Origin of the sequence: Streptomyces flaveus (assembly GCF_014647675.1) — a bacterium.
GTDB lineage: Bacteria > Actinomycetota > Actinomycetes > Streptomycetales > Streptomycetaceae > Streptomyces > Streptomyces flaveus.
This window is the reverse complement of the sequence record NZ_BMPQ01000001.1, coordinates 234,005-290,181: the sequence shown is the minus strand read 5'-3', so window position 1 is coordinate 290,181 and position 56,177 is coordinate 234,005. Positions and strand designations below refer to the sequence as shown.

The 56,177-nt window shown below is 69.1% G+C and carries 51 protein-coding genes and 2 tRNA genes (2 of these 53 running past the window's edge); 28 read left to right on the top strand and 25 right to left on the bottom strand.

The window, feature by feature from the left end:
* Together malQ and IEZ21_RS01310 are read left to right on the top strand one after the other, a co-directional pair.
* Positions 1-749, top strand: the 3' portion of a protein-coding gene (gene malQ / locus IEZ21_RS01315; RefSeq protein ID WP_189320033.1) for a 4-alpha-glucanotransferase. It extends 1,387 nt beyond the left edge of the window; the window shows 749 of its 2,136 coding nt (coding positions 1,388-2,136); the start codon falls outside the window, past its left edge; it ends in the stop codon at positions 747-749.
* Between the two features lie 215 nt (positions 750-964).
* The gene (locus tag IEZ21_RS01310; RefSeq protein WP_033327992.1) at positions 965-1,261 is read left to right on the top strand and encodes a hypothetical protein; all 297 of its coding nucleotides are present in this window, start codon (positions 965-967) and stop codon (positions 1,259-1,261) included.
* A 19-nt stretch (positions 1,262-1,280) separates the two neighbouring features.
* Here IEZ21_RS01310 and IEZ21_RS01305 read toward each other — a convergent pair whose 3' ends face one another.
* Positions 1,281-1,799, bottom strand: a complete 519-nt coding sequence (locus IEZ21_RS01305) for a MarR family winged helix-turn-helix transcriptional regulator (RefSeq protein WP_189320032.1) — start codon at positions 1,797-1,799, stop codon at positions 1,281-1,283.
* Positions 1,800-1,939: 140 nt separating this feature from the next.
* Between IEZ21_RS01305 and IEZ21_RS01300 the strand changes: the two genes are divergently transcribed.
* Both IEZ21_RS01300 and IEZ21_RS01295 read left to right on the top strand, forming a co-directional pair.
* The gene (locus tag IEZ21_RS01300; protein ID WP_189320031.1) at positions 1,940-2,917 is read left to right on the top strand and encodes an EamA family transporter; all 978 of its coding nucleotides are present in this window, start codon (positions 1,940-1,942) and stop codon (positions 2,915-2,917) included.
* A 138-nt stretch (positions 2,918-3,055) separates the two neighbouring features.
* Positions 3,056-4,321: a M14 family zinc carboxypeptidase gene (locus IEZ21_RS01295; RefSeq protein ID WP_246567190.1), complete on the top strand. Its 1,266-nt coding sequence runs from the start codon at positions 3,056-3,058 to the stop codon at positions 4,319-4,321.
* A 54-nt stretch (positions 4,322-4,375) separates the two neighbouring features.
* Here IEZ21_RS01295 and pepN (IEZ21_RS01290) read toward each other — a convergent pair whose 3' ends face one another.
* Complete coding sequence (gene pepN / locus IEZ21_RS01290) at positions 4,376-6,955, bottom strand: aminopeptidase N (RefSeq protein WP_189320030.1); 2,580 nt, start codon at positions 6,953-6,955, stop codon at positions 4,376-4,378.
* Positions 6,956-7,079: 124 nt separating this feature from the next.
* Here pepN (IEZ21_RS01290) and IEZ21_RS01285 point away from each other — a divergent pair, with 124 nt between their 5' ends.
* The 3 genes from IEZ21_RS01285 to IEZ21_RS01275 are packed head-to-tail and all read left to right on the top strand — an operon-like array spanning position 7,080 to position 8,176.
* Positions 7,080-7,568, top strand: coding sequence for a DUF1203 domain-containing protein (locus IEZ21_RS01285; protein WP_189320029.1), 489 nt, complete (start codon positions 7,080-7,082; stop codon positions 7,566-7,568).
* A 43-nt stretch (positions 7,569-7,611) separates the two neighbouring features.
* On the top strand, positions 7,612-7,842 hold the full coding sequence (locus tag IEZ21_RS01280; RefSeq protein ID WP_189320028.1) for a ribbon-helix-helix domain-containing protein: 231 nt from the start codon (positions 7,612-7,614) through the stop codon (positions 7,840-7,842).
* The gene (locus IEZ21_RS01275) at positions 7,829-8,176 is read left to right on the top strand and encodes a type II toxin-antitoxin system PemK/MazF family toxin (RefSeq protein ID WP_189320027.1); all 348 of its coding nucleotides are present in this window, start codon (positions 7,829-7,831) and stop codon (positions 8,174-8,176) included. Before IEZ21_RS01280 ends, IEZ21_RS01275 begins: the two co-directional genes overlap by 14 nt.
* A 224-nt stretch (positions 8,177-8,400) precedes the next feature.
* Here the strand turns inward: IEZ21_RS01275 and IEZ21_RS01270 are convergent, their stop codons facing one another.
* Complete coding sequence (locus IEZ21_RS01270) at positions 8,401-9,417, bottom strand: aspartate-semialdehyde dehydrogenase (RefSeq protein WP_189320026.1); 1,017 nt, start codon at positions 9,415-9,417, stop codon at positions 8,401-8,403.
* A 200-nt stretch (positions 9,418-9,617) separates the two neighbouring features.
* Between IEZ21_RS01270 and IEZ21_RS01265 the strand changes: the two genes are divergently transcribed.
* Together IEZ21_RS01265 and IEZ21_RS01260 are read left to right on the top strand one after the other, a co-directional pair.
* Positions 9,618-10,178 (top strand): sigma-70 family RNA polymerase sigma factor, encoded by a 561-nt coding sequence (locus tag IEZ21_RS01265; protein ID WP_373302164.1) that lies wholly within the window; start codon positions 9,618-9,620, stop codon positions 10,176-10,178.
* A gap of 1 nt (position 10,179) precedes the next feature.
* Positions 10,180-10,983: a hypothetical protein gene (locus IEZ21_RS01260; RefSeq protein ID WP_189320025.1), complete on the top strand. Its 804-nt coding sequence runs from the start codon at positions 10,180-10,182 to the stop codon at positions 10,981-10,983.
* A gap of 82 nt (positions 10,984-11,065) precedes the next feature.
* Here the strand turns inward: IEZ21_RS01260 and IEZ21_RS01255 are convergent, their stop codons facing one another.
* Together IEZ21_RS01255 and IEZ21_RS01250 are read right to left on the bottom strand one after the other, a co-directional pair.
* Positions 11,066-14,392: a S8 family serine peptidase gene (locus IEZ21_RS01255; protein WP_373302146.1), complete on the bottom strand. Its 3,327-nt coding sequence runs from the start codon at positions 14,390-14,392 to the stop codon at positions 11,066-11,068.
* Between the two features lie 301 nt (positions 14,393-14,693).
* Complete coding sequence (locus IEZ21_RS01250; RefSeq protein ID WP_189320023.1) at positions 14,694-15,236, bottom strand: CGNR zinc finger domain-containing protein; 543 nt, start codon at positions 15,234-15,236, stop codon at positions 14,694-14,696.
* Positions 15,237-15,365: 129 nt separating this feature from the next.
* Here IEZ21_RS01250 and IEZ21_RS01245 point away from each other — a divergent pair, with 129 nt between their 5' ends.
* Both IEZ21_RS01245 and IEZ21_RS01240 read left to right on the top strand, forming a co-directional pair.
* A complete protein-coding gene (locus tag IEZ21_RS01245; RefSeq protein WP_033328001.1) occupies positions 15,366-15,821 on the top strand; it encodes a VOC family protein in 456 nt (151 codons plus the stop codon).
* A 14-nt stretch (positions 15,822-15,835) separates the two neighbouring features.
* A complete protein-coding gene (locus IEZ21_RS01240) occupies positions 15,836-16,753 on the top strand; it encodes a pyridoxamine 5'-phosphate oxidase family protein (protein ID WP_246567189.1) in 918 nt (305 codons plus the stop codon).
* A 79-nt stretch (positions 16,754-16,832) separates the two neighbouring features.
* Here the strand turns inward: IEZ21_RS01240 and IEZ21_RS01235 are convergent, their stop codons facing one another.
* The 3 genes from IEZ21_RS01235 to IEZ21_RS47280 form a co-directional block, all read right to left on the bottom strand.
* Positions 16,833-18,002, bottom strand: a complete 1,170-nt coding sequence (locus IEZ21_RS01235) for a serine hydrolase domain-containing protein (protein WP_189320022.1) — start codon at positions 18,000-18,002, stop codon at positions 16,833-16,835.
* Positions 18,003-18,127: 125 nt separating this feature from the next.
* Complete coding sequence (locus tag IEZ21_RS01230) at positions 18,128-19,888, bottom strand: TIGR03767 family metallophosphoesterase (RefSeq protein WP_189320021.1); 1,761 nt, start codon at positions 19,886-19,888, stop codon at positions 18,128-18,130.
* Positions 19,889-20,169: 281 nt separating this feature from the next.
* Positions 20,170-20,694, bottom strand: a complete 525-nt coding sequence (locus IEZ21_RS47280) for a hypothetical protein (protein ID WP_246567188.1) — start codon at positions 20,692-20,694, stop codon at positions 20,170-20,172.
* Positions 20,695-20,846: 152 nt separating this feature from the next.
* Here IEZ21_RS47280 and IEZ21_RS01220 point away from each other — a divergent pair, with 152 nt between their 5' ends.
* Both IEZ21_RS01220 and IEZ21_RS01215 read left to right on the top strand, forming a co-directional pair.
* A complete protein-coding gene (locus tag IEZ21_RS01220; RefSeq protein ID WP_189320020.1) occupies positions 20,847-21,221 on the top strand; it encodes a type II toxin-antitoxin system RelE/ParE family toxin in 375 nt (124 codons plus the stop codon).
* Positions 21,218-21,586 carry a helix-turn-helix domain-containing protein gene (locus IEZ21_RS01215; RefSeq protein ID WP_189320019.1) on the top strand — a complete coding sequence of 123 codons (369 nt, stop codon included), beginning with the start codon at positions 21,218-21,220 and terminating at the stop codon, positions 21,584-21,586. Before IEZ21_RS01220 ends, IEZ21_RS01215 begins: the two co-directional genes overlap by 4 nt.
* On the opposite strand, the gene IEZ21_RS01210 is transcribed toward IEZ21_RS01215, so the two are convergent.
* Positions 21,575-21,802: a DUF397 domain-containing protein gene (locus IEZ21_RS01210; RefSeq protein WP_189320018.1), complete on the bottom strand. Its 228-nt coding sequence runs from the start codon at positions 21,800-21,802 to the stop codon at positions 21,575-21,577. The two genes, IEZ21_RS01215 and IEZ21_RS01210, sit on opposite strands and share 12 nt — an antisense overlap.
* Before the next feature lie 4 nt (positions 21,803-21,806).
* A complete protein-coding gene (locus IEZ21_RS01205; protein ID WP_189320017.1) occupies positions 21,807-22,688 on the bottom strand; it encodes a helix-turn-helix domain-containing protein in 882 nt (293 codons plus the stop codon).
* Between the two features lie 200 nt (positions 22,689-22,888).
* Between IEZ21_RS01205 and IEZ21_RS01200 the strand changes: the two genes are divergently transcribed.
* Complete coding sequence (locus IEZ21_RS01200) at positions 22,889-23,323, top strand: ATP-binding protein (protein WP_246567187.1); 435 nt, start codon at positions 22,889-22,891, stop codon at positions 23,321-23,323.
* Between the two features lie 455 nt (positions 23,324-23,778).
* Here the strand turns inward: IEZ21_RS01200 and IEZ21_RS01195 are convergent, their stop codons facing one another.
* The 4 genes from IEZ21_RS01195 to IEZ21_RS01180 all read right to left on the bottom strand — a co-directional run bounded on the left by IEZ21_RS01195 (position 23,779) and on the right by IEZ21_RS01180 (position 26,914).
* On the bottom strand, positions 23,779-24,510 hold the full coding sequence (locus IEZ21_RS01195; protein ID WP_189320016.1) for an ATP-binding cassette domain-containing protein: 732 nt from the start codon (positions 24,508-24,510) through the stop codon (positions 23,779-23,781).
* Entirely contained in the window at positions 24,507-25,103 is a 597-nt protein-coding gene (locus tag IEZ21_RS01190) for a hypothetical protein (protein WP_189320015.1), read from the bottom strand. Before IEZ21_RS01190 ends, IEZ21_RS01195 begins: the two co-directional genes overlap by 4 nt.
* Positions 25,103-26,386 carry a hypothetical protein gene (locus IEZ21_RS01185; protein ID WP_246567186.1) on the bottom strand — a complete coding sequence of 428 codons (1,284 nt, stop codon included), beginning with the start codon at positions 26,384-26,386 and terminating at the stop codon, positions 25,103-25,105. The genes IEZ21_RS01190 and IEZ21_RS01185 overlap by 1 nt, the downstream gene beginning before the upstream one ends.
* A gap of 78 nt (positions 26,387-26,464) precedes the next feature.
* Positions 26,465-26,914 carry a hypothetical protein gene (locus IEZ21_RS01180; RefSeq protein WP_246567184.1) on the bottom strand — a complete coding sequence of 150 codons (450 nt, stop codon included), beginning with the start codon at positions 26,912-26,914 and terminating at the stop codon, positions 26,465-26,467.
* A 240-nt stretch (positions 26,915-27,154) separates the two neighbouring features.
* Between IEZ21_RS01180 and IEZ21_RS01175 the strand changes: the two genes are divergently transcribed.
* Positions 27,155-27,556, top strand: a complete 402-nt coding sequence (locus IEZ21_RS01175; protein WP_189320014.1) for a pyridoxamine 5'-phosphate oxidase family protein — start codon at positions 27,155-27,157, stop codon at positions 27,554-27,556.
* Positions 27,557-27,633: 77 nt separating this feature from the next.
* Positions 27,634-28,176, top strand: coding sequence for an MOSC domain-containing protein (locus tag IEZ21_RS01170; RefSeq protein ID WP_189320013.1), 543 nt, complete (start codon positions 27,634-27,636; stop codon positions 28,174-28,176).
* Positions 28,177-28,370: 194 nt separating this feature from the next.
* On the opposite strand, the gene IEZ21_RS01165 is transcribed toward IEZ21_RS01170, so the two are convergent.
* From IEZ21_RS01165 to pepN (IEZ21_RS01140), 6 genes are all read right to left on the bottom strand, one after another.
* The gene (locus IEZ21_RS01165; protein WP_189320350.1) at positions 28,371-29,804 is read right to left on the bottom strand and encodes an ATP-binding protein; all 1,434 of its coding nucleotides are present in this window, start codon (positions 29,802-29,804) and stop codon (positions 28,371-28,373) included.
* 226 nt (positions 29,805-30,030) lie between these two features.
* Positions 30,031-30,681: an MOSC domain-containing protein gene (locus IEZ21_RS01160; protein WP_189320012.1), complete on the bottom strand. Its 651-nt coding sequence runs from the start codon at positions 30,679-30,681 to the stop codon at positions 30,031-30,033.
* Positions 30,682-30,924: 243 nt separating this feature from the next.
* A complete protein-coding gene (locus IEZ21_RS01155) occupies positions 30,925-31,989 on the bottom strand; it encodes a hypothetical protein (RefSeq protein ID WP_189320011.1) in 1,065 nt (354 codons plus the stop codon).
* Between the two features lie 181 nt (positions 31,990-32,170).
* Positions 32,171-35,080 carry a helix-turn-helix transcriptional regulator gene (locus tag IEZ21_RS01150; RefSeq protein WP_246567182.1) on the bottom strand — a complete coding sequence of 970 codons (2,910 nt, stop codon included), beginning with the start codon at positions 35,078-35,080 and terminating at the stop codon, positions 32,171-32,173.
* A gap of 171 nt (positions 35,081-35,251) precedes the next feature.
* Complete coding sequence (locus tag IEZ21_RS01145) at positions 35,252-36,340, bottom strand: hypothetical protein (RefSeq protein ID WP_189320010.1); 1,089 nt, start codon at positions 36,338-36,340, stop codon at positions 35,252-35,254.
* Between the two features lie 380 nt (positions 36,341-36,720).
* Positions 36,721-39,297: an aminopeptidase N gene (gene pepN, locus IEZ21_RS01140; RefSeq protein ID WP_189320009.1), complete on the bottom strand. Its 2,577-nt coding sequence runs from the start codon at positions 39,295-39,297 to the stop codon at positions 36,721-36,723.
* Positions 39,298-39,481: 184 nt separating this feature from the next.
* Here pepN (IEZ21_RS01140) and IEZ21_RS01135 point away from each other — a divergent pair, with 184 nt between their 5' ends.
* From IEZ21_RS01135 to IEZ21_RS01120, 4 genes are all read left to right on the top strand, one after another.
* Positions 39,482-40,144, top strand: coding sequence for a mycothiol-dependent nitroreductase Rv2466c family protein (locus IEZ21_RS01135; protein WP_189320008.1), 663 nt, complete (start codon positions 39,482-39,484; stop codon positions 40,142-40,144).
* A 450-nt stretch (positions 40,145-40,594) separates the two neighbouring features.
* A complete protein-coding gene (locus IEZ21_RS01130; protein ID WP_189320007.1) occupies positions 40,595-42,253 on the top strand; it encodes a glycine/sarcosine N-methyltransferase in 1,659 nt (552 codons plus the stop codon).
* Between the two features lie 352 nt (positions 42,254-42,605).
* A complete protein-coding gene (locus IEZ21_RS01125) occupies positions 42,606-43,181 on the top strand; it encodes a biotin transporter BioY (protein ID WP_189320006.1) in 576 nt (191 codons plus the stop codon).
* 119 nt (positions 43,182-43,300) lie between these two features.
* Complete coding sequence (locus IEZ21_RS01120; RefSeq protein ID WP_189320005.1) at positions 43,301-44,380, top strand: serine/threonine-protein kinase; 1,080 nt, start codon at positions 43,301-43,303, stop codon at positions 44,378-44,380.
* Between the two features lie 31 nt (positions 44,381-44,411).
* Here the strand turns inward: IEZ21_RS01120 and IEZ21_RS01115 are convergent, their stop codons facing one another.
* Entirely contained in the window at positions 44,412-45,881 is a 1,470-nt protein-coding gene (locus tag IEZ21_RS01115) for an amino acid permease (protein ID WP_189320004.1), read from the bottom strand.
* Between the two features lie 207 nt (positions 45,882-46,088).
* Between IEZ21_RS01115 and IEZ21_RS01110 the strand changes: the two genes are divergently transcribed.
* Together IEZ21_RS01110 and IEZ21_RS01105 are read left to right on the top strand one after the other, a co-directional pair.
* Positions 46,089-46,574, top strand: coding sequence for a ribose-5-phosphate isomerase (locus IEZ21_RS01110; RefSeq protein WP_033328018.1), 486 nt, complete (start codon positions 46,089-46,091; stop codon positions 46,572-46,574).
* A 370-nt stretch (positions 46,575-46,944) separates the two neighbouring features.
* Complete coding sequence (locus IEZ21_RS01105; RefSeq protein WP_189320003.1) at positions 46,945-47,754, top strand: Fpg/Nei family DNA glycosylase; 810 nt, start codon at positions 46,945-46,947, stop codon at positions 47,752-47,754.
* Positions 47,755-47,760: 6 nt separating this feature from the next.
* Here the strand turns inward: IEZ21_RS01105 and IEZ21_RS01100 are convergent, their stop codons facing one another.
* Positions 47,761-48,996, bottom strand: coding sequence for a GNAT family N-acetyltransferase (locus tag IEZ21_RS01100; protein ID WP_189320002.1), 1,236 nt, complete (start codon positions 48,994-48,996; stop codon positions 47,761-47,763).
* A 181-nt stretch (positions 48,997-49,177) separates the two neighbouring features.
* Here IEZ21_RS01100 and IEZ21_RS01095 point away from each other — a divergent pair, with 181 nt between their 5' ends.
* On the top strand, positions 49,178-50,344 hold the full coding sequence (locus IEZ21_RS01095; protein WP_189320001.1) for a PP2C family protein-serine/threonine phosphatase: 1,167 nt from the start codon (positions 49,178-49,180) through the stop codon (positions 50,342-50,344).
* A 329-nt stretch (positions 50,345-50,673) separates the two neighbouring features.
* Here the strand turns inward: IEZ21_RS01095 and IEZ21_RS01090 are convergent, their stop codons facing one another.
* Entirely contained in the window at positions 50,674-51,873 is a 1,200-nt protein-coding gene (locus tag IEZ21_RS01090; protein WP_246567181.1) for a cation:proton antiporter, read from the bottom strand.
* A 226-nt stretch (positions 51,874-52,099) separates the two neighbouring features.
* On the opposite strand from IEZ21_RS01090, the gene IEZ21_RS01085 reads away from it, so the two are divergent.
* Both IEZ21_RS01085 and IEZ21_RS01080 read left to right on the top strand, forming a co-directional pair.
* Positions 52,100-52,279 carry a hypothetical protein gene (locus IEZ21_RS01085; protein WP_189320000.1) on the top strand — a complete coding sequence of 60 codons (180 nt, stop codon included), beginning with the start codon at positions 52,100-52,102 and terminating at the stop codon, positions 52,277-52,279.
* Positions 52,276-52,731: an HD domain-containing protein gene (locus IEZ21_RS01080; RefSeq protein WP_189319999.1), complete on the top strand. Its 456-nt coding sequence runs from the start codon at positions 52,276-52,278 to the stop codon at positions 52,729-52,731. Before IEZ21_RS01085 ends, IEZ21_RS01080 begins: the two co-directional genes overlap by 4 nt.
* A gap of 15 nt (positions 52,732-52,746) precedes the next feature.
* Here the strand turns inward: IEZ21_RS01080 and IEZ21_RS01075 are convergent, their stop codons facing one another.
* The gene (locus tag IEZ21_RS01075; RefSeq protein ID WP_373302163.1) at positions 52,747-53,847 is read right to left on the bottom strand and encodes an acyltransferase family protein; all 1,101 of its coding nucleotides are present in this window, start codon (positions 53,845-53,847) and stop codon (positions 52,747-52,749) included.
* A gap of 708 nt (positions 53,848-54,555) precedes the next feature.
* Here IEZ21_RS01075 and IEZ21_RS01070 point away from each other — a divergent pair.
* Positions 54,556-54,750: a hypothetical protein gene (locus tag IEZ21_RS01070; protein ID WP_033328032.1), complete on the top strand. Its 195-nt coding sequence runs from the start codon at positions 54,556-54,558 to the stop codon at positions 54,748-54,750.
* Between the two features lie 219 nt (positions 54,751-54,969).
* Here IEZ21_RS01070 and IEZ21_RS01065 read toward each other — a convergent pair.
* Positions 54,970-55,043, bottom strand: a tRNA-Gly gene (locus IEZ21_RS01065).
* Between the two features lie 153 nt (positions 55,044-55,196).
* Between IEZ21_RS01065 and IEZ21_RS01060 the strand changes: the two genes are divergently transcribed.
* Positions 55,197-55,273: transfer RNA gene (locus IEZ21_RS01060), tRNA-Pro, on the top strand.
* A gap of 244 nt (positions 55,274-55,517) precedes the next feature.
* Positions 55,518-56,177: the 5' portion of a trigger factor gene (tig, locus tag IEZ21_RS01055; protein ID WP_189319997.1), read on the top strand. The gene runs 762 nt beyond the window's last position; only the first 660 of its 1,422 coding nucleotides appear in the window; its start codon is at positions 55,518-55,520; its stop codon lies off the right edge, out of view.

Genomic DNA, 56,177 nt, shown 5'->3' with positions numbered 1-56,177 from the left:
GCATCGACCACGTCATGGGCCTGTTCCGGCTCTGGTGGGTTCCGCAGGGCGAGGCGCCGACGGAAGGGACGTACGTCCGTTACGACGCCGAGGCCATGCTCGCGATTCTCGTACTGGAGGCCTCGCGCGCCGGAGCGCTGGTGATCGGCGAGGACCTCGGCACCGTCGAACCGGGCGTCCGCGACACGCTGCACGAGCGAGGCGTGCTCGGCACGTCCGTGCTGTGGTTCGAGCGCGACTGGGAGGGCGACGGTCTGCCCCTGCCGCCGGAACGCTGGCGTGCCGACTGCCTCGCCACCGCCACCACCCACGACCTGCCGCCCACCGCGGCCCGCCTCACCGGCGACCACGTCGAACTCCGCGACAGCCTGGGCCTGTTGACCCGCCCCTTGGAGGAGGAACGCGCCGAGGCCGCCGCGGACGCGGGGGAGTGGCTGACCCTGCTCGCCCGCCTCGGCCTCCTCGACGGCCTGGGCGGCGGAACCGCCGTCTCGGAGGAAGCCGAGATCCAGGCCGTCCACCGCTTCCTGCTCCGCACCCCGGCCCGCATGATCGGCATCTGGCTCCCGGACACGGTCGGCGACCGCCGCCCCCAGAACGTCCCCGGCACCTGGGACCAGTACCCGAACTGGCGCCTCCCGATCGCCGACGCGGAGGGCCGCCCGGTAACGCTGGAGGAACTGGCTGCTTCGCCAAGGCTGCACGCGCTGCTGGATGTGGTGCGGGGACGCGTACCGGGCGCTGCGTGAGAGCGGGGCCCGGCAAGCGCCCCGTCAGGGGCGCGGGGAACTGCGCGACCAGCCATGAAGCACCCGCAGCCGCGACACAACTGTCACCCACCACCCCCTGGCGGGGGCCCGGGGGCGCAGCTCCCCGTTTCGGGAAGGGGCGGGCTTGGGGAAAGAAACCCCCCGACGGGCACCCCGCGCAAGCGCCCACCCGAACCGTTCGTTACCGTGGCCCCGTGGACAAGAAGAACGCCCTGCGAGCCGGCGCCGTGGCAGCCGGTACGACGCTGATGATGCTGCTCATGTCGTCCCCCGCCCTCGCGCTGGCCCGCGACGACGGCGACGACCCCGGCCCGGGCCTGAGCGTCGTCGAGACGCTGGGCCTCTTTGTCGTGGCGCCGATCGCGCTCTTCGCGGTCATCGCCGGGCTGACCATGGTCCTGGACAAGTCGACGGACCGGCAGCCGAAGCCGAAGCCCGGGGGCAAGGCGCAGGGCAGGATGCAGGGCGAGGACCAGGTGCAGGCCTCCTGACCTCGGTCCTCTTCGATGGCTAAGGCCGTGGGCTGACCGTGCCCGCGAGCAACTGACGCAACAGGTCGGCCAGTTGGCCGGCCTGTTCTTCGTCGAGCGCCGACAGCGCCTCCGTCTGGAGGGCGAGCCCGGCCTCGACCGCGTCGTCGATCATCGCCAGGCCCTTGTTCGTGAGGGTGACATGGAGGGCCCGGCGGTCGTGGGGGTCGGGGGACCGGCGCAGCAGGCCGGCCCGTTCCAGCTTGTCGAGCCGCCCCGTCATGCCTCCGGTGGTCAGCATCAGCGTGTCCGAGAGCCGGCGGGGCGAGAGGGTGTACGGGGCGCCGGACCGCCGGAGCGCGGCGAGTACGTCGAACTCGCCACGCGAGATCCCGAACCGGGCGTACGCCTTGTCCATCCGGTCGCCCATCGTCCGCGAGAGCCGGTAGACGCGGCCGAACACCTCCATCGCGGCCGTGTCCAGATCGGGCCGTACGACGGCCCACTGGTCGATGATCGCGTCGACGGCGTCCCGGGGGGTCTTGGGCGTGCTGCTCATGGGGCGAGTATCCGTGCCGGGTCGGTCGCTCGCAAGAAAGTAGCTTGACGAAAAGTAGCTTAGAGCTAAGCTACTTACGGCCAAGCTGCTTCAGCCTGCCCTGCCACCCACGCTGCCCTGCCGCCCCCCTGGAGCCGGTCATGAACCGCCCCACCGCTCGCCCCGCCGTGCTCGCCGCTCCCCTCACCATCGCCCTCACCGCCCTGGCCCCCCTCTCCTGGGGCACCACCTACGCCGTCACCACGGAGTTCCTGCCGGCCGACCGCCCCCTGTTCACCGGCCTGGTGCGGGCCCTGCCCGCCGGGCTCGTGCTGCTCGCCGTCGCCCGCAAGTTGCCGAGCGGCGTGTGGTGGTGGAAGGCGGCGGCCCTGGGCGCGCTGAACATCGGCGCCTTCTTCCCGCTGCTCTTCCTCTCCGCGTACCGCCTGCCCGGCGGCCTGGCGGCGGTCGTCGGCTCCGTCGGCCCGCTGTTCGTCGCGGGCCTCGCGGCGGTCCTGCTCGGCGAGCGCCCGACCGTCCGTACGCTCCTCACCGGCATCGCGGCGGCCCTCGGCGTCAGCCTCGTCGTGCTCAAGGCGACGGGTGCGCTGGACGTCATAGGGGTCGCGGCGGCGCTCGCCGCGACCGCGTCGATGTCCGCCGGGACGGTGCTCACCAAGAGGTGGGGGCGGCCGGAGGGCGTGGGCCCGTTGGCGCTCACCGGCTGGCAGTTGACCGCGGGCGGCCTGCTGATCGCGCCGGTGGCGTTGCTCGTCGAGGGGGCGCCGCCCGCGCTCGACGGCCGGGCGATCGGCGGCTACCTCTATCTCGCGCTGGCCAACACGGCGGTGGCGTACTGGCTCTGGTTCCGCGGCATAGGCCGCCTCGCCGCCACCCAGGTCACCTTCCTCGGCCCGCTCTCACCGCTGACCGCGGCCGTCGTCGGCTGGGCCGCGCTCGGTCAGTCGCTCGGTCCCGTACAACTGGCGGGCATGGCGCTGGCGTTCGCGGCGACGGTGGCGGGTCAGCTCGGGCCGCGTACGAAGGTCCGCGAGCGAGTGGGAGTGTCCCCGAGTGGCTCGGTGCTTGCGTCGCACCAGCCCCAACGACCCCTCCGCTCCCCCGCACCGCGCCCTTGACTCCCTGACCCGGCACCTTGAGCCTTGACGAGGCGGTGGCCTCGGACCTCCCCCCACTCTCGACTTCGCTCGAGCGGGGGGACCCCCAGCGGCCGTCATGAACGCTCGACATCCGTGCGGAAGTGAGGAGTTGGGGGCGTGATCCTCACTGTCGACGAGCTGACGCGGGCGGCGCGGGCGATGGTGGTGGCCCGTCCCGGGGTGGTGCGGATGCGGAGCGTCGAGGAGTCGCGGGCCGGGCGGCCGCTCTGGGTGCTGTCCGTCGGGCGTGGCGAGCGGCAGGTGCTCACCGTGGCCGGGGCGCATGCCAATGAGCCCGTGGGCGGGATGTCCGCGCTCGCCCTTGCCGAGGAGTTCGTACGCGACCCCCGTGTCCTCGAAGAGTGGGACTGCACCTGGCACTTCCTGCTCTGCCTGGATCCGGACGGCGCCGCCCTCGCCGAGCGCCGGTTCGCCGAGCGGCCCACGCTGGAGGAGTACTACCGGGGCTTCTACCGGCCCGCCTTCGCCGGGCAGCCGGAGTTTCCGCCCGTCGAGGCCGATCCGCGTCCGGCCCTGCCGGAGTCCCGTGCGCTCACCCGGCTCCTCGACGAGCTGTGTCCCGTCGTGCAGTTCTCGCTGCACGGGGTCGAAGCAGGCGGATCGTTCCTGCAACTCACCCGTCCCGTGCCCGGCGCACCGGACGCCTTCCGTGCCGTAGTGGCGGAACTCGAAATACCCCTGGAACACCGGCCGTTCGACGGTATGGGTTGGTTCGTCGACAGCCCCGGCGTGCTCGTACGACCCGACGGCAGCCCGGCCGACGAACGCGACCCGTCCGGCTACACCTCCCGTTCCACCTGGACGTACCCGTTGCGGCACGGCACCGTGTCGGCCGTCGTCGAGGCGCCCCTGTGGAGCGTGGCGGCCGTGAGCGACCCGAGCCGCGTCGCCGACCCCGGACGGGAGATCGACCGCGCCTCGGAGCTCCTGCTCAGCCGTTCCAAGCAACTGGAGGAAGTACTCGGCCCGTTGGCCGACCGGCCGCCCCGGGACCCCGCCCGGCTGCCGTTCTACACGGCCGCCCGCGAGCTCATGGACATCAGCCCCGGCGTGGTCGACACCTGGACCACGCATGACGCCCGGGGCCTCGGCGACGCCGGACTCGCCACCACCGTCGGCAACTCCGTCTCCCTCGGCATCGCGGCCCGCATCATCCCGCTGCGCGCGGCGGCGATGATGCGGGGTGCCTTCGTCGAGGCGGCGACGGGTACGGCCGCCATCAAGGCCCTCGACTTCCTGGTGAGCGACTGGAGCCGCGAACTGGACGCCACCTTCGACGCCCGCTGGGTGCCGGTCCACCGTCAGACCGCGCTGCACACCCGCACCATGCTCCGGCTGGCAGGGCAGCTCCTGGAGACGTGAAAGGGGCGCCCGGTACGACACCGGGCGCCCCCAACCGCGTACGGACTACTGCTACTACTCCTGCGCGGAAGCCGCGTCCGCCGCCTGCGCCTTCAGCGCACGCTCCACGCCCGAGCGAGACTCCGAGACCAGCCGGCGCAGCGCCGCGTTGGGCTCGGCGGACGCGAGCCAGGCGTCCGTCTTGTCCAGGGTGTCCTGGGAGACCTGGATGGACGGGTAGAGGCCGACCGCGATCTGCTGGGCCATCTCGTGGGAGCGGGACTCCCAGACGTCCTTGACCGCCGCGAAGAACTTCTCCGTGTACGGGGCGAGCAGTTCGCGCTGGTCGGTCTGCACGAAGCCGCCGATCACCGCTTCCTGGACGGCGTTCGGCAGCTTGTCGGACTCGACGACCGAGGCCCAGGCCTCCGCCTTCGCCGCCTCGGTCGGACGGGCGGCCCGCGCGGTCGTCGCGTAGCGCTCACCGGCGTCCGTCTTGTCCCGCTCGTACTCGGCGGTGATCTCCGCCTCGTCGAACCGGCCCGTCACGGCGAGCCGCTGCACGAAGGTCCAGCGCAGCTCGGTGTCCACGGCCAGCCCCTCGACGGTCTCGCTGCCGCTGAGCAGCCCCTCCAGGAGATCCAGCTGCTCGGGCGTACGGGCCGTCGCCGCGAAGGCGCGCGCCCAGGCCAGCTGGTGGTCGCTGCCGGGCTCGGCCGCGCGCAGGTGCTCGAGCGCGGCCACGGTCCAGCGGGTCAGGCCACTCTCGCGCCAGGCCGGGTCCGCGTACAGGTCGAGGGCCAGCTTCACCTGGCGGTGCAGCGACTGCACCACGCCGATGTCGGACTCCTTGCCGATGCCGGACAGCACCAGCGAGAGGTAGTCACGGGTGGCGAGCTCCGCGTCACGCGTCATGTCCCAGGCCGAGGCCCAGCACAGGGCGCGGGGGAGGGACGCCTCGAAGTCGCCCAGGTGCTCCGTGACGAAGGCCAGCGACTGCTCGTCGAGGCGGACCTTCGCGTACGAGAGGTCGTCGTCGTTGAGCAGTACGACGGCCGGGCGGCGCTTGCCCACCAGCTGCGGAACGGCGGTCAGTTCACCGTCGACGTCCAGCTCGACACGCTCATCGCGCAGCAACTTGCCGCTGTCGTCGTCGAGGTCGTAGAAGCCGATCGCGATGCGGTGCGGGCGCAGCGTCGACTCACCCTTCGCGCCCGCGGGCAGCGCCGGCGCCTCCTGGCGGATGGCGAAGGAGGTGATGACGCCGTCCGCGTCGGTCTCGATCTCGGGACGGAGGATGTTGATACCGGCGGTCTGGAGCCACTTCTCGGACCAGTTCCCCAGGTCACGCCCGCTGGTCTCCTCCAGCGCGCCGAGAAGGTCGGACAGCCGCGTGTTCCCGTACGCGTGCGCCTTGAAGTACGCCTGCACGCCCCGGAAGAACTCGTCCATCCCGACGTACGCGACGAGCTGCTTCAGCACGCTCGCGCCCTTGGCGTACGTGATGCCGTCGAAGTTGACGAGCACGTCGTCCAGGTCGCGGATCTCGGCCATGATCGGGTGCGTGGAGGGAAGCTGGTCCTGGCGGTAAGCCCAGGTCTTCATCTGATTGGCGAAGGTGGTCCACGAGTGCGGCCACCGGCTGTCGGGGTGGTGCGCCTGGCAGGCGGCCTCGGCGTAGGTGGCGAACGACTCGTTCAGCCACAGGTCGTTCCACCACTCCATGGTCACGAGGTCGCCGAACCACATGTGCGCCAGCTCGTGCAGGATCGTCGAGGCGCGCATCTCGTACGCCGCGTCCGTCACCTTCGACCGGAAGACGTACTGGTCGCGGAGGGTGACCGCACCCGCGTTCTCCATCGCGCCCGCGTTGAACTCCGGCACGAAGAGCTGGTCGTACTTCTTGAACGGGTACGCGTAGTCGAACTTCTCCTGGAACCACTCGAAGCCCTGCCGCGTGACCTCGAAGATCGCGTCCGAGTCCAGGTACTCGGCGAGGGAGGGCCGGCAGTAGATGCCGAGCGGGACGGTCTGCCCGTCCTTCTCGTACACGCTGTGGACGCTGTGGTACGGGCCGACGATCAGCGCGGTGATGTACGAGGAGATCCTCGGCGTCGGCTCGAAGATCCAGATGTCGTACTTGGGCTCGGGCGTCGGCGAGTTGGAGATGACGGTCCAGCCGGTGGGCGCCTTCACGGTGAACTGGAAGGTGGCCTTCAGATCGGGCTGCTCGAAGGACGCGAACACGCGGCGGGCGTCCGGGACCTCGAACTGCGTGTAGAGGTAGGCCTGTTGGTCGACGGGGTCGACGAACCGGTGCAGTCCCTCACCGGTGTTGGTGTACGCGCAGTCGGCGACGACCCGCAGGATGTTGCGGCCATCGAGGATGCCCGGGAGTGCGATACGCGAGTCCTTGAAGACCTCGTCCGCATCGAGGTGGTCGCCGTTGAGGGTGATCTCGTGGACGGTCGGGGCCACCAGATCGATGAAGGACTGCGCGCCGTTCTCGACCGAGTCGAAGCGCACGGTGGTCACGGACCGGAAGGTGCCTCCCTCCTGCGCGCCGGAGAGGTCGAGATCGATCTCGTACGAGTCAACGGTGAGCAGCTTCGCCCGCTGCTGCGCCTCTTCACGGGTCAGGTTTGTGCCAGGCACGCGGTCATCTCCTCGGTGCGGTCCTCGTATGTAACGGTTCAGCCATCCTTCCACGGGAGCTGTGCGTAAGGCGATGTCCGTTTCCCGCCGGTGCCCTGGCCGGGCGGAGGTCAGCCTGGACTGCATGACCAGCTATCACGCACGTCCCATCGAACCGGCCGCCCTGAAGGAGCTGCGCGCCACGGACGACGCGGGCCGTCCGATGGCCCCCTTCGCGGACGACGAGGGCGGAGCCCCACTCCGCTGCTGCCTGCGCCGCAGCGAGCCGGGGGAACGGATCGCCCTCGTCTCGTACGCCCCGCTGCGCCGCTGGGCGGCGGAAACGGGCGCTGACCCGGGGGCGTACGACGAACAGGGTCCGGTGTTCATCCACGCGGAGGAGTGCGGGGGTCCGTCGCTGACCGGCCACCCGTTCCCGGGGGCGCATCGCACGGTCCGCCGTTACTCGGCCCAGGGGCACATCCTCGGCGGCCGTCTCGTGGAACCTCCGTTGACTTTCGACGAGGCGTTCACGGCGGCGTTCGCCGATTCGGAGGTGGTGCTGGTGCATGTCAGGGCGGTGGAGTACGGCTGCTTCCTCTATGAGGTGCGCAGATCTGACCCTGAATGGTAGTACTGATATGGCGACTCTGGTCATACCCTGCTACCCTAATGGTATGAAGATTAGTGTGAGCCTGCCGCAGGAGGACGTCGCCTTCGTCGACGAGTACGCCACCAAGAAGGCGGCAGAGTCGCGATCCGCAGTGATACACGCCGCTATTCAAGCGCTGCGCGAGTCAGCCCTTGAGGAGGAGTACCTCGCGGCTTGGGACGAGTGGTACGCGAGCGAGGACGCGGAGCTGTGGGACCGCACTGCGGGGGACGGAATCTCAGATGAATCGCGGTGACATCTACCTGGTGGACCTGGAGCCGGCCGTTGGCAGCGAGGCGAACAAGAAGCGCCCTGCGGTCCTCGTGACCAACAATGCCGCGAACCGCATGGCGGACCGAGCGGGACGCGGCGTCCTGGCGGTGGTGCCGGTGACGTCCAATGTCTCGCATGTGCGGCCGTTCCAGGTCTTTCTGCACGCGGCGGAGTGTGGCTTGAGGCTGGACTCCAAGGCTCAGTGCGAACAGATCCGTGCGCTCGATTTCTCGCGATTCGGTCACCGGATCGGTGTGGTGCCGCAGCAGGCACTCAAGGAGATCGATCGGGCCCTGCGGCAGCAACTGGCGCTCTGAAAAACGGGAGGGTCAAGTATGAAGGGGCGATCCTGGCGCGAGGTACGTGCCGAGGCGTTCGAGCGCCATCCGGAGCTGGATTCCGCCCAGGCCCGGCTTGACCGGGCCAGGATGCGGGCGGAGAGCTTGGCTCGCATTCGTGTACACGAGCTGAGTCAGCGCGAGGAATAAGGAGCGGGGCGGTCACCGTATGGTGACCGCCCCGCTCCTCGTACGTGCAGGCGTCAGCCCTTGAGTTCCGCCGCCACCAGCTCCGCGATCTGCACCGCGTTCAGCGCAGCGCCCTTGCGGAGGTTGTCGTTCGAGACGAACAGGGCGAGGCCGTTTTCCACCGTCTCGTCCGTGCGGATGCGGCCTACGAAGGACGGGTCCTGGCCGGCGGCCTGGAGGGGGGTCGGGATGTCCGACAGCGCGACACCCGGGGCGCCTGCCAGCAGCTCCGTCGCGCGCTCCACCGACAGCGGGCGCGTGAAGCGGGCGTTCACCTGGAGGGAGTGGCCGGAGAAGACCGGGACGCGGACGCAGGTGCCGGAGACCTTGAGGCCGGGGATCTCCAGGATCTTGCGGGACTCGTTGCGGAGCTTCTGCTCCTCGTCCGTCTCGTTCAGGCCGTCGTCGACGATCGAGCCCGCCAGGGGGAGGACGTTGAAGGCGATGGGGCGCTTGTAGACCTGCGGCTCGGGGAAGTCGACCGCCGAACCGTCGTGCGTCAGCTTCTCCGCGTCCGCGATCACCTTCTGGGCCTGGCCGTGCAGCTCGGCCACGCCCGCGAGGCCGGAGCCCGACACCGCCTGGTACGTCGCGACGACCAGCGCCTCGAGGCCCGCCTCCTCGTGCAGCGGCTTCAGTACCGGCATCGCGGCCATCGTCGTGCAGTTCGGGTTCGCGATGATCCCCTTGGGGCGGTTCACGATCGCGTGCGGGTTCACCTCGGACACCACCAGGGGTACGTCCGGGTCCTTGCGCCAGGCGGAGGAGTTGTCGATCACGACCGGGCCCTGCGAGGCGACCTTCTCGGCCAGCGCCCGCGAGGTCGTGCCGCCCGCCGAGAAGAGCACGATGTCCAGGCCGGAGTAGTCCGCCGTGGAAGCGTCTTCCACCGTCACACCGTCGAGTACCGACCCGGCCGAGCGGGCCGAGGCGAACAGGCGCAGCTCCGAGACCGGGAAGTCCCGCTCTACGAGGATCCTGCGCATGACCGTGCCGACCTGACCGGTGGCTCCGACGATTCCTACCTTCACGGCGACTCCCTCTGCCTGTGCATAGCTGTGCTGTGCGTCGATGGGCGGCGTTCCATCATGCGTCCCACCCCGGCCCGCCTGTCCAATCCTTTGTGCTCCTGCCCGAGGAGTGGGACGGTGTGCGCCCGCACGACGTGACGTACGTCTCGGTCGAACGTTTTGGCCCGCACCGGCGTCGTAGAGGCAGGGCGAGGGGAGGGGTGGCTGTGCTGCGCAGAAAAAGCCGCCGCGGCCAGGGGAGCGACGGCCTGGGGAGCGACGCTCCGGCGGACGATCCGCTGGACGCGGCCCAGGAACGCCGGGTGCGGGCGGTGCTCGCGCTCGGCGGCGTGCCGCAGGCGGACCTGCCGGACGGGGTGCAGCAGGTCCGCCTGCGGCTCCTGGAGCGGGCCGCGAACGGGGCTGAGGCACCGCGCGACGTGTCCGCGTGGGCGGCGGTCGTGGCGTCGAACCTGGCGATGGACTGGCACCGGGCCAGGCGCCGCCAGGAACGGATCGGGGAACGCCTCGCCGCCCTGCGGCAGTTGGACCATGTGGACGCCTCGGGCGACGACACGAAGGTGCTCTCGCTCGCCGTGGCCCAGGGCCTCGACGAGCTGCCCGACGCCCAGCGGCAGATCCTCGTCCTGCGCTTCTACGCCGATCTGCCGGTCCGCGGGATCGCCGAGGAGCTCGGCATCCCGGAGGGCACGGTCAAGAGCAGGCTGCACACGGCGGTACGCGCGCTGCGCGCCCGCCTGCACGAGGACGAGGTGGTGTGACGTGGCCGAGTACGAGGGCGAAGGCGATGCGCGAACCGACGCGCTGCTGGCCGCGATCACCGATGAACCGCTGCCCCAAGAGGCCCTGGACGACCCGGAGTTCATGGCGGAGCACCGGTCGGCGATGGCGGACGTGGCGGAGCTGCGGGAGCAGTTGCTGTTCATGGGGGAGGCGCTGGCCGCGGAGAGCGAGCGGTCCCAGGCGGATCCCGCGCCGGTCAGGACGGCGAAGCCGCCCAGACGCGCCGCGCGATCATGGCAGCCCCGGCGCTACGCCGGCCTCGCCCTGGGAGCCCTTGTGGTCGCCACGGGCACCACGCTGCTCGGCGGGCTCGTATGGCTCGGCGTCCAAAGTGGTGGCGGGGCCGACGCCGGCACCAGCTCCGCCGATTCTGGCGCCGGCCGGGCCGAAACCGGCAGCGGCGACGACACGGCCGCGGACGGCAAGGACATGTACTCACCCGAGATGCACATTGCGTGCTCGAAGGTCCTCGTCGAGGGGACCGTACAGAGCATCACACCCGCGGCCGACGGGAACGTACGCGTCGCACTGAAGGTGAAGCGCTACTACCGGCCCGAGCAGTCGGTGACGGACCACCCGACGATCACTGTCACCCTGCTCGCCAGTGCGAGGCAGGACCTGAAGGTCGGTACGTACACCCTGGTCAGGGTGCCGGTGTACCCGCAGGACCGGCAGGACTGGGAGACCGGCTGGGGTGTCGGCGACGCCCGCAAGGGCATTCTGGACGCGTTGCCCGGGGCGCAAGGGCTGAAGTGCCCGGCCCCGCAGCAGAACGGCGGGTAACGGCGACAAGCCGACGGCAACAAAAGGGGCGGGCGCCCGGTACACACCGGACGCCCGCCCACAGTCGTACAGAACCCGAGAACTACGGCGTGACCTTCTCGATCAGCACGCTGCCCGTGCCCGCGGCCGTACCGCGCGCGTTCACGAGCTGCACCTGGCCGAAGAACTCGCGGCCCTCGGGCGCCGCGGCAGCCGCGACGATCGAGCCGGAGAACGTAGCCGAGTCGCCCGTGCCGAGCGACACCTGCGTGTCGTCGGTCTCGATCGTGCCGAGCGCGGCCGAGAAGAACACGTCACGGTAGTCGTACTCCGTGGTGCCGCCCGGGACCGCGTAGCCCTGGACCTCCACGGTGTACGTACCGGCGGCGGGCTTGGCGATCGTGACCGACTCCTCCGAGTCGGCGTCGGCCGCGATGCCCACCTGGTTGCCGGCGGCGTCGAACACGTACAGGTCGAGGTCGGCGTTCGCGACCGAAGGGTTGCCGATGGTCACGTTCAGCGACTCGGCGCCCGCGGGCACCTCGACCGTGCTGGTCTGGGCGGCGCCCTCGGCGATGGTCGGCCGCTCGTTCTTGGCGGAGCCGAGCGGGCCGCCCGCGAGCTTGCCCTCGACCGGCTCCAGCGTGTTCGTCACCTTCCAGGAGGCGTCGGTCGGGGTGCCGACCTTGGCCTCGGGGATGGTCACGAGCTCCGGGTCGAAGGTCGCGCCCAGGACGGCGACGTCCAGCTTGTACGGGTTGTCGAGCAGCGGCGACGTACGACGCGACTCGACCTCGATCTCCCAGACGCCCGGCTGCGGGTCGGTGTACGAGCGCAGGTCGGGGCGGCAGGGCTTGCTGTCCGGGCTGGTGAAGTTGTTGTAGCAGTCCAGCGAGGCCGACGGGTCGAGCTGAACACCGTACGGGTGGATGGAGTGGAACCGGGTCTGGCTCTTGTCCTTCAGCCCGCTCATCCGGACCTCGAGGGTCTTGGCGCCCTCGGGGACGGTCACGAAGTACGAGTCGTTGCTGTTGCGCTGTACCGAGCCCGACGCGGAGAAGGAGTACTTCAGCGGGGTCGAGACCACGACCGTCGACATGACCTGGTGGTCGATGCCCTCGGTGCGCGGGTCGTCGACCTCGAGGATCGCGCTCTTGATGCCGGCCGAGGACGGCTTCGCGGAGACCTTCACGGTGACCGGCTTGTTCAGCGGCAGCGACACCTCGTCGGAGCTCTCGATGCGGAACGTCTTGCCGCTGTTGTTCTCCAGGTGCAGCTCGTGCCGCAGCGCGCTGTCCGGGCCGGACGTACGGGTGATCGTGATGTCGTACGTCTTCTTCTGGCCGGCCTTGAGCCCGCCCTCACGGTCGTAGAGGCCGGTGCCGAAGCCCGGGGTCTTGAGCGCCTGGTCGATGGCGGTGTCGACCGGGGCCTTGACCGTGTACTCGTGCGCCGTGGCGCCCTTCTTGATGGACTTCCACGCGTCGACGATGTTCATCCGGCCCACGCCCTCGGTGTACGCCTGGACACCGCTGATGTGGTCGGCGGTCGACGTCAGCGCGGTGCGCAGCTTCGCGGGCGTCAGGTCGATGCCCTTCTCCTTCGCGGCGGACAGGAGCAGCGCCGAGGCGCCCGTGGCCTGCGGGGAGGACATCGAGGTGCCGTTGAGCATCTGGTAGCCGGGCGGCAGCGTGTAGCCCGCTTCGGGGGCTATGACGCCGGGCAGCCAGGTCTGCGCGGTGTTGACCGAGGCGCCGGGCGCGACCAGGGTCGGCGTGAAGCCGCCGTCCTCACGCGGGCCGCGCGAGGAGAAGGGGAACATGGCGTACTTCTTCTCCACGGCCGAGCCGTAGTTGGACGCCCAGGTCTCCTTGGAGATGGCCGCACCGACCGAGATGACCTTGTCGGCGAGGCCGGGGTCGCCGATGGTGTTGGCGCCGGGGCCGGAGTTGCCCGCGGAGATCACCAGCTGAACGCCGTACTCGTCGATGAGACGCGTGTAGAGCTCGGCGCGCGCGTTGTTGCCGTCGTTCAGGGCGGGCAGGCCGCCGATCGACATGTTGACGATGTCGACGCCGCGCTTCGTCACGAGGTCGATCATGCCCTCGGTGAGCGCGACGTTGGTGCAGCCGGGTCCGAACTCGCAGGCACGGGACGAGACGAGCTTCGCACCCGGGGCGGCGCCGTTCATCTTGCCGCCGAACAGGCCCTTCGCCGCGGTGATACCGGCGACGTGCGTGCCGTGCTCGCTCGATATGAGGCCGATGTTGACGAAGTCGGCCTTCTTGCCGACCCAGTCACCGCCCAGCGGATCGGTCGGCACGTCCTTGCGGATCTCGACGACGAACGGCTGCCGCTCGGCGACGGCGGTCGACGGGTCGTCGGTGCCGAAGTAACCGATCTGGTAGCCGTCCTTGTACGGCTTCATCGCGGTGTCGTCGGTGAAGTCGTTGTTGCCGTTCACGTCGACGGTGACCGTGCCGGCCGCGTCGTACAGGACGCCCCAGGTGTCGGTCTTGTCTCCGTCGCGGTTCACGTCACCGGCGGCGTCACCGCCCGCCGTGACGGACTCCCGGAACAGGTTGATCTTGTACGAGCCCGAAGGCGCCGCCCACGTCTGGCCGTTGAAGGTGAAGGTGGGCCCGGAGACGGAGGTCGACATCAGACGCCAGCTGCCGTCGCCGTCGACGATCGGGTCGGTCGAGGTCACCCAGTCGACGATCTTCCGCTCACCAGTGGTCGTCTTCTGCAGCGCCGGGTGAGCGAGGTCCACACCGGAGTCGAGGATGCCGATGGTGATGCCGCGGCCGTCCGCCTTCGGGTTCTTCTTCACGAAGTCGACGGCGCCCGTCTCGAAGGACGGGTTGTACGGGTTCTCGGCCGGGGTGTTCTTGTCCGGGGCCGGGTAACTCTTCGCCTGGGCCTCGGCCTTGGCGCCCTTGGCCCCGTCGGCGCCCGGCGTCGGGTCCTCACGGATGATCTCGTGGCGCAGGTCGATGCCGTGCACGGAGGAGAGCTTCGCGGCGGCGTCGACGGCTGCCTCGGCCCTGGCGGTGGGCACGGTGGCGCGGACGTAGCCGAGCTTGTCGTAGGTGCGGCCCACGGAGCCGCCCTTGACCGCGTCCAGCTGGTCGGCGACCTTCTCGGTCTCACCGGGCGCGGTGGCGATCATCATCGTGACGTTCTTCGCACCGTCGGCCTGGGCCTCGGCAAGCAGGTCGGCATCGGCCGAACCGAGCTTGTCGTCGGCGGACTTGAGAGCCGGGTCGGTTGCCGCACGGGCGGCCGGGTCGTCCGCAGAGAAGGCCATGGGTATCGGCCCCGTCGCGGAGAGGGCAGCTACCAGGCCTGCGGCCACTGCAATTCTGGCCACGTGTCTCGCGCCTCTGATCGGAGCGCGCTGAGGCTCGGGAGTGGGGGTCATCAGCATCCCTGCTAGGTAAGGACGAGCGTGAGTCCGGTATGTGAACCCGGATGACCGCTCAGCTTTACGTAAGAGATGCATGTTTGGGGAGAGTCGACAGGTACGCGAGAGTAAGTTGGCGCAATCCCGCCACACGCCATGGAGTTGATAGGGCGTCATAAGCGGACGTGTCCGGGATGCGGTGAGGGGGCCCCGTCAGGGACACGGGGCTGTATCAATGTGCGGCTCCGCCGCGATGGGGGTCCCCAGGCCCTTGAGGCGCTGAGGGGCGCGACCAGCCGCAGACGACCCGCAGCCGTCGTACTGCTCAGCTCTCCTTCACCCGCGCGTAATGGCGGGACGCCTTCGCCCGGTTACCGCAAACCGCCATCGAACACCAGCGTCGCGTCCCGTTCCGCGAGGTGTCGAAGAAGTGCAGGATGCACGCCTCGTGCGCGCAGGCACGGATGCGATCGGGAGCCGTGCTCAGCAACTCCAGGTAGTCGCGCGCCGCGAGCCACGCGGGGCCCCAGGACTCGTCACCGAACTCCACACGCTCGCCCGGCCCTTCGGCGGTGAGCGTCGCCCGGATCCGGCCGTGCGAGAGGGCGGCGTCGACCGGCCCGGCGCTGTCCGCGTCCAGCGGACCGTCGACGACCGCCCGCAGGGCGTCCCGGGCCCCCAGTGCATGGCGCAGCGTCGCCTCATCGGCGGCGAAGCGGTCGAGCCCGTTCGCGGCCAGCCACACGCTCAGCCCGTCGGTGTCCACGAGCAGGTCCTGCGCGACGCCTTCGTACATCCAGCGCGTGTTGAGCAGGTCGAGGGAGAGCGGCTCACCGGTGAGCGGACGCGGATCGCGAGCGGCGGACATCTGAGGGCTCCCTTCCCTGCTAACCGGTAAAGAGTACTTGACCGGTTGCACCCTACGTGTCTAACCGTTAATGTCCATTAAGCCGGTTAGTCCGCAAGGGGCGGGCAGCCGTCGACGAAGGGGTGTGCCATGTCGGCAACCAGCACGCTGCGCACCGGCCACATAGGCCTCAATGTCACGGACCTCGACCGCTCGCTCGCCTTCTACCGGGACCTCCTCGGCTTCGGGGTACTCGCCGAGGGGAAGGAGGAGGGCCGCCGGTTCGCGTTCTTCGGCGAGGACGGCCGCCCGACGCTGACGCTGTGGGAACAGGCCGGCGACGGCTACGACGCGGGACGCGCCGGTCTCCACCACCTCGCCGTGGAGGCCGACACGGTCGAGCAGGTCCGCGAGTACGAGACGGCGCTGCGCGCACACGGCGTCGACTTCGCGTACGACGGTGTCGTCGCCCACGGCGAAGGCGCGGCCTCGGGCGGCATCTTCTTCCATGACCCGGACGGCACCCGCCTGGAGATCTACGCACCGAGCGGCGCCGAGGAGGCTCCGGCGCCTTCTGGGGCCGCTCCGACCTGCGGTTTCTTCTAAGAGGAGTGAATTCAGTGGCTGCGTACGACCAGGCCGCGTATGACCAGGCTGTGTACGACCCCTACCACTCCGGCTCACGCGCCGTGCAGGACCGTGTCGGTGTGCGCGAGTTCGCCGATCACGTCGGCCGGTCCATCGGCCAGGGCATCAGGCCGGTGGCCGCCGCCTTCCTGGAGCTCCAGCCGATGCTGGTGCTCGGCGCGGCGGACGGGGCGGGCCGCGTCTGGGCCTCGCTGCTCACCGGAGCCCCCGGGTTCGTCAGGGCCACGGGCCCCCGGCAGATCTCGGTCGAAGGCGGTCTCCACGAGAGCGACCCCCTCGCGGACGCGCTCGCGGCCGGTGCCCCGGTCGGCACCATCGCGCTCGACCCGCGCACCCGTCGCCGTATGCGCCTCAATGGACGGGCGCGCCCCACACCGCGCGGCTTCGTGGTCGAGGCCGACCAGGTGTTCTCCAACTGCCCCAAGTACCTGCAGAAGAGGGAGCGTTACGAGGAGGTGGAGCGCCCGTCCTCGGACGCCGTCCGAAGGGGTGTCCAACTCACTGACGAACAGCGGACCTTCATCGAAACAGCCGACACCTTCTTCCTCGCCACCGTTCACAGCCAAGGTGCCGACGCCAGTCATCGTGGCGGCAACCCCGGCTTCGTACGGACCGATTCGCCGTACGAGCTGAGCTGGCCGGACTACTCGGGCAACTCCATGTTCCTCACGCTCGGCAACCTCACGGCCGACCCGCGCGCCGGGCTGCTCTTCCTCGACTGGACCACCGGCACCACGCTCCAGCTCACCGGTACGGCCCGCACCGAGTTCGCCCCGGACGGGGAGCGCACGGTCCGCTTCACCGTCACCGAGGCCGTCGAGACGCCCGGAGCAAGCCCACTGCGCTGGTCGGCGCCCGAGTACTCACCGGCCAACCCACCGCCGCCGTAACGTGCCGCCCTCGATGTTGGAGATCTGCGGCCGGTCCATGCCCGCCCAGCGCGCCGGGCATGGACCGCCTGCCCGCACGCTACTTGCGGCAGAATTCCGCCTCGATCACCGCCCCGCTGTCCCCCGCCCAGTCGCCGTTGAAGTTGAACGAGAGCGAGTGGCGGCCGTCCGCCGTGGTGACGGCCTCCGAGAGAGAGCCGTGGATGCCGCCGCCGTGGCCCCAGACCGTGATCCCGCAGCTCAGCTTGCTTGCCGACAGGCCGAGGCCGTACGCGAGGTTGGGAGAACCGTCGATCTTCACCGTCTTCTTCATCTCGGCGAGTTGGGCCTTGGGGAGCAACTTGCCGCGCAGGAGGGCGGAGTAGAAGCGGTTCAGGTCGCCGGAGTCGGAGATCATGTCGCCCGAGCCGCCGGCGAGCGTGGAGTTCAGTTCCGTGACGTCGTACGTCGGGCCGGTCGCGGTCTCGGCGAGCTTGCCGTACGCCCGGCTGCTGGGCCCCGGCACCTTCGGATACGTACCGGGGACGAACGTGGCGCGCAGGCCGAGCGGTTCGACGATGCGGTCGCGGATCTCGTGCCCGTACGAGTTGCCCGTGGCGCTCTCGATGACCATCGCGGCCAGGGTGTAGTTGGTGTTCGAGTAGTTCCAGGACGTGCCGGGCGCGAAGTCCGGCTTGTGCGCCATGGCGGTCTCCACGAGCTGCCCGAGGGTCGCCGTGTCGTAACGGTGCTTGAAGAAGCCGTCCTTGAGGAAGTACTTCCGGCCGAACGCCTCGTCCTCCGTGTAGTTGGAGATGCCGCTGGTGTGGTTGAGGAGCTGGCGGAGGGTGATCTTGCTGCCGTCGTGGCCGTTGCCGCGGACGACGCCGGGCAGCCACTTCTCGACCTTGTCGTCGAGTGAGAGCCTGCCCTCCGCTTCCAGCTGGAGCAGCACCGTCGACACGAAGGTCTTGGTGATGCTGCCGACGCGGTAGCGGTCGTGGGCGGAGCGCGGCTGCTGCGTCTTGAGGTTGCCGACGCCCGAAGTGGCCTTCCAGGTCCCGTACTTGTCCTTGGCCTGCCCGGCGACACCGGGGACGCCGTCCTTCACGGCGGCGTCCATCGCCTCCTGGGTCGCGCTGTGGGTTCTGGTGGCCGGGGAGGGGGCGGCCACCGCGGTGGCGGTCGTCGCGGATGCGGTGAGCGACACCGCGGTGAGCGCGACAGTGCCCAGCAGTGCGATGCGCAGCGTGCGTGGTGATGCGGTCATGTGTCGGTACGTCCCTTCCGTCAGAGGGTGATCGACGGAAGGGACACCGTGGCTGGGCAAGTTGGTTGAACTGCCCTTGGAGGTTGGGCGTTTTTGAGCCTCGTCGCCCCGTCGAAGAGCTGGAACTACCCCTTGCTCAGAATCAGTTCAGTGTTCCGGTCCCCCGGATCGCCCGAAAGGGTCGAGCGGGAGCCCGGCGCGTTGAACGACAACTCGCGGTACAGGGCGGCCAGGCCCGTCTGGGAGAGGTCGGTGAAGTCCGTGCGGTGCGGGGCCGCGGATTCGATGAGGGTGGTGAAGAGGGAGATCGTGCCGTCGTGGTTGTCGACCACCTCGATGACGCGGGCCAGTTGGGGGAAGTCGACGTGGGAGGCCGTGGAGATCTCCCAGAAGGAGCGGTTGCCGGGGGCGGGGTGCGGGGTGATGTTGTTCTTGTGGCTGTGGCCGTTCACCCAGGCCAGGGTGGAACGGTAGCTGCCGAGGAGGGCGAGGACCTCCTCGCCGCCGTGGCGGCGCTCGCCGGGGTGGTTCGGGTCCTCGCGGAGGTTGCGCATCGTCTTGCTGGTGTGGTGGCTGAAGACGATGACGTGTTCCTTGTTGCGCTCGGCCGTCTTCAACGTGCGCTCCAGCCAGCGCAGTTGGGCCGTTCCCAGCGAGCCCTCGTAGTGCCCGCCGGAGTTGGTGCTGTCGAGGCTGACGCCGAGCAGGCCGTCCGCGATCCGGAAGGTGTAGTACTGGGTCTTCGCGGCGAGGTTCGCCTGCGAGTAGCCGTGCCCGACAGGGCCAGGGCCGGTGTGCGACGGGTCGAGGTGCGCCTGGAGGTACTCGGCGGAGGTGACAGGGGCGCGGCCCTCGTCCGGGGTGACCGAACGCATCTTCCGCGCCTGGGACTTGAACATCTCCTTGAAGGCCGAGCCCTTGGGGTCGCCGCCCTTCCTCATGTCCTTCCAGAGGGCGGCGCTCGTCGTCTCGTCCAGCGACATCAGCTTCTTGCCGCCGACGGCCAGCTCGGCGAAGAAGGGGTCGGCGGGCGCGTAGCAGCCGCCGGGCAGGGAGTCGTGGTTGCCGACCGTGGAGTACCAGGGCAGGTTGAGGCCGGGGCTCCGCAGTTCGCGTACGGCGGCGGCGAGGAAGCCGTCGATCTGCGGGAAGCCGAGTTGCTTGTCGCCGTCGCGGACGTCCGCGTCGGGCTGCCAGTACAGCTTGAGTCCGCTGTTCTGAACGCCCTCGTAGTGCTTCAGGTCACCGGAGTCGGGGGTGATGCGGCCGCCGCTCATCACCTTCAGGAACCAGTCGAGCTCGTTCTTGGCGTTGTTGTCGGTGTTGTCGCCGGTGGTCATCACGAAGTGCAGCGGGGAACCGGTGACGGGGGCGCCGCGCAGCGCGTTGACCCGCTCGACGAGCGAGACCGCGCCGGCCACCGACAGCGACTCCTGCGGACGCCAGGCGTTGGCGGCCTGGGCGCGCAGGTACTCGTACCGCAGCGGGTGCTGTACGTCGACGATGTGCAGGTCGGTGAACTGCACGAACGCGGCGAGCGCGGTGCGGCGTTCGCCGCGGCCCGCCTTCGGCGCGGCCAGGTCGCCGCGGACGACGCGCTGCCAGGCGGGGCCGTCGCCGAGCCGCCGGAAGCCGGAGGAGTTGAGCGGGGCCGCGACCGAACCGAGGGTGGTGCCGCGGGTGTACGGGACGAGTGGCGCGGCGGGTGCCCGGCGGGATGACAAGGCGACGGCCGCCTGCCCCCCGTCGGCGGCGGGGACGGTGCTCCCGCCGCTGTCCGGGCGGAGCGCGAAGCCGATACCCGCGGAGAGCGACACCGCCCCGGTTGCGGCCAGGAAGGCGCGGCGGTCACGAACGGATGTGGCGACAGAGCGTATGCGCGACATGGCGCGGTCTCCCCGAGTACGAACGCGTCAGCAGTGGTCGCGGGCGGTTCACTGACGCGAACTACCCGCTCACACTGGATCGTTGGCACTGGGAGTGACCTGCACGTTAACTGAGCGGCAACGGGCAACGCCGATCACCGTACGTGGATCTTGGTCACTCTCCGCGTCCACCGACCCCTCGTCGAACGGAGGGGAGGCGGTCACTCCATGTTCACCTTGCTGGGTACGGAAGCTATTTCCCGGAGATCGCGGGGCGCTCGGGGTTCCCGCCCTCGCTGGGCTCACTGCCCGACGGACAACGCCCACCGCACCCCGGATTGCGCGGTCACCTGGAGTGCGGCGTCCTTGTCGGCCTTCTCCAGGACGATCTGGTTGTACGTGCTGCTGACCTCGTCGGCGACGCACTTCAGGGGGAAGCTCAGGCCCACCAACTTCAGTTCGACCGTAAGCGTCCCCTCGCCCTGGCAGTTCACGGCGATCGACACCGGCCCGGTCCGTACTCCACCCTCCAGCGGTACGGCCTGGTTCCCGCGCGCGTCCGCCACCGACGCGATCACCTCACCGTCGACGCCCCCGGGCGCCTCGGCCACGGTCTCGCCGTCGATGTGCTCGGCCCGCTCCGTGGCCTTCGCGGGCTCCGCCGACGGCTTCGCGGAGGGCGACCCGGTGCTAGCGGCGGCTGTGTCCTCGCGCCCGGCGTTGTCCTTCGTGCAACCACTGCTCAGTACCACCGCCAGGCAGGCTGCCGCGAGCACGGCAGCACGGGCGGCGCTGCGCCGAGCAGAACTGGGCGAGTGTATGGGCACGTGTGAACTCGATTTCAGGGAGGGGAAGTTGAAGGGGCCGGGCGGAAGCGTAACCTGCTGTTCGCTCGCCGGACGGACGTCGGGAGCCCGAGACCGCCTAGCAGCGCCGAGACAGCAGCCCTCGCTATATACATTTCTGTATAGTCGTGCCTGTGAGCGATCCATGGCAGATCGAGATCGAGCCCGAAGTCCGACAGTGGCTGGAGCTCCTCTCGGACGCCCAGTACGGCAAGGCCGAACGGGCCGCCGACATGCTCGCGGCCCAGCCGGTCACGCTTGGGGAGCCGTACTCCCGTCACCTCGGCGGCAAAGTGCGCGAGCTTCGCTTCATCATGGAGGGCAACGCCGTACGCATCACGTACTGGCTCGCTCCAAACAGGCGCATCGTGTTGTTGACGGTGTTCCGTAAGACCAGGCAGCGCGAGACGGCCGAGGTCGAGCGTGCCCGGCAGGCCCAGAAGGTGTGCGAGGCGGATCATGGTCCTGCGGAGCACAGCTATGAGCGGATCGAGGAGGAGCGGCCGTGAACCACTCCCAGTGGAAGACCCGGCGGACCAGGAAGCTGCTGGGGGAGTCAGTCGATGAATCCCCGGCCTACGTGGAGGCCGGGTACGCGTTCGCCTTGGGGCAGGCGGTCTATGACCGGCGTACCGAGCTCGGTCTGCCGCAGACCGAGCTGGCGCGGCGGGCGGGCATGACCCAGTCGCAGATCTCCAACATCGAGGGCGGCGACTCCGTACCTACTCTGCCCCTGCTCACACGTCTGGCGAAGGCGCTTGATGCTTCGCTGACCATCGATCTGGACGGCGACACGTCGGCGTTTGCTTTCACGGCGCACGACGGGGGCGACTCCGGTGAACCGCAGCCGGGTGGTCGCTCGTCAGTTGCTTGAGGTCGTCTCGCGGATGTGAGTGACGAAGGTTGTCCAGGCCGTGGGGGATACGAGGAGGGCGGGGCCCGTGGGGTTCTTGGAGTCGCGGACGCCGGTCCCCTTGCCGGGGGTCAGGTGGGCGACCTCGATGCAGTTGTTGCCCATACCGTCGCTGTACGACGACTTGCGCCAAGCGCTTTCGGGGGCGAGCTGGGGGGCGGTGAAGCGAACGTTCATGGATCTACCGCTCTCGTTCTAGGCGGTTCACGAATTCGGGAGTGTCCTCGGGAGGCAACGCAGAGGCAACCATGGATTCGAACCGCCGGGTGAACCGGTCGACCTCGCGAGGCTTGTCCGAGGTGGAGACTGTGCCCCAGGAGCTGTCCAGCTGGATCCGGGACGGCAGTTGGTCGCCGAAGTCGAGGATCGCGAAGTCATTGGTGGTTCGGTATCCCCAGCGGAACGGCAACACCTGGAGCGTGACATGGTCCCAGGTCGACACCTCCGCGAGCTTTGCGTACTGCTCGCGCATCACCTCCGCGCCTCCGACGGGGTACCGCAATGCGGCCTCCCCAAGGACGGCGTGCAGCCTGACCGGGTCCTCCCTGGTGAGGATCTCCTGGCGTTTCATCCGAAGCTCCACGCTGTTCCGGATCATCTCCGTCGTGGTCTCCTCGATCGGCTTCTGCACCTCATGGATGGCGCGCGCGTAACGCTCCGTCTGGAGCAGGCCGTACACCAGTGTGGGGTGGTACGCCTTCATGCTGCGGGCCTCGGGCTCAAGCCCGACAAAGCCCGGCATTCCGGAGGGCATCAGACCGCGGTGCTGTGTCAACCAGTCCTGATTGGAGGACTCCCGGTTGAGGTTGATGAGCGACTCGATGACGTCTTCATCGGTGACGCCGTACTTGTCGAGCAGCTTCCTCAGGTCGCTCACGTTGCGGAAGTTCAGCGACCCGGATTCGATCCGCTGGAGCGAGGCCTCGGAGATGCGCAGCCCCTGAACCGCCTGCTTGCGCGTGAAGCCCCCGCCCCGGTCGCCGAGACCACAGTTCTCTCGCAACTGGCGTAGCTGAAGCCCCAGTTCCAGTCGCTGTCCAGTCCGCCCGCGCTTGGCCGCCATGTGCATCGTCCTTGTGCTGTCGTGCGTATCACCTGGTGCTGTGTGCCGAGTGTGACACCCCGTGTGCGGGTCGTGCAGCCACTTGCGCAGATCTGCGCATAGTCCACTTTCTCTTCTGCTGATTAATCAGGCGGCATTCGATGGAACTCGAACGCGAGTCACTGTCACCGTTGTTGGGCAGCCAGCGCGAAAGGAATCCCATGCCCAACCCCGAAGCCCCCGCCCTCCTCACCCACGACTGGTCCATGGGCTACCCCATGACCCTCCGCAGCGTCCGACTCACCCGGCTCCACGTCCGTCGCCGGCTGACGATGTGGCAGTGGGCCGGGGACATCGACGACGCCGTGCTGGTCGCCTCCGAGCTCGTTGCCAATGCCGTACGGCATGCGCGGGTCATCGGGCACGAACTGTGGCTGCGGCTGGCCGAGTTGGAGGACGGGGGACTGATCGTCGAGGTCTCGGATCCGGTGCGGGCGGTCCCCAGGACGGACGTCGCACCCGACGGCGAAGGCAGCCGGGGCCTCCTCGTCGTCACCCAACTCGCCGACGACCTCGTGTGGTTCCTACGGCCGGAAGTCGGAAAGACGGTCCGAGCCCGGCTGGCCCTACCCCAGTCGTGTACATCAGGCACATGAGGGACATACGGTGAGGGGCCGCCGCCTCGACGCACGTTGTGTACGGCGGCTCCTCCCCGCGAGGTAGTTGTGACTGAGCGCCTCAGACGGCGGCTGAGCGCTTGAGTTGGCGAGTGAGCTCGGCTGGACAGGACATGAGAGGGTGCCTCCACTCCCCTGGCGAGTCCGCGCAGCCTTTGCGTCCACCCACCGGACTGCCAGGGGCGGACCACCGCCGCCGGTCGGCACGAAGCCGTCGTCCCGCCGCCGAACGAATCAGCCGGCGGGTCACACATGGCTGAGGATCACCAGCAGTGCCGCGCACTCCCCAAGAAACGACCGATGTGGGCCGAGATGATCTCGGCCCACATCAGAGGGAGGTGAGTGTCCGAGGGGTGAGTTGCCCGCCAACGATACGCTCGTGGTCACTTAAGGGCGTCTCGACCTCAATCTATGACCGGGCTCGCCCGAACGGGTCAGGCCGACTCGAGTAGGGTCGTATAAGCCCCTTCGGCCGCCCGGCCTTGCGCCGTACCGGGCGGAGTGTGGGCGAGGAACTCGCTGGTTGACCCGCTCTGCACGAGACGTCCGCCAACCAGAACAGACACGTGATCGGCCTCTTCGGCGAGGTCGGTCACGTCGTGCGTGGACAGCAGGATGCGGACCTCGTCCTTGACCGCGGCAAGGAGATCACGGAAAACCCGTCGCTGACGTGGGTCCATGCCGGCCGTGGGTTCATCCAGGAGGAGCACCTGTGCATCGTGGACCAGGGCACAGGCCACACCCACACGCCTCAGCTGGCCGCCCGAGAGCTGGCTGGTGCGGATGTCGGTGTGCTCCGACAGCTCGACGCGGGACAGCGCTCGAGGAGCGTTGTCCCAGGCATCGTCCCTGCTCATTCCCTTCAGCCAGCCCACATAAGCGACGTACTCCCGTGCCGTGAGTGAGGGCAGGGGGGTGATGTTCTGCGGCATCCAGGCCACCGTCCGTCGGTAGTCCTTGCTCTTCGCGTCAAGTCCATCCCACGTCACGGTTCCCCGCTGGGGCGTGGTGACGGCAGCAGCCAGCTGCAACATCGTGGATTTACCGGCCCCGTTCGGTCCGAGAAGGATGGTCAGTCCGTCCGGAAGGCGGTAGTTGAAGTCCTTCAGCACGGCAGCCCGCCGTCGGCCGTAGGCGAAGGTGCAGGAATCGAGAACAAGAGTCATGCGGCTCTCCGTGCGAAGCGGTTCGGTGAAAGGAGGTGGGCACCAACGCCGACGGTGAGCATCAAGAGGGCTCCCGTGGAGGCGTACCAGGTGCCAGGCGGTTCGAGGAGTACGGTCCACGGATAGGGATCGCCGGCCGCCCTCATGCCGAAAAGTACGCCGATCAGCGGCCACAGTGCGGGAACGAGGACTGCGGATCTCCCGAAGAGAGCCCCGCACAACAGGGTGAGGCCGGCGAGGAAGGCCGTGTTGCGGCCCAGTGTCTCGGCCGATGCGGCCCCGGTGGCCATGGCGATCACCTCGCCCACGGCAAGTGCGAGTGCCACCGTGCCGAGTGTGAGCAGGACGTCGAAGAACCTGACGGGTCGGATTCCGGTGGTCTCGGCGGCGTCCAGCCGAGTGTGCAGACAGTCGAAGAGGACCGAGGTCAGCACGAGCGGAACAAGTGTGACAGCCTGCACGATCTCGGCGCCGCTGGCCCAGATGGACGGCAGGAAGAGGGGGGTGTCCTGCACAATCGCCGCCAGAAGCGTGAACATCAAAAAGCCCAGGGGCAGCCGAGTGTGGGCGCGGCGGGCACGCAGCCACCACATCACGTTGTGTTCCCGTCTTCCTCGCAGGCCTCCGCCACGGTCGTCTCGTACCAGTCCATTTGTTGGGCCCTGCTCAACTGCAGAACCTCTCCTACCTGGTCTTGGAGACGGCTGCGTTCCTGGGCCGTGAAATCGGGTTCGGAGCTGAGCCGTTTCAAGTAGGTGTCCGCCTGTCCGACTTTGGAGGACACCCAGTAGTACACCTGGCGGGCGGGACCGGTGGCGGGAGGGAAGCATTCGAAACGCACCGCTTCGCGGGCGATCTGGTAGCGAACGGTGCCGGTCGCCTCGCCGACAACGAGTGGGACGGTCCAGTCATCCTCCGTGGACGGTTCGGGATACCGGAGGCTGAGAGAAGTGTCTGTAAGCGAAGTCGGCTCGGCAGACAGACCGGCTCGACGCAGGGTTTTCAGCGTCGCCTCCGCTTCCTCGGCGAGAGCGGAGATGTGCTCGGCGTGCGTCTCAGGCAGACAGATGCGAGGGGACTGCCCTGCACAGGAGGTTGTGCCATGACCGGTACTCCGTGGGCCTATGTAGCTCCAGTCGCTGACCAAGGAGAACGATCCGAGCGCGCAGGCGAAGACGAGCGTTCCCGCGATGGCTCCTCGTAGCCAGCGAGAAACAGGTGCCCAGAGCAGAGCCATGGCGCAGGCGGTGCCGACGGCGAGCAGGAGGGGAGCCGCGAGGGCGGCGGGGGTGGGCAGTTCGCCGAACATCATCTTTCCGGCGAAGAGGCCGGTGAGGTGCCGGGGCCACGGTATCTCCAGTCCGGTGGCACTGCCGACGGCCAGGAAGTCGGTGACTGCGATGATCGGCACTACGGCGATGTGCCGAATGGCGGCTCCGACGGCGAATCCGACGATGGCGTGGGCGACGCAGAGCACCAGTCCGAAGGCCAGCAGCGTGAGGCCGGGCAGGTCGGGCGCAACCTGCTCTTGGACAAGGGCGCACAGCGTGGGAAGGATGAGGAGCAACCAGGCCAGCGAGACAACGGGAGACAGATGCTGTGCGGCGATGGTGTAGCGGGATCGCACCGCCCCCAGCCTCCAGATTTCGGAGACTCCCAGCTTCCGCGCCTCCCACGCGGCGAGACCCGAGGCAACCGCGAAGGCCACAGGCAGCAGGTTGCGCAGCACCGCGTCGACCACAGTGGCGGAGTAGCCCAGCGGATCGGCGAGGAGGTCGTCACCGAGATCGGTGGCGTAGTAGGCGAACACGAGAAGCAGGGCGACGGGCGCGACCCTCAGCGCACTGCTGGACCTGATGAGTGTGAGGGGTTTCACTTCTTGGCTTCCTGGAGCGGTCCGAACAGGGGGCGTGGTGCCTCGCCGACAGCGAGACACCACGCTGCAGAACACTGATCAGGAGTCGGCGAGAGTGGTGTCAACTCCCGCGTAGGTCGCCCACAGCAGGCAGCACGCGTTGCTCCCGCCACCGACGTTGTCGAGCTGGAAGAAGTAGTCCGACTCCTGAGGCAGACCGTTGTATTCGCCCCGGCTCGCGTAGCTCGTGCCGTTGAAGCAGTTGGTGAAGGTCTTCTCACCGTAGAAGTCGTTGTACGACAGCGCGTCGAAGTCCCACAACTCGACACCGGTGGTCTTACTGCCGTTCTGCACGGTGCAACCCTTGAAGATGATCTCCGTGTAGCTCTCGTCCGCCCAGTAGCGGGACTGCCCGTTGTCGTCGCCACCGTCCGTCCACCCACCGATGCTGCTCGACCAGTTGGCCGAGGCGCCAGGGGACAACGCAAGGACGAAGGCTGACGCCATCGCGACCACGGCGGATACACGCTTGGAAGATCTGCCCGACATGCGGGAACTCCGAATCTTCCACCTGATGCGGCCCCCACGAGGCCTGTCCACATCAGGTGAGGCCCGGAAGCTATCGAACAGTTGATCTTTTAGTCAATCAAAACCAGCCAACCGCTACGTAGCAAACCAGCCAACCGCTTCGCACCCGCCGCACGCCGCCGAACAGCTCCACGACGAAGCCCGAGGTGTCTAGGCCGTCGGACCGAGGCGGTCTGGCGGAGCTGCGGGTGAGATGGGTACATGAGTGATTCCGAGTCTCTGCCTGTGGCTGTTCGCGACCGCCTGGCCCAGGAGAAGAACGTCTGGCTGTGCACTGTGCGGCCGGACGGGTCTGCCCATGTGACGCCGGTCTGGTTCGTGTTCCTGCGGGGCAGTTGGTGGATCGGCACGGACGCGAGTTCGGTCAAGGTCCGCAATATCGAGAAGTTCTCGCGGGTCTCCTTGGCGTTGGAGGACGGCCGGCTCCCCGTCGTGGCCGAGGGAGAGGCGGTGCTGCACCGTGGCCTGTTCCCGGAGGAGATCACGGATGCCTTCGCCGCGAAGTACGGGTGGGATGTCTCCGCCCCGTACACACCGGACGGGGACCGCGTACTGCTCGAAGTTCCCGTGCGGCGCTGGCTGCTGGCCGGTACGGCTCAATGACCGCCCGGACACGACGTAAGGGCTGAGGTAAGGGCTAGGGTCGTGGCTGATCATGTCGTTGAGGAGGGGATCCGAGGATGAGCGGGACAGTGACGGCGGTCAGCAGCAACGGCGAGTACTCGTTCACCAAGCCGAACCGGGACAGCATCACGCTGCTCGCCGGGCTCGGTGTGGAGGGTGACGTACATGCCGGCGTGACGGTCAAGCACCGCTCGCGGGTCGCGCAGGACCCCACCCAGCCGAACCTGCGCCAGGTCCATCTCATCCATGAAGAGCTCTTCGCCGAGGTCGGTGCAGAGGGATTCACGGTGGTGCCCGGTGACCTCGGCGAGAACATCACCACCCGCGGCATCGACCTGCTCGGCCTGCCGGTCGGCACGCTGCTGCGTATCGGCGATGACGCGGTGCTGGAGGTGACCGGCCTGCGCAATCCCTGCCTGCAGATCGACAGTTTCCAGGACGGGCTGCTGAAGCAGGTCGTCGGCCGTGATGCAGTCGGGAACATCGTGCGCAAGTCCGGAATCATGAGCATCGTGAAGGAGGGCGGCGTGGTACGCCCGGGCGACACGATCGCCGCGGAACTTCCCAGCGGCCCGCACCGGCCCCTGGATCGGGTCTGACGTCTCGCACCAAGCGGGGCTGAATGTCTCTCACCAGCGGCCCGCCCGACGAGTAGTGGTGCGCCGGAGGGCCGTCACCCGGCGGGACAGCCGGGGGACGGCCCTTTTCCTCGCCGCCGACCGGTGACGAAAGCCGCGTTGCGTACGGCATCCAGGGTCTGTGGGTTGTTCCGTGCACCTCGCAGGAGGAACGCCTACCGCCAGGCGTCGACCAAGTCCTCCGGCCTCCAGTGCGCCGCGAGCGGCAGGCCGTCCGTGACACCGGAGCGGGAGACCGCGACGAGGGGTGTGTCCGGGTCGGCGCCGGGCACGGCGAGGGCGTCGCGGACCAAGGCGTCGTACTCGCGGCGGCCGAAGGGCTGGGACTCCAGCCATTTGACCGACCCGATGAAGTGCACGGCGCCCGCCACGGGTGCGCGGTCCGCGCCGATCAGGTCGATCTCGGGGTTGTTCTGCCGGTTCCACCAGCCGCCGACCGCCTCGGTCTCGGGCCAGAAGTCGTCCGGCAGCAGGCGCAGCAGCGACTCGCGGACCACCGGTTCGATGGCGCGTCCCCGCCAGGTCGTCCACGAGCGCTCGATGCGCTCCAGGGCCAGATCACCCCGGCCGCGTTCGATGAGTGGGATTCCGCGTCGCATGAAGGCCAGCCAGAAGCGCAGATACGGATCGGCGATGCGGTAGCGCTTGTTCTTGCTGTCCGGCTTCGTGGACAGCGGCAGGTCCACCGCCAGGACCCGCTTGGCCAGCAGCGTGTTCAGCAGCGGGGAAAGGGTGCCGGAGGGCAGCGCGCCCGCGCCGCCGGCCTGTGCGGCGATGGTGGAGAAGGTTCGCTCACCGCTGCCGACGGCTTCGAGTACCGCACGTGAGTGGGATGCCTCGGGGAACTCGCCGAGCAGTGACAGCTCGCCCGCGACCAGCAGGGGCGAGAGAGGGTTGCTCACGGCCTCGCGCAGGAACTCCGTACGGGGCGTCCCCGGCCGCCACGACTGGACGATCTCCGGGAAACCGCCGGTGATCAGCAGGGCGTCCATCGCCTCCGCCGCGTCGAGCCCGGTCGCCGCCTGCACATCGGCCAGGTGCAGTGGCCGTACGGTCATCTTCGTCGCCCGGCCGAAGAACGGACGGCCATGCGACTGCAGGGCCTCCATCACCGACATGTCGCTGCCGACGAGGACGAGCAGCACCGGCTTGGCGGACAAATGGCGGTCCCACACCGTCTGCAGCGCCCCCTCGAACTCGCCGTCCTGCTCCACCAGCCAGGGCACCTCGTCGATCACCGCGATGCTCGGAGCGTCGTCCGGCACCGCGAGGGCCAGGGAACGCAGTGCCTGGTTCCAGTCGGTGGCTTGCAGCCCGGCCACCAGTTCCGCGCCGGGCAGGGCGGAGTGCGCGAGCGCCGCGGTGAAGTCGGTGCGCTCAGCCACCGGATTACGGCCCCGGGTCGCCTGGAACACCACGTAAGGAACTCCGGACCGGTCGCAGAACTCCTGCACCAGGCGGGACTTCCCCACCCGACGTCGACCCATCATGATCACGGACCGTCCCCGGGTGGCCCCCGTGCCCTCGACCACCAGGCCCAGCTGCTGAGCCAGCAGATCGAGGTCGGCTGCCCTGCCCTTGAACTCCATCAGCGGCTCACTCCCCAGTCGGCGCAACAAACTCAGATTCGATATTACGTAGATTGAATCTTACTTTGTCTGGGGCTGAAGGGCCGGCCATCAGTGATGTGGGGGTCACCAGTTGTCCGGTGCCCCCCCACAGGTCACCGGGGCACCACCGCCACATACGCCGCCGGATCGCGGTCGCATGTCGCCATGAGTGCGGTGCGTCGACGATCCCCGTGAAATCGATCACCTACGCGGTCGTACGCCTGCGGGCCAGATCCTTGCCCTCCTCCGGCAGTGCGTCGGCGACCAGCAGCCGCGGCAGCAGTTCCGGTTCACGTGTCATCGCACGGAAGACGAGTGCGACGGTCACGTCGTGGTCAGGGCGGTGCACGATCTCGACCGGATCGGCAGCGCGGATGTCCCCCGGCTCGATCACCCGCAGATACGCGCCCGGCAGCGCGGCCTGCGTGAACCGCTTGATCCAACCGTCACGCTCCAGCCAGCCCTGGAACGTCGCGCACGGGATCCGCGCGCACGACACCTCCAGGACGACGTCCGGCCCGATGCGCCAGCGCTCGCCGATCAGGGCGCCGTTGACGTCGAGGCCGATGGTCGTGAGGTTCTCCCCGAAGACGCCGTTGGCAAGCGGCCTGCCCAACTCAGCCTCCCATCCGTCGAGGTCCTCGCGGGCATAGGCGTAGACGGCCTGGTCGGAGCCGCCGTGGTGCTTCACGTCGTAGACCCGGTCGCCGACGAGACCGACCGCGCCGGTGCCCTTGGGGCCGGGGGCGATGACGGCGACCGGGCCGTCGACGGGCCGCTTGTCGATGCCTGTCGCGCTGAGGCCCTTCCAAGGGTTGGGGCGGGGCCTGCCGACATTGACGGAGAGCAGCTTCATGAGGACGACGGTACGGTCCGCTGCACCCGAAGGGCGACACATTTCCCCGCCACTGCCGCGCTCGCGGCATGCGTGGCACCCGGCGGCGTGGCCGTCCGGGCGATGCCGGGCTTTCGCGGCTTCGTGAGCTACGGAGTCATGGGCTCCAACTCGCCGCACCACTTCGCCGGACGCGGCCCAGAGGGCCGTCACCCGGCGGGACAGCCGGGTGACGGCCCTCTTTCTTCCCCCGTCCTCAGATGGTCAGTTGTACTTTCGCCAGTCGTAGGTCAGCTGGTAGTGACCGCCGTGGCCCTTGAAGTCGAGGGTGCGGTCCGTGCTGTTGTCCTGGCCGCCGGGGAAGCGGCTGGTCAGCGACGAGATGGTGGCGCTGACCGTGATCGGCTTGAAGACCTCGTCGCCCCACAGGCCCTTGAGGTAGTCGAAGACCAGGCCGACCACGAAGCCCACCGCGACCCCGATGGCGATGCCGAGGGGCCCGCCGGGAGAGCCGATCGCGCCGCCGATGGCGGCCGCGAGTGCCGCGGCGACCTTGGCCTTCACCTTGTCGAGGAGTTCGTTGAGGAAGTCGGCGAGGCCGCCCCAGTCGACCTCCGCGACGACCAGCGTGACGAAGTACGTCTTCGGGAACGTCACCTTGCTCTGCTCGGTGAGGCTGAAGTGGGTGAAACGCCTCGGCGGCGAGTACGTCTGCACGGTTCCGGTGCTGAAACTGCGTACCCGGAACGCCGACACCTTCTTGGTGTCGCCGTCCTCGTCGACGGACGTGCCGCCCAGGTCGATCTCGTCCTTGCCGATCTCGCTCGTCTCGTCCACACACTTGACCCGGTGGATCCGCAGCTCCAGGTTGCGCAGTTCCGGGAACGCCGCCGCGGCGGCCGTCTCCTGGGCGGCGGTGGTCATCGGGCCCACCAGCGCGTCGGACATCCGCTGCAGTTCGTCGACCGGGAACTTCATCCGCGCCGGGAGCGGTGTCTTGCGGACCTGCTCATCGATCCCGGAGGGCGACTTGAGGTCGACCTTGGCGAGGTCGCCGAGCCGCTTGGTGCGCGCCGCACCGCCCCGCAGCTCCACCGAGATCCGGTCCGCGGCCTGCTTCTGCTGGGTCTCGGGCAACGTACGGAAACGGCGGGCGAGTAGCTGCTCGGTGCTCTTGGCGTCGGACGGCAGCGGGTACTTGCCGGGCTCCGCGTGATGCGCGGCGACCTTGTCGGCGGCGAGCTGGAATTCCAGCGCGACGCGTTCGGCGATGGCTTTGACCTTGGCGCTGGGTATGTCGGTGACGACCAGTTCCTTGTTTTCGGCCATGAGATTCCTTCCCCCATGCGACCGGCCGGCCCCGAGGGGACCGGTCCGGTATGGCCTTCGATGGTCTGTGACGGCCACGAGGCCAGACGGTAGGCCGCCGGTGCCGGGGAACGGACCTGGGGAAGGACCCGGGAGAATCCCCAGTCCTGCCCCGGAAGCGTCGGTTCCGCCCCGGGCAACCTCAGCTCCGCCCCGGCAGCGCCGCCTCGTTCCCCGCCGCCAGCAGCACGGCGAGCCGGGTGCGCGAGGCGACGCCGAGCTTGGCGTAGATCCGGCCCAGGTGGAACTCGACGGTCTTCGGGCTGATCACCAGCTCCCGCGCCACCTGGCGGTTGGTCAGCCCGGCCGCCACCTTGCGGGCGACCACCAGCTCCTGCGCGGTGAGCGGCGCGGCATCCGCCTTGAGGGGAGCGACGTCCGTTCCGCGCGCGGGGGTGCCCAGGCCGCAGGCCGCCAACTCCCGTTCGCAGCGCTCCAGATCGGGCCGGGCATCGAGGCGTACGAGAAGGCCCTGGGCCCAGCGCAGCTGCTCCGCGGCCGGGGTGCGCTTGGCCGTCCTGCGCAGGAACTGCCCGTACGCGAGGTGCACCAGCGCACGGCCGAACGGCTCCTGGGCGCGCTGGGCGTGCCGCAGCGCCGAGCGGAAGGCGCTCTCGGCGGCGGCCGACTCCCCGCGAGCGGCCGCCAGGGCGCCCCGGCTCCGGGCCGCGCGCATCAGCGCGGCCGGGTGATCGCGTCGTACCGCCAAAGCCTCGTACTGGCCGAGGAGTTGCGCAGCCCGCCGATGGTCCCCGAGCTCGGTCCAGGCGTCGGCGAGGAGGTCAGGCCAGGGCACGGCGCCCGGCTCGTCGAAGGAGCTGGAGGAATCGGTGGAATCGGCGGAGCCGGACGCGTCCTGCTTGCTCGGTGGGAGCAGCGGTGCCAGGGTGCTTACGACGTCCTCGGGGCGGCCGAGGGTCCGCGCCAGGTGGGCCCCGGCGAGCGCCGTCCACACGGCCGGGCCACCGTCCTCGCGCATCCGACGCACCTGGGTCCGCGCCTCGGCGAAGGAGCCGCGGGCCGCGTGGGTGAGGGCCGCGAGCATCCGGCAGTACGGAGCGGAATGCGGCCGGCCGCTGTCGTCGGTGAGCGAGAGGGCCGGTTCGCAGTGGGCGAGCACGTCGTCCCAGTGGCCCGCCAGGTACTCGGCGGCGGCGAGCGCGCCCGCGGCGGTGATACGGAAGGACGCCGAGTACGTCCGGCCGTCGACGGGCGACCTCGCCGGTGCCGTCGGCGCAGCAGCCGTCCGTGCCGACTTCCGTTCCCGCGTCGCCGCGAGGACCCCGGCCAGGTCCCGCAGGGCTCCGGTGAGATCGCCGGTGAACACCCGCAGGGTGCCGCGACCCATGAGTTCCTGGAGCTGGGCGGGTGACGCCACGGCGGGGTCGGGCAGCGGGCCCAGTTCGGCGAGGGCACGGGCCGCGCCGCCGCTCGTCGCCGTACCGCTGAGCGCCAGGTAGCGGATGGTGTCGGTGGCGGTCGCCTCCGGTGCGAGGCGCAGGGCCAGACGCGCCCAGTTGGCGGCTTCCGTGCCGCGCGCGACGCTCCCGTACAGGGCCGCGAACCGGCCCGCGATCCGGGCGGCGAGCACCCGGTCGCCCCGGTCGGCAGCCGGATCGCAACGCCGCCAGGCATCCCGCAGCAGCACCTCGGCGCGAACCGGGTCGGCCAGGCAGAGCCGTCCCAGCAGATAGCTGCGCCAGCCGCTCTCGGTGAACCCCCCGACGCGCTCAGCGACTTCGGCGGCATCCGGTACGTCCCCCGCGAGCAGCCGGCACTCGACGGACTCCAGCGTGTACTGCTCGTACGCCGCCCGGTCGGGCGCCAGCCTGGCCGCCGCGGACAGATGCCGCGCGGCCTGCTCCCACCGCTCCTCGGCGGCCGACCGGCGTCCGTGCGCCGCGAGTTCGGCGGCGAGCTGCGGGGCGGGGCCGGTCGCGGCGCAGGCCCGGTGGTGCAGGGCGGTCTCCTCGTCCTCGGCGAGCGAGGCGGCCCGGCGGTGCAGGGCACGGCGGCGGGCGGGGCCGAGCCCGTGATAGACGGCGGCCTGCACGATCGGGTGCGGGAAGCGGACGACGGGGTCGCCCTGCCGCTCCGTCAACAGCCCGGTACGTACGGCCTGTTCGAGCGCGGGCAGTGGATCGGCGAGGCCGGCGAGGTGGGCGGCCTCGGCGAGGGTGCAGCAGCGGCCGAGGGCGCTCGCCGCGGCCAGCAGCGCCTCCGCGTCCGCGGTGCAGGAGGCGAGCCGGGCCAGGGCGAGCTCGACACACGACTTCGGGGCGGGCGGGGTGATGTCGCTGCGCTCCAGGGCCTCGACCAGTCCGGGCCCCTCCTGCTCCAGCAGGGCCCGCGCGTACAACGGGTTGCCGCCGGTGTGCTCGCACAGCCTGGCGGCGGCGCGAACGGTGAGCCGTACGGGGCCCAGGGCGTCGCCGAGAGCGCGGAGCGCGGCGGGTTCCAGCCCTTCGAGCCGGACACGGACGGCGGCGTCGGCCGTGAAGAGACGGCGCAGGCCCTCCGGGATCCGGGGATCGGTGATGTCCCTGGTCACCACGACGACCAGGACGCGTACGGCGCGCAGCCTGCGTACGGCGAAACCGAGGGCACACAGAGAGGCGGAGCCGGCCCACTGGGCGTCGTCCACCACGACGGTCACCGCGTCCTCGCCGACACCTCCGGCCTTCTGAAGCGCCTTCTGGAGTGCCTCCAACAGCGTGACGCCGGCAGAATCCGGATCCGTCCAGCGGACAGGCCCGATGAGCTGCTCCAACGCGCCGAAGGCCGGCCCGGTCCCGGCGTCCTCGCCCTCCGCGTACAGGACATGCGGCACTCCCGCGAGAAAACGCCGTACGAGCGCGGTCTTGCCGATGCCCTCCGGCCCCTCCACCAGCACCCGCTGCGGCTGCCCGGCCCGGGCCCGTTCCCTCGCCCCCTCCAGCACGGCGAGCTCCTCGCCCCGCCCCACGAACACCCGCTCCACAGCGCGCCACCCCCGCCCATGCTCCGTCGCTTCCGCATGGTGCCACCAGGCGCCGATGGAGTCCCGTTCCACGGACGGTCCCACGAACCGCGTGCCGCGCTCGTGCCTCTCCAGACGTCCCCTGCTCCGGCTAGTCGCCGACCGCTGACCGGAATCCGTCTTGCGTACGGCGTCCACGACCGAGTGAGCGTACGAAGAGGGGGCGGGCCACCAGTTGCCCGGCCCGCCCCCTCCTCTCCCCTCCTACCGCGGCAGCACCACCACATACGCCGCCGGATCGCGGTCGCACGCCGCCATGAGTGCGGTGCGTACGACGGCCGCCTGCTGCTCCATCGCATCGCGCAGCTTCCGCGGAGTTACGTGGATGACCGTGATGCCGAGCCGTTCCAGGTGCTCGCGCTTGCGGGCGTACTCCGACCACAGCGCGTCGTCGTCCTGCCAAGGGCCTTGGCGGGGCGCCCGGGTGTCCAGTTCGAGGGCCACGGCCTGTTCGGGCCAGTACGCGTCGAGGCCGCCCAGGTGCGGGCCGCCGGGCAGGCGCAGGTCCACGTTCCAGACCGGGTCGGGCAGGCCGTGTTCGCGGACCATGCGGTACAGGTGGTCCTCCGCGATGGCCCGGCCCTCGGCGAGCAGGGTGTCGACGGCGTCCGCGACGTGCGGCCGGTTCAGCAGCCGGGCCTGCGTCAACTCCCGTACGACAGCGGTCGGTTCGCAATGGCCGCCGCGTACCGCCTCGGTGAGCAGACGGCGTACGATGCCCGCCTCCGAGAGCTCGGCGACGGCGTCGGCCAGCGCGCGCGGTACGGGGGCCACCGGGAGGCCGGTGACCTGCTCGGGCTTCGGCAGCGCGGGCGTGCGGACGATGCGCGCACAGCCCGTCGAGCGGAGCCGGCGCAGACGCGGTACGAGGACGTCGATGCGGTCGAGGGACAGCAGCGAGGGCGCGGACGAGAAGCCGTACAGGGCGAGGGCGGCGAGGCCGGTGATCATCGCGTCGGGGTAACGCTGCGGTGTGGGCGGTTCCTGCGCGCCGGGCTCCGTCGCGGCCGGCTGGGCAGGGATGCCTTGGCCTCTCGGCGCCGGTTCACGCAACGATGAGCGGGCCGCGTACATCAGGACCGCGTGCAGCCGCTCCTCACTGGTGGGTGGGCCGGGGTGCAGCAGACAGACGCCGGGCAGGAACTGCTGCCAGGCTCCGCCCGGCCGGCACTGCTGGTTGATCTCGGCGTTGGCCACGCCGTGTGCCCGCAGCTGCGAGGTGCTCAGCACGCGCGGCTGGGCGTCGGACAGGTGGCTCAGGGGGCGGGGGGAGAGAGGGGTGTTGTGGTTCATGCCCCCGAATCTCCCGCACCCGCCCGGCCCTCTAACCGCTGTTACGTCCCCGTCGACAAACCCGGACAGGCCAGCCCTGAAGTGCAAGTATTCGACAGCCGAAACTCCCTGGTCCGTATGGGGGTTACGGCTCCGATTACCAGCATTCGGTAACTGTTATGCCCGGCAACGCTTGTTGACGCCGCCAGGTCCCTCCGGCCCAGTCGGGCGCGCCCTGAGGGGGCCGCAGGCCCCCAAGGGGCGCGGGACTGTATCGATTTGCGGCTCCGCCGCGATGGGGGTCCCCCCGCTCGAGCGAAGCCGAGAGTGGGGGAGCGACCAGCCACAACGAACCCGCAGCCGCGATCCCGCAGAAACGCACCCGCCCCTGATGCGATCCGCTAGCCGGCGGCGGCCAAGTCGCAGGACTGGCCCCGCAACCCCCGCGCCAAGTCATCCCGCGCCTCCAGCACAAGCCGCCGCAGCGCAGGAGCCGCCCCCTCATGCTCGGAGAGCCACGCACCCGTCGCGGACAGCGTCTCCTGCGAGTCCTGCAACGACGGGAACAGCCCCCTGACCACATGCATGGCGATCTGGATGGATCGCTCCTCCCACACCCGCTCGATCACCTCGAAGTACTTCGCGACATACGGAGCGCCGAGCGCCCGCTGCGACGGCTGGGCGAAGCCCGCGATCGTTGCCTCGACCAGCGCATTGGACAGCGAGTCCGACTCGACGACCGCCGCCCACGCCTGCGCCTTGACCGCCCCGGAGGGCCGCGCGGCGAGGCAGCGGACCTGGTGCCGCTTCCCGGAGGCCGTGTTGTCGCGGGCGAGCTCGGCGGCGATCATGGCCTCGTCGGCGACGCCGTGCGAGGCCAGCGGCTCCAGGAACGCCCAGCGCAGCTCCTGGTCCACCTCCAGCCCGTCGATCTTGGCCGTCCCCTCCAACAGGTCCCGCAACAGCCCCAGTTCGGCCTCGCTAGAGGCGACCGCCGCGAAGAACCGCGCCCACGTCAGCTGATGCTGGCTGCCCGGCTCGGCCTGCCGCAGCTCCCGCAGCGCGCCCTCCGCGAGCAACTGCCCGCCGGTGTCCCGCCATTCGGGCGCCGCGTAGTGCGTGAGCGCGGAGTTCGCCCACGCGTGCAGCATCTGGAGCACACCGATGTCGGACTCGCGGCCCGCGAAGCGCAGGACGAGGTCGATGAAGTCCCGGGTCGGCATCAGGGCATCGCGCGTCAGATTCCACAGCGCGGACCAGCACAGCGCACGGGCCAGCGGGTCGCTGATCTCGCCGAGCCGTTCCCGCAGCGTCGCCAGCGAGCCCTCGTCGAAACGGATCTTGCAGTACGTCAGGTCGTCGTCGTTCACCAGCACCAGCTCGGGAGCCTCGGCCCCGGCCAGCTCCGCCACGACCGTACGCGGTCCGTCGACGTCCACCTCCGCGCGCGCGTACCGCTCCAGCGCACCTCCGGAAGTCCGCCGGTACAGGCCCACCGCCACCCTGTGGGGACGCAGTTCGGGGTGCGACTCGGCGGCCTCCTGGAGGATCGCGAGCTCGTCGATCCGCCCCTCGGTGCCCAACAGCACCTGCGGCGTGAGGGAGTTGACCCCGGCGGTCTGCAGCCAGGCCCGCGACCAGGTGACCATGTCACGCCCACTCGTCTCCTCCAGGACCGACAGCAGATCCCCGAGCCGCGTGTTCCCGTACGCGTTCCGCTTGAAGTAGCGCCGCGAGCCCTCGAGGAAGGCGTCCCGCCCTACGTACGCCACCAACTGCTTGAGAACGGAAGCCCCTTTGGCGTACGTGATCCCGTCGAAGTTCAGCTTGGCGTCCTGAAGGTCACGGATGTCGGCCGTGATCGGGTGCGTGGAGGGCAACTGGTCGGCGCGGTACGCCCATGACTTGCGGTTGTTGGCGAAGGTGATCCAGCCGTTGGTGAAGCGGGTCGCCTCCACCATGGAGAAGGAGCCCATGAAGTCCGCGAAGGACTCCTTGAGCCACAGGTCGTCCCACCACTCCATGGTGACCAGGTCGCCGAACCACATGTGCGCCATCTCGTGCAGGATGACGTTCGCCCGCCGCTCGTACGACGCCTGTGTCACCTTGCCGCGGAAGATGAACTCCTCGCGGAACGTCACACAGCCCGGGTTCTCCATCGCGCCGAGGTTGTACTCCGGCACGAACGCCTGGTCGTACTTCCCGAACGGGTACGGGTAGTCGAAGTGGTCGTGGAAGAAGTCAAGACCCTGCTTGGTCACCAGGAACACGTCGTCGGCGTCGAAGTGCCTGGCGAGACCCTTGCGACACAGCGCGCCGAGGGGGATCTCCAGCGTCGTACCGTCGTCGAAGGTGCGGGAGTAGTGGTCCGTCACATAGTGGTACGGGCCCGCGACGATCGCCGTGATGTACGTCGAGATCGGCTTCGTCTCGGCGAACTGCCATACCCCGTCGTGCAGTTCACCCAGGCCGTTGCTCCACGCGACCCAGCCCTCGGGGGCCCGGACCTCGAACCGGAAGGGGGCCTTGAGGTCCGGCTGCTCGAAGTTCGCGAAGACGCGGCGGGAGTCGGCCGGTTCGTACTGCGTGTAGAGGTAGACCTCGCCGTCCTCCGGGTCGACGAAGCGGTGCAGGCCCTCGCCGGTGCGGCTGTAGGCGCACTGGGCGTCGACGACCAGTTCGTTGTCGTCGCCGAGGTCCTCCAGAAGGATGCGGGAGCCGTCGAAGACTGCGCCCGGGTCCAGGTCCTTGCCGTTGAGGGAGACGGCGGTGACGCTCGGGGCGATCAGGTCCGCGAAGCTCGTGGCGCCCGGCTCGGCGCAGCGGAAGCGGATGGTCGTCACCGAACGGAACGTCCGCGGCTCGGCGTCCGTGTCGCCCACGGCGGAGCGCAGGTCGAGCGACACCTCGTACCCGTCGACGGACAGCATGGCGGCCCGCTCGCGGGCCTCGTCGCGGGACAGATTCTCACCGGGCACGGGCGGCACTCCCTCGGGTGGCGTTCAGCATGTGGACAGAGCCGATCCTGCCATGCGGCCTGGTTGCGGGCAGCAGGGAATAGGGCGCGGAAGGGGGTGGTTGCGGGTTCAATGACAGCCCCTTCTGTCTGCGAAGACAGCCCTGTCTGCCGCATGTGCCGACCGCGTTCTTATGAGGAGAACCATGTCCGAGGCCGCAACGAGCTCCGCCAAGACCCCCGTCGACTTCTGGTTCGATCCGCTGTGCCCCTGGGCGTGGATGACCTCGCGCTGGGTCCTGGAAGTGGAGAAGGTCCGCGACATCGAGGTCCGCTGGAACATCATGAGCCTCGCGGTGCTGAACGAGGACAAGATCGACCAGTTGCCCGAGGAGTACCGGGAGATGCTCGCGACCAAGGCCTGGAAGCCGGTGCGCGTGGTGACCGCGGCCTGGCAGAAGCACGGCGCGGACGTCCTCGGCCCGCTCTACACCGCGCTCGGCACCCGCATCCACAACAACGGTGAGGGCCCGACCATCGAGGCGATCACCGGCGCCCTCGCCGACGTCGGCCTGCCCGCCGACCTGATCGAGTACGCGGACCAGGAGGACTTCGAGTTCGACGCCGAGCTGCGCGCCTCCCACAAGGAGGGCATCGACAAGGTCGGCCAGGAGGTCGGCACTCCGGTCATCGCCGTCCCCGGCTCCGACGGCGAACAGATCGCCTTCTTCGGCCCGGTCGTCACCCCCGCCCCCAAGGGCGAGGAGGCTGCCAAGCTCTGGGACGGCACACTGCTGGTCGCCTCGGTCCCGGGCTTCTACGAGATCAAGCGGACGCGCACGGCGGGCCCGGACTTCTCGAACCTCTGAGGGGATGGGCGGGGTTGGGGACTCTCCCAGGGGCTCTCCCTACCACCCCGCCCACACCGCACCACACGGCGGTGGGACTACCGGTACCGGGGAAACCTGCTGGTGTCGATGGTCCACCGCCCCATGGGCACGGCGTCTCCGAAGCGGTCGGGGCGTCCGGCCCGGCCTGTCTGATGGAGGCTGGGTGGGGTGGCTCTGGAGCGATTTTCCGCCATGGCCGGCTGTCGTCGGCGAGGTGGAACACCCGTGAATGCCCTGTGTGTGAGGTGTCTGCAACCTCGGCAAAGCCATGCCGCCCCAAAGAATCTTGAGGTGGGAAAGCCGCTGACCAGGGTCGCTATCCGCGTCAACTCCGCCGTCGTATACGAACTTTGGAGGCATGAGGTCCACGACATCGGATAGCGATCTGCTGAGCATGACTCCCGATGACTGAAGGAGTTCCCCATCATCGTGCAACCGGCTCAGAAGTTCGGCGACAATCCTGTCGAAGTACGCGAAACCGGTCACTACACGGAGGAATACGTTCCCAGCTTTGTCGAGAAATGGGACTCGCTCATCGACTGGGAGAAACGGGCGGAAAGCGAAGGAAACTTCTTCATCGACCTGCTGCGCAAGTGGGGCGTGAAAAGCGTGCTCGACGTCGCGACGGGCACCGGATTCCACTCCGTACGGCTGCTGGCCGCCGGATTCGACACCGTCAGCGCGGACGGCAGCGCGGACATGCTGGCGATGGCCTTCGAGAACGGCACCAAGCAGGGCGGGCACATCCTGCGGGTCGTCCAGGCGGACTGGCGGTGGCTCAACAGAGACGTCCACGGGGAGTACGACGCCATCGTCTGCCTCGGCAACTCCTTCACGCACATCTTCTCGGAGCGAGACCGCCGCAAGGCACTCGCCGAGTTCTACGCGATGCTCAAGCACGACGGAATTCTCGTCCTGGACCAGCGCAATTACGACGCGATCCTGGACGACGGGTACACGAGCAAGCACACGTACTACTACTGCGGTGACGATGTCACCGTGGAGCCGGAGTACGTCGACGAGGGTCTGTGCCGCATGCGGTACCACTTCCCGGACGACTCCACGTACCACCTCAACATGTTCCCGCTGCGCAAGGACTACACCCGTCGGCTGATGTCCGAGGTGGGTTTCCAGCACATCGAGACCTACGGCGACTTCCAGCACACCTACCGCAGTGACGAGCCGGACTTCTTCGTGCATGTGGCGGAGAAGGAGTACCGGACGGACGACCAGCACGAGGGGCGGTACACGGGCGCGGTCAGCACCGCCCGCAGCTACTACAACTCGCCCGACGCCGACACCTTCTACGCCACGGTGTGGGGTGGCGAGGACATCCATATCGGCCTCTACGAAAGCCCCGTGGAGCCCATCGCGGACGCCAGTCGGCGCACCGTCGAGCGGATGGCCTCGAAGCTGGAACTGACCCGGGACTCCATGGTGCTCGACCTCGGCTCCGGATACGGCGGCTCGGCACGGTACCTGGCCGAGACGTACGGCTGCCGGGTCCTCGCACTCAATCTCAGCGAGGTGGAGAACCGGCGCCACAAGGAGCTGAACTCGGCACGCGCGCTCACCGACAGGATCGAGGTCGTGGACGGGTCCTTCGAGGACATCCCGTACCCGGACGACCAGGTCGATGTCGTCTGGTCCCAGGACGCCTTCCTGCACAGCGGGAACCGCGCCCAGGTCCTCGAGGAGATCGCGCGGGTGCTGCGGCCCGGCGGCCGGCTCATCTTCACCGACCCGATGGCCGCGGCGGACGGCGGCTCGACCGACGTGCTGCAGCCGATTCTCGACCGCATCCACCTGGACGACATGGGCTCGCCCGCCTTCTACACACGCGAGCTGAACCGGCTCGGATTCACCGCCGTCGACGGTGGCTTCGAAGAGCACCGCGAACAGTTGGTGAACCACTACACGCGGGTCCTCGAGGAGACCGGACGCCAAGAGGCCGAAGGCCTGGCCAGAAAGATCAGCCACGACTACCTGGCCCAGATGAAGAAAGGGCTCGGCCACTGGGTCGACGGTGGAAGGGAAGGACATCTCACCTGGGGTGTCTTCCACTTCAGGCTGGACGCCGACGGCTGAGCGCCACCGACGGCTGAGCCACCTGCCGGGCACAAGGGCGGGCAAGGAAGGCCCCCGCGAGTCACGTCCTCGCGGGGGCATTCTTCAGTCCCGTACGGATGATGTTTTGCCACTCGCTCCCTGAGGGCATTGGCAGGATCCGACAGTTCCCGTCGGTCCTGCCCTTGTGGGGAAAGCGGCTGTACCTCAGTGACCAGGGTCACGTCGATCCGGGTGTATCCACCACTCCTTGTATGGAGCGCACCAAGCGCGCGATCCGTGGTTTGTCGAGCGCTGCCGGTGATCGGATCAAGGGCCCTGAGGTAGCGTCGCGGTGTCCCGAACCGCTCGCTCGCACACCGCCGGAGTCTCCATGAGCACCGCTGCCGCCACCGCCCTCCCGGGCAAGGTCCTCGCTGACCTGCTCCCCGCGTCACGCGTCCGCGACATCGTGCTCGTGGCAGGCGGCGCCGCACTCACCGGGATCGCCGCCCAGATCGCCGTGCCCGTGCCGGGCTCGCCGGTGCCGGTGACCGGGCAGACCTTCGCGGCCCTCCTCGTCGGCACCGCGCTCGGCGCCGGGCGCGGCTTCCTCTCGCTCGCCCTGTACGCGCTCGTCGGACTGGCCGGTGTCCCGTGGTTCGCGGAGGGCAGCCACGGCGTCTCCCCGACCTTCGGTTACATCATCGGCATGATGCTGGCGGCCGCACTCGTCGGCGCCCTGGCCCGCCGCGGCGCCGACCGCTCGGTGTTGCGCATGGCCGGCACGATGCTGCTCGGTTCGGCCGTCATCTACGCGATCGGCGTCCCCTACCTCTCCGCCGCCACGCTCTTGAGCCCCACGGAGGCCGTTGCCGCCGGCTTCACGCCCTTCCTCATCGGCGACGCCCTCAAGGCGGCCCTGGCAATGGGTCTGCTGCCCACCGCCTGGAAGCTCGTGAACCGGTAAGAGCGACGTCGCAGCTCCAGCCCCCGCGCCCGTCATGGGTGCGGGGGCTGCTTGATTTCCGGTCTGGTGTCATTGCCCCGAATTGTGTTGTCATGGAAGGAGGTTGGGGGTGTGCCTGCATGTTGCGTGTCGTGGACCGGTACCGGCTCCTCGAACCCATCGGGCAGGGCGGCATGGGCCGAGTCTGGCGCGCGACCGACGAACTGCTCGACCGTCCGGTCGCGGTGAAGGAGCTACGGCTCGACGTCGCCGGCAGTGAGGAACTCGAGGTCCGGCGCGAGCGCGCGCTGCGCGAGGCCCGCGCGAGTGCCCGTATCGACCACCCCAATGTCGTACGGGTCTACGACGTGGCCGAGGAGGACGACCGGCTCTGGATCGTCATGGAACTGGTCGAGGCCCCCTCGCTGGCCCGGACCGTCGTCGAACGCGGCCCCCTCGACATACGCGAGACGGCCAGGATCGGCCTCGCGCTCGCCGAGGCGCTGCGCCGGGTGCACGCGGCCGGAGTGCTGCACCGTGACATCAAGCCCGGCAACGTCCTGCTGGGGTCGGGAGGCAGGGTCGTCCTCACCGACTTCGGGATCGCCGCCCTCCAGGACGCCCAGGGACTGACGCAGGCCGGAGTCATCGTCGGCTCCCCGGAGTACATCCCGCCGGAACGCATCTCCGGTCGCCCACAGGGCCCGCACTCCGACCTGTGGTCCCTCGGCGCCACGCTCTGCACCGCCCTGACCGGGCACTCCCCGTTCGAGCGTGCCGGGACGCTCGCCACACTGGCCGCGGTGATGTACGAGGAGCCCCGACTGCCGCCTGAGGGCGAGCCGTTGACTCCGCTGCTGCGGAGGCTGCTGGCCCGGGATCCGGAGGCGCGGCCCGATGTGGGGGAGGTGGCGCGGTTCCTGTACCGGGTGCTCGCGACGCCGGTGGCCGTATCCGCGCTCGCGCCTGCGCCCGTACCGGCGGTGCGCGAACTCCCCGCCGAGAACGAGCGGGAGACCGAGGAGGGCGACGGCCCCGAGTGGCTCCCGCGTCTGCTCACCGTCCTCGTCCTGGTGGTCGCCGCCGCCGTGGGCATCGTCATGATCATCACCGCGATCCGTCCCGGCGGTGAGACGCAACTGCCCGACACCAGCCCGCCGCCCACGGTCGCGGGCACCTCGCGCCCGGAGTCACCGAACACGACGACGCCCCCGCGGTGAGGCCGCGGAGGCGTCGCGTACGCGAGAGGAATCAGACCCCGGCGTCCTCCTGGGACTGGGTCTCAGCGGCCTGCGCAACCTTCCCGCGCCGTACCTTCTCCAGCACCAGCGCGATACCGACGACGACCGCCGCCACCAGAAGCGAAAGCAGCACCGTCTGGCGGCCGTCGTGCTCGGTGTCGGTGAGCATGTAGCCGAGGACGAACACGATCAGGGCCATCGTCGCGTACGTCAGATACGGGTACAGCCACATCCGTACGACCAGCTTCTCCGGCGTCTCACGCTCGATGATCTTCCGCATACGCAGCTGCGAGGCGCAGATCACCAGCCAGACGAACAGGGCTACGGCGCCGGAGGAGTTGACCAGGAAGAGGAAGACCGAGTCGGGGAACTCGTAGTTGAAGAACACCGCAACGAAGCCGAAGACGACCGACGCGAGGATCGCCGTCATCGGGACCCCGCGGTTGTTGGTGCGACCGAAGGCCTTCGGCGCGTCACCGCGCCGGCCGAGCGAGAACGCCATGCGGGAGGCCGTGTAGAGGCCGGAGTTGAGGCAGGACAGTACGGACGTCAGCACGATGAACTTCATGATCTCGCCGGCGTTCGCGATGCCGAGTGAGTCCAGGGCGGCGACGTACGAGCCGTCCTTCTGGATCGCCTCGGAGTCCCAGGGGAGCAGCGTGACGACGACGAAGATCGAGCCGAGGTAGAAGACGCCGATTCGCCAGATGACGCTGTTGGTGGACTTGGTCACCGCGCGCTGCGGGTCCTCCGACTCGCCCGCCGCGAGGGTGGCGATCTCGCTGCCCATGAAGGAGAAGACGACGAGCAGGATGCCGGTGAGGATCGCCCCGGGGCCGTTGGGGAGGAACCCGCCGTGGTCGGTCAGGTTGCCGAGCCCGGCACTGTCGCTGTCGACGCCCGGCAGTACGCCGAAGACCGCGAGCCCGCCGATGATGATGAACGCGCCGATCGCGACGACCTTGATGCCGGCGAACCAGAACTCGAACTCACCGTACGAGCCGACGGAGCCGAGGTTCGTCGCGGTGAGCACGACCATCACGATCAGGGCCCAGCCCCACTGCGGGACGGCCGGGACCCAGCTCTCCAGAATCACCGCACCGGCAGTCGCCTCGATCGCCAGCACGACGACCCAGAAGAACCAGTAGAGCCAGCCGATCGAGAACCCGGCCCAGCGGCCGAGCGCGCGGTCCGCGTGGGCCGAGAAGGAACCCGAGGTCGGGTTGGCGGCGGACATTTCGCCGAGCATCCGCATCACGAGGACGACCATCGTGCCGACGAGGGCGTACGACAGGAGGATGCCGGGGCCCGCGGTGGCGATGCCGGAGCTCGAACCGACGAACAGGCCGGCGCCGATGACTCCGCCGATCGCAATCATCGAGAGGTGACGGTTCTTGAGTCCGGCCTGGAGGCCGTCGCCGGGTTCTCCGGTGCCTCCGGGGCCGGTTCCGGCCTTCGTCAGGGTCGGCTGCGAGGTCATGGGGCGGGTTCCTTTGCACCGGAGGTGAACAATCCGGTCCAGTGAATCCCAGGTGAATTGATTCTTGAACCTTTGATTTCAGATCGTTACTTGAGGTTTTCTTGAGGATGTGTAATGTTGCTCGCGTTTTTCGGACAGGGGACCCGGCGGGTTTCCGCGGCTCGACCCGGCGCGGCCGGTCCGAAACAGGCGTGTCACACTCGGACCATGCGCGTGTACCTCGGCTCCGATCATGCCGGTTTCGAACTCAAGAACCACCTCGTCGAGTGGCTCAAGGCGGCCGGCCACGAGCCCGTCGACTGCGGGCCCCTCATCTACGACGCCCAGGACGACTACCCGCCGTTCTGCCTCCGCGCGGCCTCGCGCACCGCGGCGGATCCCGGATCCCTCGGCATCGTGATCGGCGGTTCGGGGAACGGCGAGCAGATCGCGGCGAACAAGGTGGCCGGGGTTCGGGCGGCGCTCGCCTGGAGCGAGGAGACGGCGGCGCTGGGGCGTCAGCACAACGATGCGAACGTCGTTGCTGTCGGGGCGCGGATGCATACGCAGGACGAGGCGACCAAGTTCGTCGAGACGTTCCTCAACACCCCGTTCTCGGGCGATGCCCGTCACCTCCGCCGTATCGACATGCTGTCGGCGTACGAGACGACGGGGGATCTGCCGGAGATTCCGGCGCACCACCCGCGGGGGTAGGGGGTTTCTTCTTCCCCAGCCCCGCCCCTTCCCGGCTGTATCAATTTGCGGCTCCGCCGCGTGAGGGGGCTGTGCCCCCAGGCCCCCCGCCAGGGGGTGGGGTGACAGGTCGTGTCGCGGCTGCGGGTGCGTCGTGGCTGGTCGCGCAGTTCCCCGCGCCCCTGAGGGGCCAGGTCAGCTATTCAGCGCAGGCCAGGCACAATTCAGCCCGTCCGGCGTTTGAGGACGAGGCCGTTCAGGCCGATACGGGGGTCTGGGGGCGGAGCCCCCCCCACGCGGCGGAGCCGCAAATTGACACAGCCGGGAAGGGGCGGGGCTGGGGAAAGAAAACCCGCTCGAACCGCAGCACGAACACGCACAGGAGGCCCCCGTGCCCGAAGGGCACACCATCCACCGGCTGGCCGAGGACTACCGCGGACGGTTCGGCGGCCGGAAGGCACACGTCACCAGCCCGCAGGGCAAGTTCGCCGACGCCGCAGCCCTCCTGGACGGGACAACGCTCACCACCGCGGAAGCCCACGGCAAGCACCTCTTCCTACGGTTCGAGACCGAGAACTGGACCCACATCCACCTCGGCCTCTTCGGCAAGGTCACCCTCGGCGACGCCCCCGCGCCCCCGCCCACCGAAACCGTCCGCCTCCGCCTCACCAACGACACCGCGTACGCAGACCTCCGCGGCCCCACCACGTGCACCCTGATCACGGACACGGAGAAGCAGGCGATCCGCGACCGCCTGGGTCCGGACCCGTTGCGCGAGGACGCCGAGCCGGCCCAGGCGTACGCACGCATCTCCCGCAGCCGTACGACGATCGCCGCACTCCTCATGGACCAGAAGGTCATCGCGGGCGTAGGGAACGTCTACCGCGCGGAAGTCCTCTTCCGGCACGGCATCGACCCGTACCGGCCGGGCAAGGACATCACTCCGGCCGAGTGGGACGCGATGTGGACGGACCTCGTCGCGCTCATGCGCCAGGGCGTCCGCAACAACCGCATCGACACGGTCCGCCCGGAACACGAGCCGGAGGCCATGGGCCGCGCGCCGCGCAGGGACGACCACGGCGGCGAGGTCTACGTGTACCGCAGGGCCGACCTGTCCTGCCACATCTGTGGCGGCGAGATCCGCACCGCCGGTCTCGCCGCCCGCAACCTCTTCTGGTGCCCCACCTGCCAGAAGGCCTGAAGCCGCTCAGAAGCCGTGCGGCAGCCAGGGTGCGACGTCGGAGGAGAAGCCGAGCGAGGCCTCAGCGAGCGCGCCCTGGCGCAGCTCCCGTACCCGCCCGGCCGCGGCGAGTGAGGCAAGGGACACGCCGCCGAGATAGGCCGACCCCAACTCCCGTACGGACAGGGCGAGATCCGCCGAGTCGGTGGTCCGCTCGCAGGACGCCCCCTTCGTGTCGCCGGAGAGCCGCCAACGCCCCTCGTTCCAGGGGCAGAAGGCGTCCTCGACCTCGAACACGACGTCCACGGGCGTCTGATACGTACGGGCCTCGAGCGCCGCGCCGACGTCGACGGTCCGTACGTACAGCGAGTCGCGCATGCTGAGCCCGCACCGTCGGATGTCGGAGACGAGGTGCTGCCAGGCGTCGTCGGCGGGCCGGTTGTAGGTCTTCACCGTCGACGTCAGGTCGATGTCGAAGAGGAACCGCCACAGCGCCGCGTACGCAGCCGGGTCCAGCGCCTCCAGGTCGCGCAGCTCGACCGTGCCCTTGGGGCCGGCCGCGTCCCACTCCGGCTTGATGGAGTACCGGGCGTAGCCGACCACTTCCCCCTCCCGCTCGGCGAGCACACACTGCAACGGCGATGCGCCCTTACGGTCGCTCTCCGGGTCGAGCAGCGGCAGATGCTCCCAGCCGGGCAGCCGCGCCATCATCCCGGGCCGGGTCGGCACCCGCTGTGCGTAGACGGCCTCGCACGCATCGCGTACGGCGTCCGCATCAGGTTCGGCGAGGCGGAGTCGTATGTCGTCGGTGCCCGCAGGCACCGACAGCCGTACCCGGGACGTGTCGATCTCCGCGCGCAGCTGCTGGGTCGCCGCGCCGTAGCCGAAGCGGCCGTATATCACCGGCTCGGAGGCGGTCAGTACGGCCAGCGGCTCGCCCCAGGAGCGGATGTCGTCCAGTTGCCTGCGCATCATGGACGTCAGCACCCCGCGGCGGCGGTGCGTCGCGGCGACACTCACCATCGTGATGCCGGCCGCCTTCACCGGAGTTCCGCCCGGAACGGTCATACGGAAGCTGAACGCACCCGCCGTTCCCACGCACTCGTCGCCGTCCCAGGTCCCGATGAAGCGGTCGAACTCCGTGAGGCCGTTCCACAGGGCCCGCTCCTCGGGCGACTCGTCGACTCCGCCGAAGGCGAGCACCAGCTTTCCGTACCACTCGTCCCATTTTTCCGGCCGGAGCACGCGCAAGTCAGTCGTCATGTGCCATGCCTACCAGGGCAATCCGGGATCAGCGAGTGGATTTCTGTCGGCTCGGGGCGGGCCGCCCACCGCGGCATGCGATCCTCGGGGATCGGACGTTTCTGTGACTTCGGTTCTCGGACGGGGGACAAGTGGGACCTCCCGTGCCAAGTACCAGGTCCGATGGATAGGGTCCCGAACAATGGCAGCAGGACGAGAGCGGCGCGCGGAAGCCGACACGTTTGCGGCCCGGTGCAAGAAGCAACTGCACCGGGTCCGCACCGGGCTGCGCAGATCCGCTGTCGACTACTTCCGCGGGGACGGTTCGGACTGGGTCGCGCTGGCCGCTCTGCTGCTGACGATTCCCGTGATCACGGGCGCCACACTCGTCAACTCCGTGTGGTTCTCGCCGGCCGCGCTGGTCCTCCCGATCGTCGCCGGCGGGCTGGTGCTGCGGCCGGCCAGCCTGCTCGGCCTGTACGCGGCCGCCGCCACCGCGTTGATCATCGAGTCCGTGAAACTCGGCCCGTACACGGAAGGGCCGTCCCGGGTGACGCCGGGGACCGTGCTGGTGGTCGCTGCCTGCGGCTTCTTCGGTCTGCTCATCGCGCAGTTCCGCAGCCGGGTGGGGGTTCCGTGGCGGCGCGGCGGCACCATGCTGTTCGACCTGCGGGAACGCATCCGGGTCCAGAGCAAGTTGCCGAAGCTGCCGGTGGGCTGGCATCGGGAGATGGCCCTGCGGCCGGCCGGTGGTCAGTCGTTCTCGGGGGACTTCGTGGTGGCTGCCCGTACGAACGGGGGGCGCACGCTCGAGGTCGTACTGACGGACGTGTCCGGCAAGGGCATGGACGCGGGGTCGCGTGCGCTGCTTCTGTCGGGGGCGTTCGGAGGGCTGCTCGGCTCGCTGCCGCCGCACGCCTTCCTGCCCGCGGCGAACGGTTACCTGCTCCGGCAGGACTGGGACGAGGGCTTCGCCACGTCGATCCACCTTGTCCTGGACCTGGACTCCGGCGACTACGAGCTCTTCTCGGCCGGACATCCTCCCGGGCTGCAGCTCAGCGCGGGCAGCGGGCGCTGGGAGGAGAAGTCCGCGGAGGGGCCGCTGCTCGGGGTGTACGACGGGGCCCAGTTCGACTCCGTGAAGGGGACGTTGCGTCCGGGCGACGTTCTGATGCTGTTCACGGACGGCCTGGTCGAGACGTCCGACCGGGACATCGCGGAGGGGATGGACCGGCTTACCGGTGAGGCGGACCGGTATGTGGCCGGGGGGTTTCATGGGGCGGCGTGGCATTTGATCGAGGCGGTTGCGCGGGATGTGAATGATGACAGGGCGTTGCTGCTGATCTGCCGGGAAACCTCCGGCGGTTGACCTCCGGCGGTTGGGCGGGGCGCCTACGGGGTGGGTGGGTTCGGTCCGTTGGCGACTGCCGGTTGGTGGGTGGCTGGTCGCGCAGTTCCCCGCGCCCCTGGGTGGGTGGTGGGTGCGGGGTCGTGGGCCGGTGCGTCAGCCCGTCGCAGGGCGGGCATACGGCTCTGGCCTGGTACAAGGCCCTGGTTCTCCGAGACCGGAGCTAAGCGACGGGCATGCGACGCACCGGCCCACGACCCCTCCCGCCGGAGGGCAAGGTGCGGGCAGTCGGGGGTGCGGGCTCGTTCGGGGCGGGGTTTTTGGGCGCGGGGAGCCGCAGGCTTTTGCTTTTAGGGGCGCGGGGAACTGCGCGACCAGCCACGACGGGCCCGCACTCGCCCATGAACCGAACCCACCCACCCGGTAGGCGCCCCCGCCCAACCGCCGGAGGCACTCGCCGTGAGCGGGCCCAGGACGGCCAGTACCAGGACGTAGCCGGCGATGAACGGCGACAACCGGTCGTCGAGCCCGGCGGCAGCCGCCATCGTGGCGAGGATGAGGGCGAACTCGCCGCGAGCGAGCAGCGTGGTGGAGATGTTGGCGGCGGGCCCGGCGCCGAAGCCGTACACCTGAGCCGCCCCCAACCCCGCGAGCACGTTCATGACCAGCGTCAGCGAAACCGCGGCGAGGACGGGCCACAGCACCGTGGGAAGGTCACCCGGGTCGATGGAGAGGCCGAAGGCGAAGAAGAAGATCGCGCCGAAGGCGTCCCGCAGAGGGTGCACCAGTGTGCGTATACGCGTACCCGAAGCCGTACTGCCGAGCATCAGCCCGACCATGAAGGCCCCGATCGCGTCCGCCACCCCGAACCACTCCGACACCCCGGCCACGAAGACGGCGGCCCCGAGGAAGGAGATGACCAGCAACTCGTCGTCCTTCGTGGCAACGAGCCGCCCCACGACCCTCGTACCGAAACGGGCCGCCAGCGCGAGCAGCAGCAGGAAGGCGAAGGCCTTGCCGCCGTCGAGGACCGCCGCTCCGAGTGAGGAGGCGCCGGACAGAACCGGCTGCAGCGCCGCGAGGTAGAGCGCGAGGAAAATGTCCTCGACGACGATGATGCCGAGGATCGGCCGGGTCTCGGGGTTCCCGAGCCGCCCCGTGTCGACCAGCACCTTGGTCACGATCGCGGACGACGAGATGCCGAGCACTCCGGCGAGGACCAGCGCCTCGGAGGTGCCCCAGCCGAGGGCGAATCCGAACCCCAGGCCCGCACCGATGTTCAATGCCAGATACATGCCCCCGGCGAGAGCCATCCGACGGCCACCCGCCTTGAGGTCGTCCATGTGGAACTCGAGGCCGAGGTAGAAGAGCAGCAGCACCAGACCCAGCGCGGAGAGCATCTCCATGTCGTGCGGGTCCGAGACGATCACGATGCCGGGCGTGTGCGGGCCGAGCAGGATCCCGGCCAGGATGAAGAGCGGAATGGTGGGGAGTCCGATACGGGCGCCGACGCGGGCGAGAACCGCCGCGGCGAGAAAGGCGCCACCCATGGCGATGAGGATGTCTGCGTGTCCGATGGGCCAGTTCCTCCTCAGGAGGGTCAAGAATTGGTCAAGGGAGCGTCAATGATTAGATTACCAAACGACCTGGCGGCGGGGTTTGGTCGGATTCTCCCCGGCCCGAGGTCGGTGGTCGGCCTCATGGCCGGGGCAGGCCCCGGATCCGTAGCGTCGAAGCATCGGTGGGGATCGGTGCGACGGGAGGACGGACCCGGCCATGGGTCTGCGGAAGAGGCGGTACGACGACGGGGCCGGGGACGACGCCCCACAGAACGTACGGAGCGGCCTGAGGCCGGACGGCGACTGGGCCGTCGAATGGGAGGCCCTGCTCGTGATCGGTGTGGCGGCGGCGTCGATACCGGCCAGGTCGGCGCTGCGGGGCACACTCGACGCATGACCGAGAACGCGCTGCTGAGCCTCACCGAAGTCGAAGCCATCGCCCGCAACGCACACGCGGCCCAGACGGACAAGGCGGGCCGACCGTACGCCGAGCACCTCCAGGCCGTGGCCGAAGGGGTACGCGCCCGGGGCGGCGACGACGAACAGATCGCCGCCGCCTGGCTCCACGACGCCGTCGAGGACGACGCCGTCTCGGAGGACTGGCTCCTGCGCAAGGCCGCACTGACCCGGCGCACGAAGGACATCGTCCTGGCCCTCACCAGGCGCCCCGGCGAGCCCCCGGAGTCGTACGCCGAACGCATCCTGGCGACGCCGGGGGCCCTCCTGGTCAAGGAATCCGACCTGGCCCACAACGCGAATCCGGCGAGGCTGGCGGCCCTGGACGAGTCCACGCGGACGCGACTGGCCCAGAAGTACGCGAGGATGCGCGAACTCCTGGGCCTGGTCTAGGACTTGGGCCTCGGCTTAGGACTTGGCCCGCTCGCGGGCCAGCTCCGCCGCGTCCCGCTTGAACGCCCACTCCATCTTCGGTTCCATCGCGAAGCGGAACATGCGCTGGACGGGCGGCGTGCACAGCAGGGTGACCACGGCGGCGGCGACCAGGGTGACGAAGATCTCGCCGAGCGGCTCATGCAGCCACGTGTAGTCGAACCAGCCCCAGAAGCGGCCGCCCTTGACCAGGAAACCGTGCAGCAGATAGCCGTACAGCGTCCCCGCCCCGAGCACCGTGAACCACATCTTGCGACGCGGCACCCAGGAGAAGAAGCAGGCCGTGAGGACCATCGAGCAGCCGAACAGCGCGAGCGTCATCACGACGCCGGCCCACCACGGCGTGCCCAACTCCTGCGCGCTGTCCCGGTGGTAGAACCACGCCGACGTCATACGCGGAGCCGCCCAGTACGCCACGACCAGCGCCGCCGCGAACACCGGCACCGACAGAATCCGGACCTCACGGCGCCGCATCAGCTGGAAGTGCTCGGGCTTCATGCACAGGCCGATGACAAAGAACGGCAGGAACTGCAGCACACGTTGCAGATCCAGGTCGTCACCGATGTCGGGCGAGACGGAGGCGAGCACCGCGATGGCGAGCGCGAGCGGCACCGGCCAGCGCACGACCTTCCACAGCGGCGTCGTCAGCCGCCACACGAACAGCGCGATCAGGAACCACGTGAGGTACCAGGGGTCGAGCAGGCTGACCGGATGGCCCGGATCGTCGTCCGCCACCTTCTTGAAGACGGAGTACGCGGCTTCGAAGAGGATGTACGGCACGGCGATGCCCGTCACCAGCCGCTGGAGCCGGTCGGCACGCATGTCGAAACTGCGCGAGAAGTAGCCGGAGATGAGGATGAACGCCGGCATGTGGAAGGCGTAGACGACCATGTAGAGCGCTTCGGCGGTGCGGCTGTGGTCGGTCAGCGGTTCCCAGGTGTGGCCCATCGCGACGAGCACGATGGCCAGGTACTTGGCGTTGTCGAAGAACGCGTCGCGTTGCTTGGCCGGCCTGGCCTGAGACGCGGCGGGAGCGGTGTTCGCCTGCGGGGTGTCGCGGGTTCGAGGGCTCGGCATTCCGGACACCGACGACTCCTCCGTCGGCGGGAGCGGAGCCCTCTGTTGGCCGTGTGGGCGGAGCGAGTTCGTCACAGACCCTCCCACCAGGAACTGGGGGAGACGATCCGGGACCTCACTGCGCGTGCGGGGGACGAGGCAGCGTTGAACATCTGAGGCACCCTAGCGTCGCCGATGCGATTTCGTAAAACCCTCCGCGTCATTCCTGCTTAACCCTCGCTTATCCCGGTGAGTGCGGGGGATTTGAAGAAGTGGGATACAGCATCGACTTGGCGATGCAGAGGTCGACTGATGTACTACGTACGTCTGTTACGTACCACTTAATCCCGACTAAATGGTGCATAACGTTCGCGGGTGACTCTGGCGAAATGTCCGTTGATCGGCGTTTGTTGACCCCCTCGCCGACCCCTCGCTGTCCCTGCGGCAATAATTCGAATTAGCTGCGAACAGGATGTGGGGGCACGGCAATGACCCTCCTGAATTAGGCGTGCGGGAGGCTCCTCGAATTGCCGTACGCAGCCCCGCCGTTCATGGCCGCCGACGAGCGCCGCGCGGGTACGGATTGTGCAGGTCCGGCGAGAACGATGGCCGATGATGACCCACCTTCCGCATAGGCTGGGCCTGTTGGTGGCACGATGGTTCTGCGGGGGTGTGCGGGGTGGCGCCCTCGGGCCGGGAGAGCGGACCGACCGTAGGGTGTGATCAGTTGTGGCCATTTCGCTGTCAGTTGTGCTGCTGTTGGGGATCGTCCTCGTGGTGTTGATCCGGGGAGGAACGATCAAGGCGGGTCCGGCGGTCGTCGCCGTGCTGTTCGGCTTCTTCCTCGCCTCGACGGGCATGGCCGACGACATCCAGCGGTTCCTCAACTCGATAGCGGAGACGATCAACGAGATCCAGTTCTGAGCGGGGCCGGCGAGTGCGGCCCCACGACGTGACGAACACCTGACAGCTCCGCGAGAGCCGGCCCAGCGCGATGGAACCGTCTGCCTGGACCGCTTCGGCCCCCCTCCTCGGCGAACTGATCACGTTCCTCAGGGACTGACGACCCCGACTGCCGCCAGTACCCGGAAACGCCTCAGGGCCAGGCAGAGGATCGAACCTCTGACCTGGCCCTGAGCCGTGTGGAGCGGGCGACGGGAATCGAACCCGCGTAGCTAGTTTGGAAGACTAGGGCTCTACCATTGAGCTACGCCCGCACAGGATGCACCGCAGGTCAGTGGACGCGCGGCACGGGAGCATCGTAGCGGGTGGCACCCCTTCGCCGCACATCCCGTTCCGCGCCTCCTCAGGCGCCCGCGAAATGCGGGAGCCGTGGCGTCCGCGGGCATGTACCCTACGTGTCGCACCGACGGGGTGTGGCGCAGCTTGGTAGCGCGTCCGCTTTGGGAGCGGAAGGCCGTGGGTTCAAATCCCGCCACCCCGACCACCAGCAGAGCCCCGGTGGCCACCCGTAGGGACCCGGTCCGGAAGCCGACCGGGGTCCCGGGACCCGCGGCATCGGAAGCTCGCCTTTTGGGGCGTGTACCGCCTGCGGCTACTATGCAAACTGCGTGCCCGTATGTCTGCACTGTTACGTCTCGCAAGGGCCGCGAATCCGCTGAGGCACCCGCCGCATCCGGCAGAGGTCGACAGCAGAACCCCAAGAAGTCAGCCATCAAGGAGACCGAACCGTGAAGAGCGCCGTGGAGACCCTGAACCCGACCCGGGTTCGGCTCACTGTCGAGGTGCCCTTCGAGGAGCTCAAGGACAGCCTCGACGCGGCGTACAAGAAGATCAACCAGCAGGTCACGGTGAAGGGTTTCCGGAAGGGCAAGATTCCGGCGCGCGTCATCGACCAGCGGTTCGGCCGCGGTGCGGTTCTGGAGGAGGCGGTCAACGACGCGCTTCCGAAGTTCTACACCGACGCGGTCAACAACGCCGAGCTGAACGTGCTCGGCCAGCCCGAGGTCGACATCACGGAGCTGAAGGACGGCGAGACGCTGAACTTCACCGCCGAGGTCGACATCCGCCCGGCCATCGAGATCCCGGACTACTCCGGCATCGAGGTCGAGGTCGACGCCGTCGAGGTCAGCGAGGAGGACGTCGACAAGGCCGTCGAGGAGCTGCGTGAGCGCTTCGCGTCCACCACGCCGGTCGAGCGCGCCGCCGAGGACGGCGACGTCGTGACGATCGACCTGGAGGCCAAGGTCGACGGCGAGATCCTGGAGGACGGCGTCGCGAACGGCGTCTCCTACACCATCGGCTCCGGTGAGCTGCTGGAAGGCATCGACGACGCCGTGAAGGGCCTGGAGGCCGGTGGCGAGGCCACCTTCACCTCCGAGCTCAAGGGC

Bases quoted from the DNA above. Each gene is read 5' to 3' on its own strand.
- IEZ21_RS01305 (WP_189320032.1), bottom strand. From the start codon at position 1,799: ATGAGCAGCACGCCCAAGACCCCCCGGGACGCCGTCGACGCGATCATC.
- IEZ21_RS01300 (WP_189320031.1), top strand. From the start codon at position 1,940: ATGAACCGCCCCACCGCTCGCCCCGCCGTGCTCGCCGCTCCCCTCACC.
- IEZ21_RS01285 (WP_189320029.1), top strand. From the start codon at position 7,080: ATGACCAGCTATCACGCACGTCCCATCGAACCGGCCGCCCTGAAGGAG.
- IEZ21_RS01280 (WP_189320028.1), top strand. From the start codon at position 7,612: ATGAAGATTAGTGTGAGCCTGCCGCAGGAGGACGTCGCCTTCGTCGAC.
- IEZ21_RS01275 (WP_189320027.1), top strand. From the start codon at position 7,829: ATGAATCGCGGTGACATCTACCTGGTGGACCTGGAGCCGGCCGTTGGC.
- IEZ21_RS01255 (WP_373302146.1), bottom strand. From the start codon at position 14,392: ATGCTGATGACCCCCACTCCCGAGCCTCAGCGCGCTCCGATCAGAGGC.
- IEZ21_RS01250 (WP_189320023.1), bottom strand. From the start codon at position 15,236: ATGTCCGCCGCTCGCGATCCGCGTCCGCTCACCGGTGAGCCGCTCTCC.
- IEZ21_RS01245 (WP_033328001.1), top strand. From the start codon at position 15,366: ATGTCGGCAACCAGCACGCTGCGCACCGGCCACATAGGCCTCAATGTC.
- IEZ21_RS01235 (WP_189320022.1), bottom strand. From the start codon at position 18,002: ATGACCGCATCACCACGCACGCTGCGCATCGCACTGCTGGGCACTGTC.
- IEZ21_RS01230 (WP_189320021.1), bottom strand. From the start codon at position 19,888: ATGTCGCGCATACGCTCTGTCGCCACATCCGTTCGTGACCGCCGCGCC.
- IEZ21_RS01210 (WP_189320018.1), bottom strand. From the start codon at position 21,802: ATGAACGTTCGCTTCACCGCCCCCCAGCTCGCCCCCGAAAGCGCTTGG.
- IEZ21_RS01205 (WP_189320017.1), bottom strand. From the start codon at position 22,688: ATGGCGGCCAAGCGCGGGCGGACTGGACAGCGACTGGAACTGGGGCTT.
- IEZ21_RS01200 (WP_246567187.1), top strand. From the start codon at position 22,889: ATGCCCAACCCCGAAGCCCCCGCCCTCCTCACCCACGACTGGTCCATG.
- IEZ21_RS01195 (WP_189320016.1), bottom strand. From the start codon at position 24,510: ATGACTCTTGTTCTCGATTCCTGCACCTTCGCCTACGGCCGACGGCGG.
- IEZ21_RS01190 (WP_189320015.1), bottom strand. From the start codon at position 25,103: ATGTGGTGGCTGCGTGCCCGCCGCGCCCACACTCGGCTGCCCCTGGGC.
- IEZ21_RS01180 (WP_246567184.1), bottom strand. From the start codon at position 26,914: ATGTCGGGCAGATCTTCCAAGCGTGTATCCGCCGTGGTCGCGATGGCG.
- IEZ21_RS01175 (WP_189320014.1), top strand. From the start codon at position 27,155: ATGAGTGATTCCGAGTCTCTGCCTGTGGCTGTTCGCGACCGCCTGGCC.
- IEZ21_RS01170 (WP_189320013.1), top strand. From the start codon at position 27,634: ATGAGCGGGACAGTGACGGCGGTCAGCAGCAACGGCGAGTACTCGTTC.
- IEZ21_RS01165 (WP_189320350.1), bottom strand. From the start codon at position 29,804: ATGGAGTTCAAGGGCAGGGCAGCCGACCTCGATCTGCTGGCTCAGCAG.
- IEZ21_RS01160 (WP_189320012.1), bottom strand. From the start codon at position 30,681: ATGAAGCTGCTCTCCGTCAATGTCGGCAGGCCCCGCCCCAACCCTTGG.
- IEZ21_RS01155 (WP_189320011.1), bottom strand. From the start codon at position 31,989: ATGGCCGAAAACAAGGAACTGGTCGTCACCGACATACCCAGCGCCAAG.
- IEZ21_RS01145 (WP_189320010.1), bottom strand. From the start codon at position 36,340: ATGAACCACAACACCCCTCTCTCCCCCCGCCCCCTGAGCCACCTGTCC.
- IEZ21_RS01135 (WP_189320008.1), top strand. From the start codon at position 39,482: ATGTCCGAGGCCGCAACGAGCTCCGCCAAGACCCCCGTCGACTTCTGG.
- IEZ21_RS01125 (WP_189320006.1), top strand. From the start codon at position 42,606: ATGAGCACCGCTGCCGCCACCGCCCTCCCGGGCAAGGTCCTCGCTGAC.
- IEZ21_RS01120 (WP_189320005.1), top strand. From the start codon at position 43,301: ATGTTGCGTGTCGTGGACCGGTACCGGCTCCTCGAACCCATCGGGCAG.
- IEZ21_RS01115 (WP_189320004.1), bottom strand. From the start codon at position 45,881: ATGACCTCGCAGCCGACCCTGACGAAGGCCGGAACCGGCCCCGGAGGC.
- IEZ21_RS01110 (WP_033328018.1), top strand. From the start codon at position 46,089: ATGCGCGTGTACCTCGGCTCCGATCATGCCGGTTTCGAACTCAAGAAC.
- IEZ21_RS01100 (WP_189320002.1), bottom strand. From the start codon at position 48,996: ATGACGACTGACTTGCGCGTGCTCCGGCCGGAAAAATGGGACGAGTGG.
- IEZ21_RS01095 (WP_189320001.1), top strand. From the start codon at position 49,178: ATGGCAGCAGGACGAGAGCGGCGCGCGGAAGCCGACACGTTTGCGGCC.
- IEZ21_RS01090 (WP_246567181.1), bottom strand. From the start codon at position 51,873: ATGGGTGGCGCCTTTCTCGCCGCGGCGGTTCTCGCCCGCGTCGGCGCC.
- IEZ21_RS01085 (WP_189320000.1), top strand. From the start codon at position 52,100: ATGGGTCTGCGGAAGAGGCGGTACGACGACGGGGCCGGGGACGACGCC.
- IEZ21_RS01080 (WP_189319999.1), top strand. From the start codon at position 52,276: ATGACCGAGAACGCGCTGCTGAGCCTCACCGAAGTCGAAGCCATCGCC.
- IEZ21_RS01075 (WP_373302163.1), bottom strand. From the start codon at position 53,847: ATGCCGAGCCCTCGAACCCGCGACACCCCGCAGGCGAACACCGCTCCC.